This is a genomic window from Caulobacter sp. GW822-FHT07D08, assembly GCF_058798735.1.
In genome coordinates, this window is record NZ_JBXAKU010000001.1 from 678,718 (window position 1) to 731,757 (window position 53,040).

The following is a 53,040-nucleotide window of genomic DNA, read 5'->3' on the forward strand; positions in this document are numbered from 1 at the left end:
GCGCAGCTGGCGTGATGGCCCCGGCCTATGTCGTGACGGTGGGGTATCCAGCGGGAGCATCGGCGCGCGGCGTGGACCTGCTGTCCACATCCGCGACCAGCCCGGACGGCTTCGCTCACACGGGGGGCGGGGCGGACGCCTTCCGCCGTTTCTTGGTAGAGGAGCTGAAGCCGTTCGTCGAAGCGCGCTACCCGGTGGACGGCGCCAAGTCGATGCTGTTTGGGCATTCCTTGTCTGGACTTTTCACGGCCAACGTCCTTGCCAGCCACCCCTCGGACTTCGCCGCTTACCTCATCGCCAGCCCGTCGGTCTGGGCCGACCCTGGCGTCGTAGAACGTCTTCGGGCCCTTCGGATCGGTAGTGCGCCGCGTCGTGTCTTCGTGGGCTATGGAGGCGATGAAAACGCCTACATGATCGACGGCGCGCGGCAGGTGATCCAGGCGCTAAGCGGCGTGCAAGGCGTTCTGCTCCAGGCCAAGGCGTTCGAGGGCGAACAGCACATCTCCTACTATCCAGCTCTTCCGAACGCCGCGTTCCCCTTCCTGCTGCCCCGCGACAACCTCATGCGTCGTCCGAATCCCGTTGAGCTTTCGGCAGAGCGGCTGAAGCGGTACCTGGGCGTTTATGAACTCGCCGATCATCGACGTGTCACGATCACTGAGGACGAGGATGGCCTTGTCTTCAAAGTCGACGGGCGTGACGAGGCTGGCTTGCTGGCGGAGGCCCTGGACCGGTTCTTCATCAGAGGCGTGGACGCGAGTGTCGTCTTCGACGCTGGAAACGGCCTTGCCAGGAAAATGGAGATCAGCCTGAACGGCACGACGGCTCTCGCCCTACGCGTCCCATAGAAATCGAAGGAGACTGGCGCGCCGCTTTGATCGCGACCGTCACCAATCGCTACCTTGGTCGCGCACGTGTGGCGGCAGTTGAGGGGAGATCGTGACCGTGAGCAATTGTTGGTTCTGGTGAAGACCCGCCCGTGTGGCGGGAATGACGGTTGAGAGGCTGGGCGTATGAAGGCGCGTTGCCGCCACGTCCCCCTTGCTCCCATCGCCTTGCTCCCGCATCCTGCCTTTCAAACAAACGTTGGGAGGCAAGCATGATTGGCGTCGTCGCGGTTCTGAAAGTCCAGCCGGACAAGTCCGGGGATTTCGAGAAGGTGTTCCTGGATCTCCAGAACAAGGTGAAGGCCAACGAGCCGGGCTGCCTCGTCTACCAGTTGACCCGGTCCAAGACCGAGGCGGGCCTCTACAAGGTGCTGGAGCTCTACGCCTCCGAGGACGCGCTGAAGCACCACGGCGGCACGGACTATTTCAAGGCCGCCGGCGCGGCGATGGGTCCGTTCATGGCCGGTCGCCCCGAGATCGAATATCTGGACGCCGTGGAGTAGACGGCGATGGATCTGGCCTTCTCGCCCGAGGACCTGGCCTTCCAGCAGGAGGTTCGCGACTGGATCGCGACCGCCTATGACGAGGCCTTACGAAAGCAGTTCAGCCAGTCCAAGAACGGCTATCTCGACAAGGCCGGGCAGGTGACCTGGCAGAAGAAGCTGGCCGATCGCGGCTGGGCCGCGCCCGACTGGCCGGTCGAACTGGGCGGGGCGGGGTTCACGACCTCGCAGCGCTACATCTTCAACATGGAGATGAGCCTGGCCGGCGTGCCGACCTCCTCGCCGATGGGGTTGAAGATGGTCGCGCCGGTGATCATGGCGTTCGGCAGTCCCGAGCAGAAGGCCCAGCATCTGCCGCCGATCCTGAAGTCCGACATCTGGTGGTGCCAGGGCTATTCGGAGCCCGGTTCGGGGTCTGACCTGGCCTCCCTTCAGATGAAGGCCGAGCGAGATGGCGACGACTACGTCCTGAACGGCTCGAAGATCTGGACCACCCACGCCCAGTGGGCCGACTGGATGTTCTGCCTCGTCCGCACCTCGAACCAGGGCAAGCCGCAGGAGGGCATCTCGTTCCTGCTGCTGCGGATGGACACGCCCGGCATCCAGATCAAGCCGCTGCCCACCCTGGACGGTCCGCCCGACGGCGAGCAGGAGATCAACCAGGTCTTCTTCGACAATGTCCGCGTGCCTGTCGCCAATCGCATCGGCGAGGAGAACAAGGGCTGGACCTACGCCAAGTACCTGCTCGAGTTCGAGCGCGGAAACGCCTATGCGCCGGGCCTGATGAACATGCTCAAGAAGGTCAAGCGCATCGCCGCCCTGGAGCTGGCCGACGATGGCGGCCGGCTGATCGACGACGCCGACTTCCGGGGCAAGATCACGAACCTGGAGATCCAGGTCGAGGCTCTGAACGCCACCGAACTGCGGATCTTCTCCGGCCGCACCGCCGGCAAGGCGATTGGCCCGGCCTCGTCGATGCTGAAATGCGTGGGCTCGGAATACCAGCAGGCGATCACGGAGTTGACTCTGGAGGCGGTGGGGACCTACGCCGCGCCGTTCGTCGAGGATCCCTGGTCCAAGAGCAACGAGCTGCGCGCTGGTCCGGACTACGCCGCGCCGGCCGCGCCGGCCTATTTCAACTACCGGAAAGCCTCGATCTACGCCGGGTCGAACGAGATCCAGCGCAACATCATGGCCAAGATGGTGCTGGGGCTCTAGGGCCTCAGTTTTTCTGCATGGCGCGGCGATCCAAACGTGTGTTTGGATCACCCGCAACAACTCCTGTTCCGGAACACCTCATGTCGCTCGACGTCCTGTTCAAGCCGTTCGAATTCAAGTCGCTGAAGCTGCCCAACCGGGTGGTGATGGCGCCGATGACGCGGTCGTTCTCGCCCGGCGGCGTGGCCACCGACGATGTCGCCGCCTACTATCGCCGCCGCGCCGAGAACCAGGTCGGATTGATCATCACCGAGGGCACGGGCGTGGCCCGTCCGGCCTCGCTGAACGACGCCAACGTGCCGCGCTTTCATGGCGAGAAGGAACTGGCCGCCTGGAAGAAGGTGGTCGACGAGGTCCACGCTGGCGGCGGGCTGATCGCGCCGCAGCTGTGGCATGTCGGCTCGGCCAAGGGGCCGGCTCAGCTGGGCAAGGTCGACAGCCCCTCGGGCATCTCGAAGGCGGGCGGCGAGCCGTTCACCGAACCGATGACCGACGCCGACATCGCCGACACCATCGCCGCCTTCGGCCAGGCCGCGGGCGACGCCAAGCGCCTGGGCTTCGACGCGGTCGAGCTGCACGGGGCCCACGGCTACCTGATCGACCAGTTCTTCTGGGCGGGCACCAACGTCCGCACCGACAAGTGGGGCGGCCCGACGATCGGCGAGCGGGCGCGGTTCGCCGCCGAGATCCTGAAGGCGGTCCGCGCCGCCGTCGGCCCGGACTATCCGGTGATCATTCGCCTGTCGCAGTGGAAGCAGCAGGACTACACGGCCCGGAACGCCTCGACCCCGCGCGAGCTAGAGGCCTGGCTGCAGCCGCTGGCCGATGCGGGCGCCGACATCTTCCACTGCTCGCAGCGCCGCTTCTGGGAGCCGGAGTTCGAGGGATCCGACCTCAACTTCGCCGGCTGGGCCAAGAAGCTGACCGGCGCGCCGACCATCACGGTCGGCTCGGTGGGCCTGTCGGGCGAATTCATCGCCGCGTTCGGCGGGGAGGGTAGCCAGCCCGCCTCGATCGACGGCCTGCTGGAACGTCTGGAGCGCGACGAGTTCGACCTGGTCGGCGTCGGCCGCGCCCTGCTGCAGGATCCGGAATGGGTCGTGAAGATCCGCGACGGCCGCAACGACGAGCTGCAGAACTTCGAGCGCGCCGCCCTGGGCACGCTGTACTAGCCGACACCCCCCGTTCCGGGGCTGTGCCTAGCGCCGGCCCCGGACCATCGTCGTCCCACTCACGAGAGGGAGGCGTCGATGACTTGGTTGCCCTATCTGTCCGGCTTGCTCGCCTTGCTGGCCATGGCCTTGCTGGTCGCCGGCGCGTTCCTGCGGGAGTAGGCGGGGGAGCGGGGGCTGGCGCTCCCCCTCCGCTTTATCTAGGCGATCGTGGTCACCAGACCGCCCTCGGCCCTCAGCGAGGCGCCGTTGGTGGCCGCCGACAGCGGGCTGGCGACATAGGCGACCAGACTGGCGATTTCCTGCGGCTCGATCATCCGCTGCAACAGCGACGAGGTGCGGTGCTTCTCGAAGAACTCCGCCTCGTGCTCGGCGGCCGTGCCGTTCGGATTGGTCGAGACGCTCTTGAGGAACTCGAAGATGCCGGCCGCGCGGGTCGGGCCTGGCAGGACGGAATTGACGGTGACGCCCGTTCCCTTGGTCTGCTGGGCCATGCCGCGCGCGACCGCCAGCTGGGCGCTCTTGGTCATGCCGTAGTGGACCATCTCGCCGGGGATCGCGAGACCCGACTCCGACGAGATGAAGATCACCCGGCCCCAGTTTCGCTCCAGCATGCCCGGGAAATAACCGCGCGACAGGCGCACGCCGCTCATCACATTGACTTCGAACAGGCGCAGCCAGTCCTCGTCCGGGATATCGGCGAAGGCCTTCATCTCGTAGATGCCGAGGTTGTTGACGAGAATATCGACCGAGGGGACGGCCTTGAGAATGGCGCTGGCGCCATCGGCCGTGGCCGCGTCGGCCAGCACGCCCTCGACCTTGGTTCCGCCCGAGGCGCGGATGCTGGCCAGGGCCTCGTCCAGCTTGTCCTGGGTGCGGCCGGTCACGAACACCTTGGCGCCCTCGACGGCCAGGGTGCGGGCGATCTCCAGGCCGATACCGGCGGTCGAGCCGGTCACCAGCGCGGTCTTGTCGTTGAGTTTGAGGTCCATCGCTGGGCTCCGTTGCTTTGACGGCTCCACAGATGGGCCCGCCACGACGCGAAACTACGCTGTGGACAGGCACAGGACTTGTGACTTCAGTTCATGGATTGGATCGTCAGGCGTTGAAGTTCAGCTTCAGGCCTGGCCGCGGCCAGCGGGCCTTGTAGAGCTTGCCGGTGCCCGAGGCCGTGATCCACGCGTCGCGCATGTCGGCCCCGCCAAAGCAGATGTTGGTCACGATCACGTCCGGGAAGGCATAGTGCTCGGTCGAACCATCCGGGTCGAAGGCGGTGATGCCGCCGTTGATGATCGTCGCCACACAGACCTTGCCGCCAGCCTCGACCGCCAGGCTGTCTAGCAGCTGGTAGCCCGGCAGGTTGCAGACCACGTTGCCAGGCTGAAGGGGCAGGGGATCGGCCAGCACGCCCGGCGCGGTCACGTCGAACGACCACAGGCGCCCCAGCATGGTGTCGGCCATGTAGACGGTCTTCTCGTCGGGCGAGAGGCCCACGCCGTTGGGCGAGACGAAGTGGTCGCGCCAGCGGACGATCTTCGAGCCGTCGGTCAGGGCGTAGTACAGCGCCCCGTACTTGCGGCCGTCCGGCGTCGAGCAGCCGTGGTCGGTGAACCAGAAGCCGCCCTGCTTGTCGAAGACGAGATCGTTGGGGCCGACCAGGTCCTTGCCGTCGCACGCGGTGTAGAGCGTGGTGATCGCGCCGGTGGCGATGTCGATCCGCTGGATCGAGCCGCCCGTGTGGGTCGGCGGGGTAGGGCCGGGGATGTTCAGCCCGTTGGCCTCGAAGAACTGGAAGGCGCCGCCGTTGTTGGTGACGTAGAGCGCGCCGTCCGGCCCGATCGCCGCGCCGTTGGGACCGCCGCCGGTCTCGGCCACCGTCTCCTTGCGGCCGTCCGGCCAGACCCGGGTCAGGCGCTGGCCCTGGATCTCGGTAAGGATCACCGAGCCGTCGGCCATGGCCACGGGACCTTCGGGGAATTGCAGACCTTCGGCGACCAGCTGGATGTCCATCGACGTCTCCCTGACACCTCTGAGCGGGTGTTGGGGATCACTATAAACGCTCGTTTGAACCTGGCGAGGGTTCCGTTCAGGGAGGGCTCAGCGCCGCTCCAGCACCCGGAACACGAAAGCGTGGTCGTCGCCTTCGCCAGCGGGATGTTCCTCGCGGCGGACCTCGGTCCAGGCGCTCTCGTCGAAATCGGGGAAGCGGACGTCGCCCTCGACCTCGGCGGCGACGTCGGTCAGGTACAGGCGCTTGGCTTTCGGCAGGGCGGCTTCGAACAGGCTGCGGCCGCCGATCACGCAGACCTCCGCCGCGCCGTCGTCCTCGGCCTGCTCGCGCGCCATCTGGACGGCTTCCATGAAGCTCTCACAGACCACCGCCTGCTCGGGCTCGAACGATCCGTCGCGCGACAGCACCACGTTCATACGGCCGGGCAGGGGCTTGCGGGGCAGGCTGTCCCAGGTCTTGCGGCCCATGATGATCGGCTTGCCCAGGGTGTTGGCCTTGAACAAGGCCAAGTCCGACTTCAACCGCCAGGGCAGGTCGCCGTCACGACCGATCACGCCGTTGGCCGCGCGGGCGACGACGATGGCGAGGGGGATCAAACCGAGACCTCGGCCTTGATGTGCGGATGGGCCTGGTAGCCTTCCAGGGTGAAGTCCTCGTACGCGAAGGCGAACAGGTCACGCTTGTCGGCGATCTTCAGGGTCGGGAAGGGATAGGGCTCGCGGGTCAGCTGCTCCCGGGCCTGGTCCAGATGGTTCAGATAGAGGTGAGCATCGCCGAAGGTGTGGACGAACTCGCCCGGCTCCAGGCCGACGACCTTGGCGACCATCAGGGTCAGCAGGGCATAGCTGGCGATGTTGAACGGTACGCCCAGGAAGACGTCGGCGCTACGCTGGTAGAGCTGGCAGGACAGCTTTCCATCCGCCACGAAGAACTGGAACAGGCAGTGACAGGGCGGCAGGGCCATGTCGTCGACATCGGCCGGATTCCAGGCCGTGACGATGTGGCGGCGGCTGTTGGGATTGGTCTTCAGGTTCTCGACAAGGTTGGCGATCTGGTCGATCGACTGGCCGTTGGGCGCGGCCCACGAGCGCCACTGCTTGCCGTAGACGGGGCCGAGGTCGCCGTTCTCGTCGGCCCACTCGTCCCAGATGCGCACGCCGTTGTCCTTGAGATAGGCGATGTTGGTGTTGCCCTTCAGGAACCACAGCAGCTCGATGAAGATCGAGCGCAGGTGCAGCTTCTTGGTGGTCAGGACAGGGAAGCCCTTGGCCAGATCGAAGCGGATCTGCCGGCCAAATACCCCCAGGGTCCCTGTGCCCGTACGGTCGCCGCGCTGGACGCCGTTCGCCAGGATGTCGGCGAGCAGGGCCAGATACTGCCGCTCGGGATGATCGGCGGCGGCTTTCGGGGCGTCGAGGACGGCGGTGGTCATGGTTGGCAGTCTGGTCGCGAATCGCGGGTTTGAACACTGCGGCGCGGGGAAGCGTCCACAGGGGGCGCTAACTCTCCTCTCCCTTTGGGGGAGGGGGGACCGCCGAACGGCGGTGGAGGGGGCTAGCGCCAGCTGAAAGATGCCGGGCCGTCCCCCTCCGTCTCGCTGCGTATCCGCAGCGATCCACCTCCCTCAGATGGGGGAGGAGAAACCTACTTGCTCGGCGCCAGACCCGTGTTCAGCACCCAGCCGACGTTGTCGTTCTCGTCGGCCACTTCCCACCACAGGTCCTGCTGCTTGCCCGTCGGATAGACGATGGCGCCGGCGGGGAGGGTGCGGATCAGCTTGCCGCCGGCGACCGGGGTGGCGCGCATGGCGACGGGGCGCTGGGCGGCGAAGGTCTTCGACGGCGCGGCGGCTGCGGCCGGGCCGGCTTCGGACAGCAGGCCCAGGTCGCCGATCATCTTCGAATAGGCGTTGATGAACGACAGGGTGACAATGCGGCCGATGTCGGTGTCCTCGTAGCCGCCGCCGACCGCGCCGGCGAAGCCGTAGCCGCCGCCCGCGCCCCAGCCGATGTCGTTCTTCACCGCATAGCCCTCGGCCACCGACATGGTCTCGGTGGTGCGGACATTGGTCAGCGACAGGACGGTGTTGGCTTCCAGCTTCTTGGTCTTGATGCCGCCGACCAGGCCGCCGACGCGACCGCCGATGATGCCGCCGAGGGCGCCGGCCACCGCGCCGCCGCCGACATTGCTGTTGCTGCCCTGGACCTCGGCGACCAGCACGTAGTCGGCCGCCTTGACCTGACCCTGGCCGACGTTGGAGCCGCGCTGCAGGCCGAGATTGCCGCTGATCGCGCGCTCCTTCTCGGCCGCGCCGAGGCCCGCGCCCCGGTCGACCAGGTTGAAGCAGCCCGAACGCTGGACGATGGCGCGCAGCACCTTCTGCGGCGAGGCGAGGTTGTACTGGGTCCAGCCGCTGGAATCGTCGCCATCGACGATCGACAGCGTGCCCAGCTTGCGGGCGCAGCGCGGGACCTCCGCCGAGGCCTGGGTCTGCATGGTCTGGCCCTTGCTGGCCTTGGCCTGGGCGAAGACCGTGACAGGTGTCAGGGTGGTCAGCGCCAGACCAACGGCCAGCGCGCTACGGAAGGCTTTCATACGTGGTGTTCCCCGGTCGGTCCCCGAACTTGAGGCGTCACCCTACAGGCGAGGGACGGTCGCGCCAAGATTGGCAGGGGCTAACCGGCGAACCCGCCTTCGTCGAGGAAGTCCTGCTCGGCCTCGGTGGTTTTGCGACCAAGGCCGGCGTTTCGGTGGGGGAAGCGACCAAAGCGGGCGATGATGTCGCGATGGAGCAGGGCGAACTTCATCGATTCCTCGTCGCCGGTGTCGGCCTGGAGGGCGGCGAACAGCTGGACGCTGAGCTCCTGGTCGACCAGCGATTCCGAGTGCTCGAACGGCAGGTAGAAGAACGGGCGCAGGTCCGCGTCGATGGCCGGATCCGTGTCATGGCCGGCGGCGATGGCCTCGTGGGCGAACATCCGGGCCAGCGGGTCGGTGGCGAAGGCGTGCGGGGTGTTGCGATACATGTTGCGCGGGAACTGATCGAGCAGGATCAGCAAGGCCAGCGAGCCCAAGGGGGTCTCGGTCCACTTGTCATAGCGGCGCATCGAGGCGCGATAGTGGGTCTGCTCGAACTTCAGGGCGATCGCGCTGTCGAAGGCGGGATCCTTCTTGAACCACTTCTTGGGTCCGGCCCCGCGCCAGAAGACGACGATGTCGTTGTAGTGCGCGCTCATCGAGGCCCTCACGCGTTCCTTCGTTCAAGCACGGTTCATCCGGCGAGTCCGACACTGCTATCAAGGGACAAGCCCGGGCCGCGCTTCAAGGCCCTTCGGAGCAAGAAATGAAACGTCTGATCACGACCGCCCTGGCGCTTTCGCTGCTGGGCGGCGCGGCGGCCGAGGCCGGAGCCGCCGCCGGGGTGGTGGTTCAGCAGCAGCAGGGCGCCCCGCGCGAGCGCGGCGACGGCGGCCCCAGGGGTGATCGCGGCGGCGACCGTGGCGGTGATCGTGGCGACCGCGGCGGTGGTGACCGTGGCCAAGGCGGCTGGAACCGCGGCGGCGAGCGTCCGCAACCTCAACCTCAGGCTCAAGCGCAACCCCAGGCCCAACCGCAGAACAACGGCGGCGGCTGGAACCGAGGCGATCGAGGCGATCGCGGCGGCTGGAATCGTGGCGACCGCCCGCAGACCCAACCGCAACAGCAGCCTCAACCGCAGGCCCAGCAGCAGAACAACGGCGGTTCGGGCTGGAACCGGGGCGGGAACGACAACCGCCCGGGCGGTTGGAATCGTGGCGACGACAATCGCGGCGGCCGGCCCGACCGGAACGACAATCGCGGCGAAGCCAACCGTCCAGGCAACTGGGACCGCAACGACAACCGCGGCGGCTGGGATCGCAACGACAACAATCGTTGGGACAATAATCGTGGCGGCTGGGACCGAAACGACCGTCGTCCGGGGCAGGGCCAGTACCGCGATCGTGACCGCGGCCGCCACCAGTACGACCGCGGCTACTACCGCCCCAGCTATCGCGCGTCGCAGCGCTACCGGGCGCCGGCCTACCGCTATCCGAGCGGCTGGTACGCGCGCAGCTGGTCGTTCGGCGATTACCTGCCGGGCGGCTGGTACGGCAGCTCCTACTACCTGAACTGGGGCTCGTACGGCCTGCCGCTGCCGCCGGTCGGCTGCGAGTGGGTCCGGGTCGGCTCCGACGCCCTCCTGGTCGACGTCTGGAGCGGCCAGGTCCTGAGCGTCTACTACGATCTGTTCTGGTAGGCGGAAATCTTCCCTCCCCCGAGCGGGGAAGGCCAGCGTAGCGGATGGGCGGGCCACCAGGTCCGCCCATCCTTTTGGCTGTTGGCATGGCGTACGACCGCACGAGAGCTTAGAACGAGTCCGCGAGGGCTCCGGCTTTTCGGCGTTCTGTCGGCTTCGCCTTGACGAAACGGCAAAAAAACGCTCAAACGCCCGGCCTTTGTCGCTCCGCCGTTGCGCGGGGTGGCCAAATTGACCAGTCCTTGGAGATAAAACATGCGCGTCTATTATGATCGCGACGCCGACCTCGCCCGCATCTTGGACAAGAAGATCGCGATCGTAGGCTATGGTTCGCAAGGTCATGCCCACGCGCTTAACCTTCGGGACTCGGGCATCAAGAACGTCGCCGTCGCCCTGCGCTCCGGCTCGCCGACCGCCAAGAAGGCCGAAGGCGAAGGCCTGAAGGTCATGACCGTCGCCGAGGCCGCCGCCTGGGCCGATATGATCATGATCCTGGCGCCGGACGAGCATCAGGCCGCGATCTACAAGCACGAGATCGCCCCCAACATCCGTGACGGCGCGGCCCTGCTGTTCGCCCACGGCCTGAACGTCCACTTCGGCCTGATCGAGCCGAAGGACACCATCGACGTCCTGATGGTCGCGCCGAAGGGCCCGGGTCACACCGTGCGCGGCGAGTACCAGAAGGGCGGCGGCGTGCCCTGCCTGATCGCGGTGCACCACAACGCCACCGGCAACGCCCTCGACCTTGGCCTGGCCTATGCCTCGGCCATCGGCGGCGGCCGCTCGGGCATCATCGAGACCAACTTCCGCGAAGAGTGCGAGACCGACCTGTTCGGCGAACAGGCCGTCCTGTGCGGCGGCACCGTCGAGCTGGTCCGCGCCGGTTTCGAAGTGCTGGTGGAAGCCGGCTACGCGCCGGAAATGGCCTATTTCGAGTGCCTGCACGAGCTGAAGCTGATCGTCGACCTCATGTACGAGGGCGGCATCGCCAACATGAACTACTCGATCTCGAACACGGCCGAGTACGGCGAGTACGTCACCGGTCCGCGCATCATCACGCCGGAAACCAAGGCCGAGATGAAGCGCGTGCTGGAAGACATCCAGTCCGGCAAGTTCGTCCGCGACTTCATGCTGGAAAACCAGGTGGGCCAGCCCAGCTTCAAGGCGACCCGTCGCCGCGCGGCCGAGCACCAGATCGAGGAAGTCGGCGGCCGCCTGCGCGGCATGATGCCCTGGATCGCCAAGAACAAGCTCGTCGACCAAGCCAAGAACTAAGCTTCACAACCCATCAGATCCCACGAAGCCCTCGGCCCTCCCAGGCCGGGGGCTTTTTGTTTTGGGCTTGCGGGCGGCGGGCTGGCGCTCCATAATGAACCATATGGTTCAGTATTCGGCCGCCCGCCTCGACGTCTCCTTCGCCGCGCTGTCGGACGCCACCCGCCGTGGCGTTCTGGAGCAGTTGGGACGTGGGGAGGCCTCGATCACGGCGCTGGCCGAGCGGTTCAACATGACCCTCACGGGCATGAAGAAGCACGTCAGCGTTCTCGAGCAGGCGGGTCTTGTGGTCACCGAGAAGGTCGGCCGCGTGCGGACCTGTCGGCTGGGCGTGGGCGGGCTGGAGGACGAGGCGGCCTGGATCGAGAAATACCGCCGGCGCTGGGAGCTTCGCTTCGACGGGCTGGACGAGATCATCGAGGAATTGAAACAGAAAGAGGACCAGGATGGCCGGAAAGAATAGCACCGTGGTGGAGCGCAAGTCGGACCGGGAGCTGGTCGTTACGCGGACCTTCGATGGCCCGGCGCACATCGTGTTCGAGGCCTGGAGCCGGCCGGAGCTGTTTCAGCGCTGGTGGGTCCCTAAGACGTTGGGCGTGCCGCTGCGGGCCTGCGAGATGGATGTCCGCACGGGTGGCGGCTACCGCCTGGAGTTCGGGCTGGACGCGGCCAATTCCATGGCCTTCTTCGGCAAGTACATCGACGTGACGCCGCCTTCGCGCATCGTCTGGACCAATGAAGAGGCCGGTGAGGTGACGGTGACCACCGTGACCTTCGAGCCCCAGGGCGACAAGACGCGGCTGGTGCTGAGCGAGCTCTATCCCAGCAAGGAAGCCTGCGACGAGGCCATCACTGGCTCGGCCGCCGGCCTGCCCGAACAGTTCGAGCAACTGGACGTGCTGCTGGTCGAGCTGGTCGCCTGACCGGCGCGAAGCTCTCGGCTTGGACCGGGGGCTTCGTTTCCCGCTTGCGCGATGGCTAGACGCGGGGAAAAGTCCGAGCCGGTCCCGCTGGGGGACAGAGGAACCGTTTCATGAAACGCCTGCTCGCCGCCATCGTCGCTGGCGCGGCCCTGACGGCCGCCGCCGCGCCCGCCTTCGCCGCCGAGGTCGCCTACGGCCTGGATTCGGCCCACACCGAGACCAGCTTCTCGATCGACCGCTTCGGCTTCACCTCGATCCTCGGCATCTTCGCCAAGTCGGAAGGCACGATCTGGCTTGACGAGGCCGCGCCCGAGAAGTCGCGCGTCGAGGCCACGGTGACTGTCGACAGCCTGCTGACCGCCAACCCGACCCGCGACGAGCACATCAAGGGCGAGCGCTGGCTAAACGCGGCCAAGAACCCGACCATGACCTTCAAGTCGACCAAGGTGGTCAAGACCGGCGCCGACACGGCCAAGGTCACCGGCGACATGACCATCATGGGCGTGACCCAGCCGGTCACGCTGGACGTCAAGCTCAACAAGATCGGCACGGGTCCGATGGGGCCGAAAAAGATGGCCGGCTTCACCATCACCGGCGCGATCAGCCGCAAGGCCTTCGGCAGCGCTGGCGCGGCCGGCGTGATCGGCGACAACGTCGCGATCCGCATCGAGACGCTGGCGGTGGCGCAGTAGAGGGGGGCTACCCCAACACGAACACCGGCCCCCAAGCCACCTCGTAGCGGTGCTCGCCGGTCGACAGGTGCGGGCGCAGTTGCCAGGCGCCGGGGGCCAACACGCTTTCCGGACGGCCCTCGACATAGGTGGCGGTCAGGATCTCGCCGCCCGGCTCGGATACCGAGAACTGCCGGATGGCCGGAGCCGCGTGCGACAGGGCCGCGGCGATCGCATCGGCCGAGGTCACCCGCAGCGGGGCGGGGGCGGCCAGGCGCGCGGCGACCTCGGCATAGGCTCCGACGGCGATGACGCGCCGGCCCTGGCGGTAGACGCCATAGCCGACATGGGTGAAGCCCGGGGCCAGCAGGTTGGCGCGGTGGCCGGGACTGGTGCGCCACTGCTCCATGATCTGGTCGGGCCGTACGATGGTGGCGACGTTGCGGCGCATGGCGATGTTCTCGCCCGGCGCGCCGACCAGGTCGCGGGCCAGCAGGCCGACGCGGCCGGCCGGGGAATAGCCCTCGCGCGTCATGTGGTCGAAGTCGCCGGTCACGGCCATGTCGGCGGCGTGGGCCCGGGCGGCCTGGGCCAGGCCCTTGTCCCAGGCCAGGGCGCGCGGGCCCTGGCGGCTCCGGAAGATGTTGTTGAGGTCGAGCAGAGTCTGCTCGAAGTCGGCGTCGAAATCGCCGCCCTCCGGCGGGTCGGCCAGCAACGCCCGCAGGCGGCCGTCATAGGCGATCCACGGCTGAGGCGAGGCGGCGAACCCGGATGTGGCGAACAGGGGCGCGGCGGCGAGGGCCAAGCCGCCGGTCAACAAGGTTCTGCGCGCGATCGACGCCATTGAATCTCCAACATACATTGACAGCGAGGGTCCGGGACCAGACCTAAGAGGGCATGCGCCCAGTCCGTTCCCTTTGGCTCGCCGGCCCTGAACAATGGCTCCCCGACAGCGAATCCCAGGCGGCGCGTCAGCGCGCCCTGTGCCTGGAGGCTGGCCTGGAAGCCATTGTTCCCGCCCGCCTGCCGCCCGGCGAGGGCGGCGACGAGATGGAGGCCCGACAGTTCTATGCCGCCCGCATGGCGCAATTGCGCCAGGCCGACGCGGCCGTCGTCAACCTGACGCCGTTCCGCGGCCCCTCGGCCGATACGGCGACGGTGTTCGAGGCGGGCGTTCTGGCGGGCCTGGGCCGGCCGATCTTCGCCTATCTGAACGTCGCGAGCGAGGTTCAGGCCGAGTATGTCGCCCGGGTCGACACCCTGCTGGGCGCGACCCTGGACGCCACGCGGATCTGGCGCGACGGCGACGGCTGCATGATCGAGGACAACGGCCTGCCCGAGACCGTCATGCTGTGGGGCGAGGCCCGGCGACTGTTCGTGATCGTCACCCAGGACCCGCTGCGGGATCTGACGGGGCTTGAGCTGTGCCTCGAGGCCCTGGCGCTCTACGCGGAGTAGGGCGCCTCACCAGTCCAGCGCCGCTTCCCCGCGCAGAATCGCCTCGGCCCGCGCCGTGTGCTTGCCGCCTTCGCGATCGTGCAGCACCAGCGGCGGCAGCAGCGCCAGCGGCGCCTTGCCCGTCTTGATCGCCCGCACGATCACCCGCTTGGCCGGGGCGTCGGCGAAGGGGGCGATCGGGCGAATCCTGAACGAGCCTGCCTTGGGGGCCAGCTGTTCGAGAAGGTCGGCCAGGCGGTCGGCGCGGTGGATGATCGTGATCGTCCCGCCCTCGCGCACGGCTTTCAGGCAAAAGCCCGTCCAGGCGGCCAGGCCCCCGTCGGCCATCCAGGCGCCGCTCTTGGCCGGGGCGGGGGCGCGCAAGGCGGTCGGGTCGTCGAAGAACGGGGGATTGGTCATCACCGCGTCGAAGACGGGCAGGGCCAGGGCGCGAAAACCGGCCTCGACGTCGCCCTCGACCACGCTGACGCGGTCGTCCAGGCCGTTCAGCGCGGCGTTGGCGGCGGCCAGGGCGGCGGCGGCGGAATCACGCTCAACGCCCTGGAAGAACGACTCGGGCCGGCGAGTCGCGGCGGCCAGCAGGGCGCCGCCGACCCCGCAGCCGGGCTCGATCACGCGCTGGCCGGGCAGGGCGTCGCAGGCGGCCGCCAGCAGGGCCGCGTCCATGCCGGCCCTGTATCCGTCGGGCTTCTGGCGCAGCCGTACGCGGCCCCCCAGAACCCGATCCTCCGTCACCTGCTGTTCGTCCAATGCTTTCTAGGCCTTGTGCTCGCCTTGACCGTGACCTATCCCGCCACCATTGTCCCTCGCAACGGTTCATCCCGGGGGGAGCCGCAAGGAGAGCATAGTCTTGGACGCAGCCGCAGCGACCCTCACCCGTAAGCCGGGTTCGGTGGATCGTCTCGTGCGCCTCGCCGAGGCCGACATGAAGGGCGTCAACGCCCTGATCACCGACCGCATGCAAAGCGACGTGCCGATCATCCCGGCCCTGGCCGAGCACCTGATCGCCGCCGGCGGCAAGCGCCTCCGTCCGCTGTTGACCGTCGCCGCCGCGCGGCTCGCCCGTGCAAGCGGAGAGGGGGCCGACAACGACCACTGCCTGAAGCTGGCCGCGGCCGTCGAGTTCATTCACACCGCCACCCTGCTGCACGACGACGTGGTCGACGGCAGCCAGCTGCGCCGCGGCAAGGTCGCCGCGCACCTGATCTGGGGCGCGGCGCAGAGCGTGCTGGTCGGCGACTTCCTGTTCGCCCGCGCCTTCGAGCTGATGGTCGAGACCAACTCGATGAAGGCGCTGGAAATCCTGGCCCGCGCCAGCCGGGTCATCGCCGAGGGCGAAGTGCTGCAGCTGATGCGCAGCCACGACCTGAACCTGTCGCAGGCCGTCTATCTCGAGATCATCCAGGCCAAGACCGCCGAGCTGTTCGCCGCCGCCTCCGAGGCCGGCGCGGTCTCGGCCGGCGTCGACGCCGCCAGGACCGACGCGCTGAAGGCCTATGGCCTGAATCTCGGCCTGGCCTTCCAGCTGGTCGACGACGCGCTCGACTATGGCGGCACGACCGAGACCCTGGGCAAGAACGCCGGCGACGACTTCCGCGAAGGCAAGGCGACCCTGCCGCTGCTGCTGGCCATCGCCCGCTCGGGCCCCCGCGAGGCTGAGTTCTGGGAGCGCGCCATCGGCCGTCGCGAGCAGACCGAGGCCGACTTCCGCCGCGCCCGCGAGCTGATCGTCGGTTCGGGGGCCCTGGACGCCACGCTCGACCTGGCCGCCGACTATGCCGACAAGGCCAAGGCGGCGCTGGCGATCTTCCCCGCCAACGACTGGCGCGAGGCGCTGGAAGACCTGGCCGATTTCGCGGTCAGTCGCAGGGCCTGATGTTCAAGCGGAAGTCATCCTCCTACGGCGGACTTCCTCCGGTGCGGCCCGGCCAGACCCTGCCGCGTCTCCAGACCATCGTCGCGACGTCGCCGGAAAATCCCGGCGGCGATCCGAACATCCGGCCGCACGAGGCCGGAGAGGTCGCCGGCAAGGTGATCGGCGGCGGCTTGGGTCTGCTGATCGCCGCCGTGCTGATCATCCTCATGCTGGGCCCGATCCTGTGGGCGCCCGTCTGGGCCGGCCTGCGGGTCGCGCGGCTCGCGCCCGACCCCCTGTGGGCGTGGCTGGGGGGGCTGGCCGTCGGCGTGCTGGCCGCGCTCGCCCAGGCCTGGCTGCTGATCCAGCGCAGCCCGATCGTGCGCTATCCGGTCGTGGCGCTGTTCGCCCTGATCTGGGTCGGGGGGCTGTGGCTCGAATTCACCTCGCCGCGCCACGACTGGATCACCACCGCACCAGCCCTGCATATGCCGGGGGTCTGGGGCTGGGTGCTGATCGGCGTCGGGACCGTGGTTTACGCCGGCATCTACCTCCTGACGCTCAGCCGCTTCGGCAAGGGGCGGTGGGCGCGCAAATGGCAGCTGATCAAGTCCTAGCCCTGAGGTGAATTCGCCGTAACGCCCTTCACAGAAAGGGCGGGCGGGGCCACGTCTAGGGCCGGGGCGCTTTGCCCTTGCTGGGGACTTTTGGACGTGATCCGTTTCATCCTGAATGTGCTGTGGTTCTTCTGCGGCGGTCTGGTCACTGGCCTCGGCTGGCTGCTGGCCGGCGTGCTCCTGGCGATCACCATCGTGGGCCTGCCCTATGCGGGCGCGGCCTTCCGCATTGCCGGCTTCGCCTTCTGGCCGTTCGGCAAGGAGATCGTCCACCGTGAGGTCGGCCTGGCCTCGGGCCCGCTGGGCGTGGTGCTGAACGTGATCTGGTTCATCCTGGCCGGCTGGTGGCTGGCCCTGGGCCACGTGGTGGTCGCCGTCGCCGAGGCGATCACGATCATCGGCATCCCGTTCGCCATCAAGGACCTGCAACTGGCCTACATCGCCCTGGCGCCCATCGGCCGGGACGTGGTGCGGGTCGACTAGAAGCCGGTGAACAGGCGGTCGAGCGCGCGGCGGATGGCGTCCTCGTGCTCGACCAGGCTGCCGACCTTCTTGTGCAGCAAGGACGAACTCAAGGCGACGAGCTCCGGGATCGAAACGATCAGATCCTGGCCGTCGCTCTCGACCTCCACCGTCAGGCGCGTGAGGACTGGGAAGACTTCACGGCGATAGAGCGGGGCGACCACAGCTGTAGGTAACTCGCCTGCATGGTGCGATTGTAGAACGACGACGAAAGGCGCTTCGTCACGACTCCGAAGCGAGGGGTTGGCAAAGACGTCGAACTGACGGATCACCACGTCCGAAGGTCGTCCCCGAATGCGCCGCGACGCTGGATCCGCTCGTTATAGGCTTTGAGCGCCTCGGCGTTCTCTTCAGCCCATCGCCGCGCGCGTTCCTCGGCGCCAGCCGGATCAACCCTTTGAAGATGCAACCGCAGCTGCGTCTCGCTCATGCCTGAGACGGAAATGCCCAGCCGCTTGGCCTGGGCCAGCAGTTCGGGGTCGATGCCGAGGTCGAGTTCGGGCGCGTCCATGGGCGGAGCATAACGCGGTTTGGCCGGCGGGAACATCGGACGCACAGGCCGTCAATTCCCGCCAGCTCGCCGCCGCTGGAGCCTCAGCCCGGCGAGACCATCTTTTCCGGGCGGACGTACTGGTCGAACTCTTCGTTCGTCAGATAGCCGCCGCCGACGGCTTCCTCGCGCAACGTGGTGCCGTTCTTGTGGGCCGTCTTGGCGATCTTGGCGCAGATGTCGTAGCCGAGGCGGCCGTTCAGGGCCGTGACCAGCATCAGGCTGTTCTCGACGCCCTTCTTGATGTTGTCGACGCGCGGCTCGATGCCGACCACGCAGTTGTCGGTGAAGCTGATCGCCGCATCGGCCAGCAGGCGGACCGACTGCAGGAAGTTGTAGGCCATCACCGGATTGTAGACATTCAGTTCGAAGTGGCCCTGGCTGCCGGCGAAGGTGAGGGCGGCGTTGTTGCCGAACACCTGGACGCAGACCTGGGTCAGGGCTTCGCACTGGGTCGGGTTGACCTTGCCCGGCATGATCGACGAGCCCGGCTCGTTTTCCGGCAGCGACAGCTCGCCAAGGCCGGCGCGCGGGCCCGAGCCCAGGAAGCGGATGTCGTTGGCGATCTTGAACAGGCTGGCGGCGACCGTGTTGATGGCGCCGTGGCTGAAGACCATGGCGTCGTGGGCGGCCAGGGCCTCGAACTTGTTCGGAGCGGTGGTGAACTCAAGGCCGGTGATCGCGGCGATGGCCTCGGCCACGCCTTCGGCGAAGCCAATCGGGGCGTTCAGGCCAGTGCCGACGGCGGTGCCACCTTGGGCCAGCTGCATCAGCTTGGGCAGGGTGCTCTCGATGCGCTCGATGCCGTTGGCGACCTGCTGGGTGTAGCCGCCGAATTCCTGGCCGAGCGTGAGCGGCGTGGCGTCCTGGGTGTGGGTGCGGCCGATCTTGATGATGTCGGCCCAGGCCTTGGTCTTGGCTTCCAGGGCGGCGTGCAGATGCTTCAGGGCCGGCAGCAGGTCGTGGACGATCTGTTCCGCGCAGGCCACGTGCATGGCCGTCGGATAGGTGTCGTTCGACGACTGGCTCATATTGACGTGGTCATTGGGGTGGACGGGCTTCTTGCTGCCCATCTCGCCGCCCAGCATCTCGATCGCGCGGTTCGAGATCACCTCGTTGGCGTTCATGTTCGACTGGGTGCCCGAACCCGTCTGCCAGACGACCAGCGGGAAGTGGTCGTTCAGCTTGCCGTCGATCACCTCGTTGGCGGCCGCGATGATCGTCTCGGCGATCTTGGCGTCCAGCTTGCCCAGCTTCAGATTGGTCTCGGCGGCGGCGCGCTTGACGATGCCCAGGGCGCGGACGACCGGCAGGGGTTGCTTCTCCCAGCCGATCTTGAAGTTGCCCAGGCTGCGCTGAGCTTGCGCGCCCCAATAGCGGTCTGCGGCGACTTCGATCGGGCCAAAGGTGTCGGTCTCGATGCGCGTGGCGGTCATGCGGCGATCTCCGGAAAAACGGTCGAGCGCGGTCTAGACCTTGAGCGGCGAGAGGGCAATGTTCGCAAGCGCGAAGGAGACCCCGCATGATCCCCTATTTGGCGCTGCCCCGTTCGATCAACACGGGTAAGCGCAAGGTGCTGAAGGAAGACCTGCTGGGCATCGCCAAGGACGTCGGCTTCACGGAGGCCAAGACCTATCTGGCCAGCGGCAATCTCCTGCTTTGGGGGAAGCATGAGGGCGGAGCTGCGCTGGAACAGGTGCTTGAAGACGCCCTTGAGGCCCGCATCGGCCTGCGCACCGACTTCATGGTTCGCTCCCCGGCGGACCTGCGGGCGATCATCGACGGCAATCCGTTCAAGGCCGAGGCCGAGGACCACCCCAGCCACTTGATCGTCAATTTCCTGAAGGCGCCGCTGCCGAAGGGCGACGAAGAGATCCTGAGAGCGGCGAACACTGGACCGGAGCGGTTCGCGGTCGCGGCGCGGGAGCTCTATATCGACTTCCCGATCAGCATCGCCGACTCGATGCTGGATCGGGATTGGAAGAAGACGAAGCGCAATCCGGTCGGCACGACGCGGAACTGGAACACCGTGCTAAAGCTGGCCGAAATGATGGGCGCCTAGGCGCTCGGCCCCTAGAGCCCTTTAGCTTTAGATGGAATCATCTAAAGCGTTCAAAAGGCTCTAAATGTTTGATTCTAGAGCCTGTTTATCCCGTCTAGATGGTTCCATCTAAACGGGACAGGCTCCTAGGCTCGAGGTTCTGAAAGCTTGTTCGAAGACGACTGGACCCACCACGGCAAGGTCCGCGCCCGCGAGGCCGGAGGCGAGCTGACCATCGTGGTCGACGGCCTGACCACCCAGGGCAAGTATTACAAGCCGCTGATCTATGAGTTCTTCCGCAAGTCCTGGCGCGGCTCGCGCCCTGCCTGGGGCGAGTTCAGCGTCGAGATCGGCATGGAGTATATGGGCGAGCCGCCCTGGATGGATCTGGACAACCTGGCCAAGGCCCTGTTGGACGCCATCAAGGGCTACGCCTTCCACGACGACGCCCAGGTCGCCCGACTGCTGGTCGAGCGGCGTCCGGGCGAGCGCGAGCGGATCATCATCCAGGTGCGCAAGCTGAACTCAAGCCTTATGCGGCGAACGCTCGAAGACTGAGGCGGCCACGGCCACGTACAGCACCATCAGGAAGGCGCCATAGCGGCCGACGCTGACGGGATCACCCGACGGCATGATCTCGGCATAGCGCGAGACCACCAAGCTCCCGGCGACGAGGCCGGGCGTCGAGAACAGGATCATCGCGAACAGACGGCGGCGGCGCGGCGTGCGCGTCAGCCGCGCCACCGCCTGGAAGGCGAAGGTCACGGCGGCGGCGGCCGCGAATGCGTTGATCACGTAGAACCAGAAGGCGCTTTCCAGAAGTCCCCCGCCGAAAGCGGCATAGAACAGCGTCGCCGCCGACCAGGCCGCCAGTCCCGTTCCCCCAAACGCCAGACCGTCCAGTTTTGACACGTCGCGTCTCCCTCGCTCGTCTCCCGGAACGGCGATCTGCAAGCCGGGCGCCGGGAAACGAAGCGAGGGATGGAGCGTGATAAGGCTAGCTCTTGGGCAGCAGGTAACCCCACAGGCCCAGGAGAACGCTGAGCAGGACGAAGAGCAGGGCGGTGAAGGTGAAGGCCAGCTTGCGACCGCCGCTCCAGCTGTCGACCCGGCGGCCGCCGCGCCAGACCATCGGCAGGGCGCCCAAGGTCAGGACGCTCAGGGCGGCGGCGACCAGGGCGCAGGCCGAGCCGCTGAGCAGCCAGCCAGAGGGCCAGCCGAAGAAGACGGCGGTCTGATCCGAGGCCTTGGCCGCGAACACGCCCATGCAGCCGGCCGAGATCAGCCACAGCACCGCCTGCATGGTCTGCATCTGGGCGGCGCGCGCCTGGACCGGCGTCTGGCGAGCCTCGCGGCGGTTGCGGAACAGGACGCCCAGAATGGTGGCCACGCTGGCGAAGCCCGCGATGATCGCCGTCCAGCGCAACAGGCCCGCCGAGCGGAAGAAGCCGATCCGCTCATAGGTCGAGAGGCCCCGAGCGGCGTAGAAGCGCGACGGCCGGTCGCCGTTGGCGTCGAAGACCAGCATCAGCGGGCCGTCGATGGCCTTGAATACGCCGGGGCGTCCTGTGCCGTTATAGAGGCTGCTGACGCCGCCCTCGGTCACGGTCAAGCGGCCTTCGGCGGTGGCGCGGACATTGGCGCGGCCGATGATGCGGTTGGTGAAGCCCTCCAGCCCGCCATAGGCGCGGCGGGTGGTCAGATAGTCGCCCTCATAGGCCCTGGCCTGCTCGTAGCTGATGGCGCTGTCGGTCGGCACGGCCGGGGCGGGAGCGTAGAAGTGCTCGACGATGGTCGCGGGCAGGGTGGCGGGCAGGTTCGCGCCGCTCTCGGTATTGACCGAGACGAAGATGCCCAAGCCAAGGTCCGGCACGATCACCATGTTGGAATAGAAGTAGAGCGTCGCGCCCTGGTGGCCGTAACCGCGGCGGCTGCCGGGCATCGGGCTGTCCTGGAAGCCGGCGTTCCAGCCGGCCGCTTCCGGCGCGGGGCGGTACATCGGCGTGCGGAAGGCCAGGGCGGTCTTCGGTGAGAATATGGTCTTGCCGTCGATCACCCCGCCGTTCAGCAGCAGGGTCATGTAGCGCGCCATGTCGCCGGCCGTGCTCGAAGCCGAAGCGGCCGGGGCCACCTGGCCCATGAACTCGCGCGGCTGGGTCTTCCAGCCCATCGGCGTCCACGAGAAGCCGTCCGACAGGTCGGCGGCCAGGGTCTCGTTCATCGGCGCGGGCAGGCCGTCGCGCCACGGGCGGGCTTCGCGGAAGGTCGTGTGGTTCATGCCGGCCGGCAGAATGATCTCCTCGCTGACCAACTGCTCGTAGGGCTTGCCCGTGACGTTGGCGACAGCGGCGCCGGCCAGGGCGGCGCCATAGTTCGAATAGCTGGGCAGCAGGCCGGGTTCGCGCACCCGGCGCGGACGCTCCTGGCGCAGATAGTCCGCCAGGGAACGGATGCGGTTCGGGTCGCGCTCGAACAACTGGCCCATCGACCGATCCTCGAAACCGCCGGTGTGGGTCATCAGGTCACGCAGGCGCACCTGGGTCTTCTTGCCCTGATCCTTCAGCTGCAGCGGTTCGGGAAGATAGAGGTTCACGGGGCCGTCGAGGCGCATGTGGCCTGACTCGATCTGGTTCATCAGGGTGATCCAGGTGAACGTCTTGGAGATCGAGGCGACGCGGAACAGGGTCTTGTCCGGATCGACCGGCTTGCGCTGGCCCAGGTTCGAGAAGCCGTAGCCCTTCTTCAGCACAACCTGGCCGTTCTGGACCACCGACAGGGTGACGCCGGCGATATGGTCGCGGCTCATGGCGCGGCGGACGACGCCGTCGACGAAGGCTTCCAGCTCCGGCGCCGACATTGGCGTATGGGCGGCGGGCGCCGGGATGGCGGGCGCGGCTGGAGTCGGCGTCGCCGAGGCGGCGGTTGGAGTCGCGACAGCGCGGGGCGGCGGCGTCGCCTTCACGGCGGGACGGGGCCGCACCCGGCGCGGACGCAGGCTGTTATAGGGGCGAGGGGTGGACTCCAGCGTTGGTTCGCTCAAGACAGGGGGCGGCGAAGCGTCTTGCGCCCGCGCCTCCGATCCCGTGATGGACCATAGTGCGATGAAGGCCGCCGCAAGGGCGGCTGCGGGCGATACGCTCGACGTCAACGATGTCCCCTGGGTAAAGCGGAAGACTCTACATCTAACAGGCAGAGCATGATGGCCGCCGAAACCGGCAGCCACTTTCGGCTATCATGCTCTAGGGTTTGTGTAACGTGCTGGGCGCGGGGGTCAAACCCGATCACCGGTCAGGGTGAAGCCGGCCTGCTCCGGTTGAACGCATAGAGCGGCAGCATCGGCCGCAGGGCCGGGCCGATCCAGACCTGCGGCTCAGAGGCGGGCTCGGCCCCGGCCTCCTTCTCGCGGCGCGCCACGCAGGCCTGGACGCCAGCCCCCAGGGACGCGAAGTCGCGGGCGCTGGGCGCGGCCGACAGGAAGCAGTCGTCGAAATAGGGATATTTGTCGTCCTCGCCGCAGCCGAACGAGGCGCGATCGGGCCGGGCGGCGGTCAGGATCAGGCGGTTGGTCTTCTGCAATGGCGGAACGAAGACGCCCGAAAAACAGGCGGATATCACCACCACGCTGGGCCGGTTGGGACAGGCGTCGTTCAGCAGGGCGGCCAGCAGTTGGGGGCGCAGCATCTGCCGGCCCAGAATCACGCCTTCCGGACTGCCGTGCGTGCTGATGTAGAACAGACAGCCCGCCGTGGCCGTCGAAGCCCGGGTCTTGAGGGCGTCGTAGATGGTCCGAGCTTCCGACTTGCCGGGCGCCTCGGCCGGATAGCGCTCGGGACGTACCGAGAACTGCTGGAGCGCGGCCTTGTCGAAGCCCAGTTCGACCAACGCCTTGGAGACATCGCGGCGGGCGTTGTCGAACGCCTCGGTCGGGCCGCCGGAGTGGGCGTGGAAGTCGCCGGCCACCACGACCGCGCTCCAGTTGGCGAACGGTCCGGCGGCGAATGCGGATGAGAGCGGCGCGAGCAGGAAAGCCAGAAGTCCGATGACCGCCGCCGTCCCCCGCATGGCTCCGCCCCTATTTCTTCTTGAAGTTGGCGAAGGGCGTTGGAATGGCCGTGCCCGTGGACTTGGCCAGCAGGCGGCCCTCCGCGTCGTAGAGCTCGCCCTCCATGAAGCAGACCGTCCGACCCCATTTGACCACGCGGCCGACGCCGCGCAGCGACCCAGGCCTGGCCGGGCGCAGGAAGCTGGTCTTCATCTCCAGGGTGGGCACCACGTGGGTCATGCCCGAAGTGATCATGCCGGCGACCGACATGCACTCGTCCAGCATGGCGCAGACGAAACCACCCTGGATCTGCCCCATTGGATTGCACAGGAGCTCGGCGCGCGCCGTGAAACCGACCTCGACCTCGCGATCGGCCTGACGCACGGCCAGCAGTTCGAAGCCCAGGGTCTGGGATCCGGTGGGCGCGTTCTTGGACGCGCGGAAGCGCGCGAGGATCGCCTCGTCGCTCAGGGTCTGCGGAGCGTCCGAGGCCACATCGTTCATTTCTTACGGGCGCTCATTTCTTCCGGAACTGGTCCAGGGAGACGATCTTGGGACCTTCTTCGCCGGTCGGGGCGGGGGTCTTGTCTTCGGCCTCGGGTTCGGGCTCCGGCTCGTCCTCGATGACTTCGGGGGCGGTGAACTGCAGGGCGAACTGCACCGAGGGGTCATAGAATCGCGTGAGGGCCGCATAGGGGACCGACAGGCGCTTGGGCTGGCCGCCGAACTTCAGGGTCACCGAGAAGAAGGTCTCGCCCGGGGCGAGGTCCCAGTACTGGTGCTGCAGGACGATGGTCATCTCGTCCGGGTACTTGCCCAGCAGGTCCTGCGGTCCCGAGACGCCGGCCGCCTTGGTCTTGAAGGTGATGTACAGATGATGCGGCTCGGGCAGGCCACCGGGCGCGGCCGCCTTCTTCAAGGCCGCCTTGACCACGCCGCGCAAGGCGTCCTGGGCCATGGCCTCGTACTGCATGAGGTCTTCGGGCGGTTGGGTCTGGGACATGCCTGGGGTCGGTACTTCGAACTGAAAACGAAGTTCGGAACGTAGCGCGTCAAAGCCTTTGCGCAAAGCGGGTGGCGACGGATTCCCGGGGATCGCAATCGATGGCAGGAAGGAAAGTGGAGGGATTCTGTTGGCAGGCTCCCCCATTCCCTCTCGAAGAAGAGGAGGGAGCCTCGGCGATGTCGTGGAAAGTGGAGGGATTCTGTTGGCAGGCTCCCTCCGGGCCCCGCCTAGGGATCTGAACCCCTAGGACTTAAGAGGCGAATTCACCTGCACCGCATTACGCGGCGACGGCGAACTCTTCAGCGAAGTTATCGTTCGCATTTAGAAAAATGACCCGAAACGGTGGATCAAGCCGAGAGAAAGCATACACCTTTACACGTCTGTCGATGCTGATCGGCCCCATGCAGTCCCATGATAACTTGGGAGAGATTGGTGGAGCCGCCGGGAATCGCACCCGGGTCCAGTCCGCTTATTACGTGCGCGTTTATCCCCATAGTCCGGCCGAAACCGGACATTTCCAATATAGGGGGTTCGACCCGCCAAGGGAAGGGCGGGCCCAGGCTTAGGCTGTTCCCAGGCTCAGGCGACCATCGATCAGCGTGCCGCTGATGACCGCGCCGCGATCCTCGAACAGCTTCAGCCGCTCGCCGACCAGGACGTAGACGCCGGTGAAGACGTCGGGGAAGTCGGCGCGGGTCTCGATGAAACGGCCGTCGGCGCGCAGCTCCAGCGAGACGTGGCCGTCGGGCGACGACCAGACGCCGGCGACGGGGATGTGGGGAACGATGGCGGACATCATCATCGGGCGATGCTCCATGAAGAAGAGGGGGCCGGAGCGGCCGAAACGGTGGGAAGGGCGGCGGTCATGGCGGTCAGCGCGGCTGTCCCGCCCAGCAGGGCGGCGACGAACCAGCGCGGAGCCGCCACGCCGCGTCGGGGCGTGTAGCGTCTCAAGGCGCACCTGAATTTTGGGGGTTGCCGCGTTGGGGAGCGGAACGAGGCCAATATGGCGCATAGGTCCGTCCAGCCGGTAGATCGATGCTCCGGCATGATTGCACGAAAATCCAGAACCGAACGGCGTCCCGTGACGGAGGATCGTGCAAGGCTTATTGATAGCCTCGTTAGAACAAGAGAAATTCCATGAGCACGCGCGAGGCGCTGGCCGCCCTGATTGAACGATTCGCGCCGGACGAAGGTCCTGTCGAGACCTGCTGCCCCAGGGTCAATCTCTACCGCGTCCACGCACCGACCGAGCCCATGCACGCCGTGCACGATCCGTCGTTCTGCGTGCTGGCCCAGGGCCGCAAGCGGGTGCTGGTCGGCGACGCCATCCATGAATACGACGACGTGAACTTCTTCCTGTCGTCGATCGACGTGCCGGTCGCCGGCCAGGTGATCGAGGCCTCGCCCGAGAAGCCCTACCTGGCTTTTCGCGTCGTGCTCGACGCCAATCTGATCAGCGAAATGATCATGGAGTGCGGCCTGGCCGCGCGGCTGGACGCCGCCGCGCCCCTGGTCGGCGGCATGTCGGCCGGGGCGATGACGCCGCAGCTGTTCGACGCCGCCTGCCGAATGGTCGGCCTGATGGATTGCCCCGAGGACGCGCCGATCCTGGCGCCGCTGATCGAGCGCGAGATGCTCTATCGCCTGCTGACCGGGCCGCAGGGGCCGCGGCTGGCCCAGATTGCTCGCCGCGACGGCCGCCTGCGCCAGGTCAACCGCGCCATCGGCTGGATCAAGCGCAACTTCGACCAGCCTTTCAGCATCGACGCCGTGGCCGACGAGGCGCGGATGAGCGCCTCGGCCCTGCATCAGCACTTCAAGGCGGTGACCTCGCTGTCGCCGCTGCAGTACCAGAAGCAGATCCGTCTGCAGGAGGCGCGACGGCTGATCCTGATCCAGCGCCTGGACGCGGCCACGGCCGGCCACGCGGTCGGCTATGACAGCCCCTCGCAGTTCAGCCGCGAGTACGCCCGCCTGTTCGGCGCGCCGCCGCTCAGGGACGTGGCGCGCCTGCGGGAACAGCCGGAACCGGTGGCGGGCGCCTAGAGGCAGTATAGATATTCTTAGACTTGCCGGTAGAATGCATATTCGTTCACATCGTACAGTGAATTTTATGAAATTCGATCGGGAGGTTCCAAAATGTCAAAAATTGTTGCCGAATTCATTGGCACATTTGCTTTGGTTCTATTCGGCTGCGGAGCCGCGGTCCTGGGCGGAGATCACGTTGGCCAACTGGGCATCGCCCTGGCCTTCGGTTTCGCCATCATCGCCCTGGCGTATGGCATCGGCCCGGTCTCAGGATGTCACGTCAATCCGGCGGTCAGTCTCGCGGCATTCGTCGCCGGTCGAATGAACGCCAAGGAGATGGTCCTCTACTGGATCGCCCAGTTCGTGGGGGCCTTGGCCGGCGCGGCGGTGCTGGCCAGCATCGCGGGAAGCGCGGCCAATCTGGGCCAGAACGGTTGGGGGCCAGGCTATCTCGGCGCCTATCCGCTGCACGCGGCCTTTGTCTTCGAGGTCGTGATGACGGCGCTTTTCGTCATCGTCATTCTGGGCGCGACCGGCGCCGACGCCGCGCCCGGTTTCGCCGGCCTGGGGATCGGCATCGCCCTGGCGGTGATCCACATCGTCGGCATCCAGGTCACCGGCGTCTCGGTCAATCCGGCCCGCAGTTTCGGTCCGGCGGTCTTGGCTGGCGGGCAGGCGCTGGCCCAGCTTTGGCTGTTCTTTGTCGCCCCGGCGATCGGCGCGATCCTCGGCGCGCTGCTCTACCGCTTCAAGATCCTGAAGGTCGGCTGACGCCAGCTGGCGGCTCGTCGTCCGGCGGAAGCGGGACGGCGGGCGGCTGGGACCTGTCGGATGCGTCCGGCTTCAATCGGCCTCCCGACGCCAGCAGGTCGTCATAGGCCCTTTGCTGGCGCGAGAAGTCGGCGCCTCGGGGCAGGACGGCGTCGAAGCGCGGGTCGCGTCCAACGGCCGCGCCGATCGCCGCCGACAGGATCCCGGCGATCGAGCCGACCTCCGCGTCGTCGCAGGCGCGGCGCAGATGGCGGGCCTGACTGGGGATGACCAGGGTCACGTCCCACGACACGCCGTCGACGCAGAGCGCCGACACCGCGCCGCCGCCATAGTCGACGATGACCGAGCGCGGCTGGCTCCAGGCCGGATCGGCGGGCAGGGCCTTCAAGGGCGCGATCAGGGGGGCGGTCAGTTCGGCGTCGATGTCGACGCGGCGGCCGATCTCGGGCGTGCAGCAGCCCAGGCCGGCGCGAGCCTGGACGAAGGCGCGACCGTCGCGGCGCAGGGTGACGCGGGTCACGGTCTGGCGCACGCCGCGGGCGGGGCGGGCCCACACCTCCAGGATCAACTCGCCCCTGCGCAGGATCTGGTTCTGCAGCGGCTGCAGGCCCCAGAGGCGGTAGAGCAGGGGCTCGACGCCATTGTCGATGGGAATGGGCGGTTCGGACTTGCCGAGCCGGCGGGTGTAGAGCGGCTCCTGCTCGGCGGTCGGGCGTGGAACCTCCGATGACCACCAGGTCGATGGATCAGAGGGGGGCGGGGCCTGCTGGATGGCGAGGGCCAGGCCCGCGATCAGTCCGGTCAGGCCAGTCATCCGCTACATCCCTTCGACGCCCCGCTCGATGGAAAGGACGCCGGTGCGGGAAAGTTCCACCAGCCCCAGGGGGCGCATCAGGTCCAGGAACTTGTCGATCTTGGACGGCGCGCCCGAGATCTCGAACACGAAGCTTTCCAGCGTGGTGTCGACCGGCTTGGCGCGGAAGATCTCGGCGATGCGGAGGGCCTCGACGCGGTCGGGCCCTTGGCCGCGCACCTTGACCAGCGCCAGCTCGCGCTCGACGCCGTTCGGGTCGCGGGTGACGTCATGCACGCGGCGGACGTTCACGACCTTGTTCAGCTGGGCCTCGATCTGGTCCAGGACATGGCGCGTGCCGCGGGTCACCACGGTGATGCGGCTGGTGTGAGCCTTGCGGTCGGTCTCGGCGACCGTGAGGCTCTCGATGTTGTAGCCGCGCGCGGCGAACAGGCCGACGACGCGATGCAGGACGCCGGGCTCGTTGTCGACGAGCAGGGCGAAGGTCGCGGTCTGCTCGACCTGCTCGTTGGGGCTAAGGTCGTAGGCCGAGGCGGGGGCGGGTTGGACGTTGGCGGTCATGGATCGCTTCTATGCCAAATGAATAGGGAAGGGCGAGGGGCTTAGACCAACCCCGCGCCATCCTCGCCGATCACGTTGCCAATGTCTTCGATGTCGCCCATGATCATCTCGTTGTGGGCCTTGCCCGAGGGGATCATCGGCAGGCAGTTCTCGTCCTTCTCGACCAGGCATTCGAAGATCACTGGCCGGTCGCAGGCGATCATCTCCTGGATCTTGGCGTCCAGGTCGCCGGGATTGTCGCAACGGATGCCGACCGCGCCATAGGCCTCGGCCAGTTTCACGAAGTCGGGCAGGCTGTCGGAATAGGAGTGGCTGTAGCGCTCGCCGTGCAGCAGTTGCTGCCATTGGCGCACCATGCCCATCCGCTCGTTGTTCAGGATGAAGATCTTGACCGGCAGGTCGAACTGGATGGCCGTCGACAGTTCCTGGATGCACATCTGGATCGAGGCTTCGCCGGCGATGTCGATGACTAGCGAACCCGGATGGGCCAACTGGACGCCGATGGCGGCGGGCAGGCCGTAGCCCATGGTGCCCAGGCCCCCGGAGGTCATCCAGCGATTGGGCTCCTCGAAGCGGAAGAACTGGGCGGCCCACATCTGATGCTGGCCGACCTCGGTGGTGATATAGACGTCCTTGTCCTTGGTCAGCGCATACAGCCGCTCGATGGCGTACTGCGGCTTGATCGCCGTCTCGGAGCCTCGGTAGTTCAGGCACTGGCGCGCCCGCCAGACGTCGATCTGGGCCCACCAATCGCTCAAGGCGGCCTTGTTGGCCTTATGGCCGCCGGCCTTCCAGGCGACGATCAGGTCTTCCAGGACGCTGCCGGCGTCGCCGACGATCGGCAGGTCGACGCGGACGTTCTTGTTGATCGACGAGGCGTCGATATCGATGTGGATCTTCTTGCTGCCCGGCGAGAAGGCGTCCAGCCGGCCGGTGACGCGGTCGTCGAAGCGGGCGCCGACGCAGATCATCACGTCGCAGTCGTGCATGGCGTTATTGGCCTCGAACGTGCCGTGCATGCCCAGCATGCCCAGCCAGGCCGGATCGGCCGCCGGGAAGGCGCCCAGGCCCATCAGGGTCGAGGTGACCGGCGCGCCGGTCAGGGCCGCGAACTCGCGCAGGGCCTGGCTGGCCTTGGGACCGGCGTTGATGACGCCGCCGCCGGTGTAGAAGATCGGGCGGCGCGCCTGGGCGATCATCCGGGCGGCGTCGGCGATGCGATTGGCGTCGCCCTTGATCTTCGGCGCATAGGCGTGGGTCGAGGCGATCTCGGTCGGGCCGTAATATTCGCCCTTGGCGAACTGCACGTCCTTGGGAATGTCGATCAGCACCGGGCCCGGGCGGCCGGTGGTGGCGATCTTGAAGGCCTCGTGGATGATCTTGGGCAGGTCGCGGACGTCTTTGACCAGGTAGTTGTGCTTGGTGCACGAGCGCGTCATGCCGACCGTGTCGGCTTCCTGGAAGGCGTCGGTGCCGATCAGGTGGGTGGGCACCTGGCCGGTGATGACGACCATCGGGATCGAGTCCATCAGGGCGTCCATGATGCCGGTGATGGCGTTGGTCGCGCCGGGGCCCGAGGTGACCAGGACGACGCCCGGCTTGCCCGAGCTGCGCGCGTAGCCCTCGGCGGCGTGGGTCGCGCCTTGCTCATGGCGGACCAGGATGTGCTGCAGGCGCGGCTCGTGGAACAGCGCGTCATAGATCGGCAGGACCGCGCCGCCCGGATAGCCGAAGAGAACCTCGACGCCCTGGTCCACGAGGCCGCGAACCACGATCTCGGCGCCGGTCATGGCGCGGTCGTTGGTCTGGGCGGGAGCGGCGCTCTCGATGGTTTGATGGGCGGTCATGGGACAGGTCCGAGTGGGGAATGGGCGGGAAACTGAACTGGAAGGAAGCGGAAAAGAAAAAAGGTCCCGAAGGACCTTTGCGCGCGCGACCGAGCTACGACGTGACTTCAAGGTCACCCCGCGAACGGCCGCTCCATAAGTACGGTCATGGTTTTGCGCACGAGTCTTGCTCCAAAGCTACGGAATGGGTCATGACATGCGCCCGTTGGAGCGTCAAGGCGCTCTTTGCCGCAAGGTTGTGCCTTTAGGGGTGGCGCGACCTTGCCGGACCTTCGCTTGAGAGGGGCAGGTTTTCCCTCGCACGGTCCCGGTTCTGGAACGAGGGGGCGCGTCGGCGTTCGGACGGCGTGAATTTGTAGCCGGCGCGGCGACGCGCGTGGTCGACGCTTTCCCGCGGATACGGTTCTAGGCTTCCAGCGCGTCCAGGGTCTGGGCCAGGAAGCCGAGCGCGCCGGTCGCGAAGGCGTGCATGTTGGCGGCGCGCTGGTCGCTGCCGGTCTCGAGCGTCGTGCTGACCGAGACCTCCTCGCCGACCACGGCCATGCAGCAGTGGCCGGGCGCGTCGCCATAACGGTTGCCGTCAGGGCCGGCCGCGCCGGTTTCCGACAGGGCCCAGGTCGCCTTCAGGTTTTTGCGGGCCACGCGGGCCAGCATCACCGCATAGGGCTCGCTGGCCGAGCGCAGGCCGTCCATGGCCTTCTGCGGGATGTCCATCAGGGTCAGGCGCGCGCGGGCCGTGTAGACGACCGCGCCGCCGACATAGAACTTCGACGCCCCCGGCACGGCCAGCAGCGCCGCCGAGATCAGGCCGCCGGCCGAGGACTCGGCGATGGCGATCGTCTCGCCCCGGGCGATCAGGCTGGCGGCGACGCGTTCGGCGAGGGCGTGGAGGTCGGACATCCGGTTTCCTTCGTGCTGACGCCCCTCCATAGGGGCAACCGGCGAGCCTGCAAACACGCGCGAACAACGGCTCTCGCCAAGATTGAGCGAACATGCTCTGCATGGCCAAGCTCAACCTGGAGGCCGTTCGTGTTCCTGCAAGCCGCCACCCCGCCCGCCGCGACCGCGCCGGCCGATCCCCAGCCGCCTCAGCTGCAACGGCTGGCGCCCGTGTCCCAGAAGGCGCGGCAGCTCTTGCTGGCCAAGGCGGGGCGGACCGAAGCGGTGGTGGTGCATCAACAGATCTTCCTGCGCACCGTGGCCAAGCCCGGCGCGGTTCCGGCGACCCCGGAGGGCGTGACTGTGTCGGCCATTCCCTGCGCCTGGACGGTCGAGGCCTATCTGCAGCGGGACATCTGCTTCTATTCGATCAGCGGCCTGCTGGGTTGCACCGAGGCCATGACCAAGCCGCTGATGGCCAGTGAGCGCGGGCAGGCCGATCTGCCCGCCGGCGCGGCCTGCGAAGTATCCGCCAAGCCGGTCGAGGCGGCCGAAGGCCGCGCGATCGCCGCCCTTGATCGCACTAAGGACCAGTTGTTCGACGAGGACTACAGGCTGGCGGTCAAGCCGCAACTCGTGGGAACGGGCGCCACCGTCAAGGAACGCTGATCCGCTCCCAGTCCGGCGTCTGGTTGCGGAACCAGGTCAGCTGGCGCTTGGCGTAGCGGCGGGTTTCCTGGCGGGCGGCGTCGAGGGCCTGTTCCAGCGTGGTCTCGCCCCGCAGGTGGGCGGCGAATTCGCGATAGCCGACGGCCTTGAGGGCGGGGAGGGAGGGATCCAGACCGCGCGCCTCCATGGTCCGCACCTCATCCAGGGCGCCTTGCTCGACCATCACCGACAGGCGCGCATCGCAGCGGGCGTAGAGCTCGGCGCGCGGCGGATCGAGGACTCGGCCTTCCCATGTACCCGGCTTGAGCGCCGGCTTGGTGTCGGTCTGCCAGGAGGTCAGCGACTTGCCGGTGGCCACGGCCACGGCGTGGGCGCGGACCAGGCGCTGGCGGTCGCCGATCTCGATGCGGGCCTCGGCCTCCGGGTCTAGAGGTTTCAGGATCTCGCGAAACGCTTCCTCGCCTCGAGCGGCGTAGAGCAGGCCCGAGATCTCGCGCTGGGTTTCGGACACCGGCGGCACGTCGGCCAGGCCATGGGTCAGGGCGCGGAAATAGAGGCCTGTGCCGCCGACCACGATGACCGGACTGCCGCGCGCCTCGATCTCGGCGATGACCTTGGTCGCCGCCTCCAGCCATCGACCGACCGACCAGCCGACGGCGGCGTCGGCCACTTCGAACAGGTGATGCGGCGCCTTGGCCTGCTCTTCGGGAGATGGGCCGGCGGTCAGGACGCGCAGGCCGGCATAGATCTGCATGGAGTCGGCGTTGACGATCTCCGCGCCCGTCCACTCGGCCAATTGCAGCGCGTGGGCGGACTTGCCGCTTGCGGTCGGGCCCGCGATCAGCCAGATGCGGGGCGCGATGTCCGAACTCTCCACCATTCCGACCGTCCTCACCGTCGTGGGGGCCGACCCCGACGCATACGCACAAGCCGTGTCGCGCGTCGAAGCCAGGCTGTCCAGCCGTCGCGAGGACTTGGGGCCGCTGGCCGCCGACTTCTTCGTCGAAAGCGGCGACTTACCGTCGCTCAAGGCCGACCTGGCGGACCTGCCGGTCGACCTCGCGGTCCAGTCTGTCGCCAATCGCAGGAAGCGCCTGCTGATCGCCGACATGGACTCGACGATCATCAACGTCGAGTGCCTGGACGAGCTGGCCGACTTCGCCGGCGTCAAGGAACAGGTCTCCGAGATCACCGAGCGCGCCATGCGCGGCGAGCTGGCCTTCGAAGGCGCCCTGCGCGAGCGGGTCGGCATGCTGAAGGGCCTGGGCGTCGAGGCGCTGCAGAGCTGCTACGAGCAGCGGGTCCGGCTGAACCCGGGCGCGGAGATCCTGGTCCGCACCATGGCCAAGCACGGCGCGCGCTGCGCCCTGGTCTCGGGCGGCTTCACCTTCTTTACCAGCCGGGTGGCGAAGGCCGCGGGCTTCCACCTGAACCGCGCCAACACCTTGATCGAGCTGGACGGCGCGCTGACCGGCCACGTCGGCGACCCGATCCTGGGCAAGGAAGCCAAGCTGGCCGCTCTCAACGAGGAAACGGCGGCGTTGGGCCTGACCCCGGCCGACGCCCTGGCCGTGGGCGACGGCGCCAACGACCTGGCGATGATCGAGGCCGCGGGCCTGGGCGTGGCCTATCGCGCCAAGCCGATCGTGGCGGCCCAGGCGGACGCCAAGGTCGACCATACCGACCTGACCACCTTGCTCTACTTCCAGGGCTACAGGACCGAGGAGTTCCATCAGTGAGCTTTCCCCGTCGCGTGGAGGCCGTCGTCTTCGACATGGACGGCCTGCTGCTGGACACCGAGATCGTCTACCGCGCCGCCATGATCGAGGCCGGATCCGTCTTTGATGTCCACTTCACCGGCGAGACCTACGCGGCGATGGTGGGCAAGACGACGCCCGAGTGCGGCCTCATGCTGCGCGACCTCTATGGCGATGAATTTCCGGTCCAGGCCTATTTTGAGCGGGTCTGGGCCGATGTCGAGGACCTGCTGGCGGCCGAAACCAGGCTGAAGGCCGGGGTGATCGAAATCCTCGACTATCTGGACGACCGGGGCCTGCCGCGCGGCATCGCCACCTCGAACGGCATGATCGCGGTCGAAAAATATCTGGGGCGCTTCGACCTGCTGCGCCGCTTCAACGCGGTGGTCGCCCACCAGGACGTCACCCGGCACAAGCCGAACCCGGATCCTTATCTGCTGGCCGCCGAGCGCCTCGGCGTCGATCCGGCCCACTGCCTGGCGCTGGAGGACAGCCACCCGGGCGTCCGCGCCGCCCACGCGGCCGGCATGATGACGATCATGGTTCCCGATATCCTCGATCCGAACGAGGAGATGCACGACAAGTGCGTGCACATCGCCGACAGCCTGCACCACGTGCTGGACCTGCTGAAGGCGTCGGTCGAGGAGATGGCCGCCTAGCGCTCGGGCGCGACGTCACGCGTTACGCGGCGCTACGCACTTGTAAAGGCGGGCGGTCGCGCGGATATCAGGTCCTCGCAACCGGAGGCCCCGCCCGTGACCGCTACCCTCGACGACGCTCGCGTGGCGCTGGACCGCATCGCCGACCCGGCGAGCGGGCAGGGGCTGGTCGCCGCCGGCCTGGTGCAGGGCCTGGTGGTCCGCAACGGCCGCGCCGGCTTCATGCTGGAGGTCCCGGCCAGCCAGGCCGCCGCCTACGCCCCGGTCCGCGAGGCCGCCGAGAAGGCCCTGGCCGCCCTGCCGGGCGTGGAGCAGGCCCAGGTCGTCCTGACCGCCCAGGCCGCCGAGGGCGCGACCCGGGTGCGCAAGGGCGCCAAGATCAGCGAAGACCCGCAGGCTCGCGTGGTCCCGCCGCCGGAGGCCGAGAAGCCCGCCCACGTCCGCCACGTGATCGCCGTGGCCTCGGGCAAGGGCGGGGTGGGCAAGTCCACCGTCTCGACCAATCTCGCCGTCGCCTTCGCCAGGATGGGCCTGCGCGTGGGGCTGCTGGACGCCGACATCTACGGCCCTTCCGCCCCCAAGATGATGGGCGTCGATGGGGATCCGCTGTTCGAGAACGAGAAGCTGCAGCCGCTGGAAGCCCACGGCGTCAAGCTGATGTCGATCGGCTTCATCGTCGACGAGGGCAAGGCGATGATCTGGCGCGGGCCGATGGCCTCTTCGGCCGTCCGCCAGATGATCCACGACGTGGCCTGGGGCTCGGAAGCCCAGCCGCTGGACGTGCTGGTCGTCGACCTGCCGCCGGGCACCGGCGACGTCCAGCTGACCCTGGTCCAGAAGCTGCGGATCGACGGCGTGGTGCTGGTCACGACGCCGCAGGAAATCGCCCTGATCGACGCCCGCCGCGCGGCCTCGATGTTCCAGAAGACCGCCACCCCGATCCTGGGCCTGATCGAGAACATGGCGTTCTTCCCCGATCCCTCGACCGGTGCGCCGATCCCGATCTTCGGCGAGGGCGGCGGCGTGGCCGAGGCCGAGCGCCTGGGCGTGCCCCTGCTGGGCCGTGTGCCGATCGAGATCGCCGTCCGCCTGGGCGGAGACGAGGGCGTTCCGGCGGTGATCTCCGAGCCCAAGGGCCAGGCGGCCGAGGTGTTCGTCGCGGCGGCGGAAACGCTGTGGGGAATGGTCAGCAACTAGTTCGTTGTCATCCCGGGTGAAGACCCCGGACCGCAATAGGCTCGGCGCTTTCGGCGCTTTCGGCGGTCCCGGCTCGGCGCGCTTTGCGCTTGGCCGGGATGACAGTTTTCAATGCATGAAAAAGCCCGCCCGGAGCGATCCGGGCGGGCTTGTCTTTTCAGCGGTGCGTCAGCCTTAGAAGCTGAAGCGGGCGCCCGTCGCCAGGACGACGGCCGAGCCGGTGACGTCGCCGTTCAGGCGGACGGTCGAGCTGGTCGCGGTCACGTCGGTGCGGTTGATCTTGCTGTCATCGAAGCTGATGTAGCTGATCGCGGCGTCCAGCTTGATGTTGTCGGTCGCGGCCCAGGTGGCGCCGGCGGCGTACATCATGCGGTCGCCGTCCGGCACGCGGGCGGTGCGGCCGACGTCCGGGGTCGGGGTCGGATCGTACTGGACGCCGGCCCGCAGGGTCAGGCGCGGAGAGGCCTGATAATCGACGCCGGCGGCGTAGGTGGTGACGTTCTTGTAGTTCTGGACGCTGGTCGAGCCGCCGCCCGGGAAGCTGACGCGGATGGCGTCGAACTCTTTCCAGCCGACGCGGCTGACCGAGGCGTTCAGGGTCCACTGGTCGTTCACCGCCCAGCGGGCGCCGACATTGGCGATCCAGGGCAGGGTGATCTTGGCCTGGCCGTCGACCGAGAAGTTGTTGGCGGCGGGGATCGGGGCCAGCAGGCCGCCGACGGTGACCGTGCCGTCCAGCTTCTGGTCGATCTTGGAGCGATAGCTGGCGCCGATGGTCAGGGCCTTGCTCGGATGGATCTGCGCGCCGACCGTGTAGCCGTAGGCCCAGCCGTCGCCCTTCAGCGATTGCGAACCATCGGCCTGCAGCGGCGAGATGTTCGGCAGGGCGTTGGTCAGCTTGGCGTCGGCGTAGAGCGCGGTGACGCCCACGCCCAGGTCGATCATGTCGTTGACGCGATAGGCGACGACGCCGTCGACATTGACCGTGCGCAGCTGCGACTTCAGGGCGTCGTAGCGCGTCCAGCTGTCGGCGTTGTACTCGGTGGTGAAGTTGTAGGGCGCGGCGACCGAGACGCCGAACGCCAGCTTGTCGTTGATGCGGAACGCGGCGCCCGCGTTCGGCACGATGCCATCGTTGATCGGGTCATAGGCCGTGTTGGCGCCGCCGATCGGGGTGGTCAGACCGGCCGGCGGAACCGGACGGGTGATGGTCGAACCGCTGTTGGTGACCTTGGAGTCCACCTGGATCATGTTCAGGCCGATATAGCCTTCGTTGCGCTGGATGCCGGCGATCGAGGCGGGGTTCCACCACAGGCTGCCGACGCCCTTGTCGGCGACTTCACCGGAATAGGCGCGGCCGGTGCCGCGCACCGATTGTTCCTGGAGGTAGAAGGCCGAAGCGGAGGCCTGGGACGCGGCGGCGAGCGCCAGCAGAGCGACGCCGGCGGCGAGGCTGGTACGCGAGAGAGACATTTTGACGTGCGACCTTCTTGGGGAGGAAGAGGCTCGCCGAACGCTTGTTGGGCGCTCGAGGAGCGCCGCGTTTAACGCATCTGTTCAAATACCGTTGCTATAAATTGTCCAGAACATGAATTTTGTCAGTTTTGACAAAGATACGGGGCCGCGAAGGCCCCGTATCAATCGTCGTTATGTCAAAAAGTCGCGCCGTGACTTGGCGAGAAAGCGGCAATGCTTATGCCAATTTAGCCGCCAGCCATCTTGCGGAAGAACTTCTGGCCCTGTTCGCCGCCGTTGAAGTAGGCCTTCTGGCCGTCCTCGGCGGTGATCTTGTCCCAGTTGTCGCGGACTTCCTCGGCCGACAGGCCGTCCTCGCCCAGATAGACGCCTTCGGTCTCGTAGATGCGCGACAGGGCGAAGGCGCCGGCGCCGGCGGTCAGGATCGCGCCGGTGGGCGCTTCTTCCGAGCACAGGTAGACGACGCCCGGCGTGACATATTCCGGCGCCAGCTTGGCCAGCACTTCCGGCGGCATCAGGCCCTCGGTCATGCGGGTGGCCGCGACCGGGCTGATGGCGTTGATCTTCACGTCGTTCTTGGCGCCCTCGAGCTTGAGGGTGTTCATCAGGCCCAGCACCGCCATCTTGGCCGCGCCGTAGTTGCTCTGGCCGAAGTTGCCGTACATGCCCGACGACGAGGTCGTCACGACGATGCGGCCGTAGTTCTGGGCCTTCATGATGTCCCAGACCGCCTTGATCGGCTTGAAGGTGCCGAACACGTGCACCTGCATGACCAGCTCGAAGTCGGCCAGGTCCATCTTGGTCAGGGTCTTGTCGCGCAGGATGCCGGCGTTGGCGACCAGGATGTCGATGCGGCCCCACTTATCCATGGCCGTCTGGACCATGTTCGCCACGCCCGCGTCATCCGTCACCGAGGCGCCGTGGGCGATGGCCTCGCCGCCGAACGCCTCGATCTCCGCGACCACCTTCTGGGCCGCCTCGGACGAGCCGCCCGAGCCGTCGACGCTGCCGCCCAGGTCGTTGACCACGACCTTGGCGCCGCGCCGCGCCAGCTCCAGGGCGTGCTGCCGGCCAAGGCCGCCGCCGGCGCCCGTCACGATCGCCACCTTGCCGTCGAAGCGGATGTCCGCCATGCCCAAGTCTCCCTCAAACGCATGTTTGGTTTGGCCGTGTTGTGCGGCGCGGGAGAGGGGGCGTCAAGGGGAGCGATCCTCCTGTATGAGGCGCACGCGCGTTCGACTTCACGCGGCTGGCCGCTGAATGCAGGGAAGGGAAGCGGAGCGCCCGGGCGACGCCCGGAGGATTGGATTCAGCTCAACTCGCTTCCACCAGCGCCCGCACCCGCTCGAACTCTTCCGGCGTCGCCGGATTGTAGACGATCATCCCCAGGTCCGGCCGCCCGTCGATCGCGAAGGCGGAATATTCGAAAGCGATCTGGCCCAGGGCCGGATGGCGCAGATGCTTGATCCCGTCGCCGTAGTAGCGGACGTCGTTTTCCGCCCACATGGCCGCGAAGTCGGGACTGCGCCGGCTGAGCTCATCGACCAGGGCGTTGACCGAGGTCTCGGCCCCCGCCCCGGCGCGCGCGACATCGGCGCGGAAGGCGGCGACCACGAAGCGGGCCACGTGCTCCCATTCCTCGTTGATCGCCCGGGCCCGCGGATCGCAGAAGATCCGCCGCAGGATGTTGCGCTCCTCGACGGGCAGATCGCCGTAGTTGGCCAGCACCACGGTGGCGGCCCGGTTCCAGGCGACGACATCCCAGGTCAGGGTCTTGATCATGGCCGGGCTGGGATCCAGCGCGTCGAGCACCCGCTGCAGGCGCGGCGACACGCCTTCGGCCTCGCGGTAGCGGACCTCTGGCGGTCGACCCAGGCCCAACAGGAACAGATGCTCGCGTTCGACTTCGGTCAACATCAGGGCGCGGGCGATGCGGTCCAGCACGTCGGCCGACGGACCTCCGCCTCGACCCTGTTCAAGCCAGGTGTACCAGGTGGCGCTGATGTGGGCGCGCTGGGCGACCTCCTCGCGGCGCAGGCCCGGCGTGCGGCGGCGCGGACTGGAAAAGCCCAGGGCGGCGGCGTCCAGCCGGGCCCGGCGATCACGCAGATAGGCGCCGAGCTTGTTTTCACCGAGGAGGGGCGCGTTCATCCTGTTAGGCCTTATACCTGTATAAGCTCACTACTTTAACAGTATGAGCTTAGCGCGCAGTCTGGCCGAAGTGAAATCCTCCGAGGTCTCTCCCATGCGTGTTTTCGTCGCCGGCGCCACCGGATTCGTCGGCTCGGCCGTCGTCCAAGAGCTGATCACCCACAGGCATCGGGTGCTGGGTTTGTCGCGCTCCGACGCCGGCGCGGACCAACTGGAAGCGGCCGGGGCGGAGGTCGTGCGCGGCACGCTCGACGACCACGACGTCCTGGCCCGGAGCGCGGCCGCCTGCGACGGCGTCATCCACACCGCCTTCAACCATGACTTTTCGAAGTTCGCCGAGAACGCTCGGCAGGACCGCCGCGCCATCGAGATCCTAGGCGGAGCGCTGGAAGGCACGACCAAGCCGATCCTGGTGACCTCGGGCACGGCCATGCTGGCGCACGGCCGAGTCGCGACCGAGGCGGACCGGCCGTCGGGCCCGTCGCCACGCATGTCGGAAAGCGGCGCCGATGATCTGGTCGCGAAGGGTGTTCGCGCCTCGGTCGTTCGCCTCGCGCCGACGACCCATGGCGCGGGTGATCACGGCTTCGTGCCGATGCTGATTGGCCTGGCCCGCGAGAAGGGCGTGGCGGCCTATATCGGCGAGGGCGACAACCGGTGGTCGGCCGTCCATCGTTCGGACGCCGCCCGCCTCTACCGCCTGGCCATCGAGCGCGGCGCGGGCGGCGAGCGCTATCACGCCGTCGCCGAGGAGGCCGTCCTGTTCAAAGACATCGCCGCCGCGATCGGGAAGGGTCTGTCCCTTCCCGTCGAAAGCCGCCCTAGCGAGCATTTCGGCTGGTTCGCCATGTTCGCCGGCATGGACGCGGCGACCTCGGCCGCCTGGACGCGCGAGACCTTGGGTTGGACGCCGACCGGCCCGAGCCTGGCCCAGGATTTGGAGAACGCCGGCTACTTCTAGACCGGCGAACGTTCCGCAGGGGGCGTGGCCGGACCTCGAAGCGCGCCGGAGCACGGCTCAAGGACCCTTTTGGAAACCCTCTCTGTTGGAGAGGGAATCCTTACTTTGGGCCGCTCACCTATTCCCCGTCCTACGCCTTCTTCTTTGTCATCCCGCCGGCCACCGGCTGGGTCGGTTTGTCGCGCTTGATGCCAGCCTTCTGGCCGGGCTTCATGAACTTCACCAGCACGCGCTGGCCGACCAGGAAGGGGGCGCTGTCGGCGCTGACCACGACCTCGACGACGCGTTCGTCGCTGCGCTGGCTGGGGTCGTCCGAGGCCAGCTTGCGGGCGCCGAACACGCGGGCGGTGCGCAGGACCTTGCCGACATAGGTCTTGTCGGGATCGCCTTCCGGCTGGATCTCGACTTCCTGGCCGGGGGTCACGTTGGGGATGTCGGCCTCGACGATCTCGGCGCGGACGATGCGCGGGGTGTTGGGCTCGAGGTCGAACATCGAGGTGACGTTCAGGGTCGAGGCGCCGGCGCCCGGATTGGCGTAGCGGCGGGCGATGCGACCGTCGGCCGGCGCGCGGATCACCGTCAGCTCCTGCTGGTACTTCGACTGGCTGAGTTGGGCGCCGGCGACCTGGATCGCGGCTGACTGGGCGCCGATATTGGCGTTGGCCTGCGAGATCGCGTCCTGAGCGGCGTCGAGCTTCTGGGCGGCGACGTAGTTCGAGGCGGCCAGGCCTTGCAGGCGCTTGTACTCACGCTGGGCCGTGCGCAGCTGCACCTGGTAGAGCGCCAGCTGGGCGCGGGCCGAGGCCAGGCTGGCCGTGGCCGTCTGGGCGGCCAGGCGCGGCTCGTCGTCTTCCTGCTTGGCCAGGGGCTGGCCGGCGACGACCTGGTCGCCTTCCTGAACATAGACGTCGCGGACGATGCCCTGGCGGCGCGCGGCCACCTGGATCACACCGCCCTCGACGTCGGCCTTGCCTTGGGCGATGGCCGCGTAGGGGGAGGGCTCCTCCTGGGCGGCGGCGGCTTCGAGCTTCTTCTTCTTCTCGGCCGCCTGGCCCTTCATGTAGAAGAAGCCGCCGCCGAGCAGCACGACGACGATGATGGCGATCCAGAAGGCGGGTCGGCGCAGAAACGCGGGCATTCTAAGGTTCCCCCAGGAAATCAGTGGCTGAGCGACGCGGGATTGGCGTCGGGCGTTCTACGCACGTCGTCCAGGATCCGGCCGTCTTCGATGTGGATGACGCGGTCGGCATAGGCCTCGAGCCGCGGGTCGTGGGTCACGCAGATCACCGCCGCGCCGCGCTCGGTGGCGGCCGCGCGCAGCAGCTTGATCACGATCTCGCCGCTCTTGCCGTCGAGGGCCGAGGTCGGTTCGTCCGCGAAGATCAGGTTCGGGTTCTTGGCCAGGGCGCGGGCGATGGCCACGCGCTGCTTCTCGCCGCCCGACAGTTCCGAGGGGCGCTGGTTGACGCGCGGGCCCAGGCCCACCGACTCCAGCGCCGCCTGGGCGCGGCGCGCGGCCTCGCCGGGGCCGACGTCCTGGTACTTCAGGACGGTCATCACCTGCTGCTTGGCGGTGAGGGCCGGGAACAGGTTGAAGCCCTGGAAGATGAAGCCGCAGTGGTCGAGGCGGAACTTGTCGATCTTGCCTTTCGGCAGGGCCCACAGGTCCTTGGCATCCAGCGCCGAGACCTTGCCCTCGTCGGGCATCAAGAGGCCCGAGAGGGCGGCGACCAGGGTCGACTTGCCCGAGCCCGAGGGGCCCATGACCATGGTCACGTCGCCGTGCTTGGCGTCGAAGTCCACGCCCTTGAGCACCTCGATGAAGGTCCGGCCGGTCTTGAAGCGCTTGACCAGGCCCTTGGCGGTGAGCGCGCTCTGGCCGCGCTTGTGGCTGTGATCGTTGCTCATCGCAGCAGGTCCGCCGGCTGGCTGTTCTTGAGGATGCCCAGCGACAGGAAGCCGGAGAGCATGGCGATGATGATCAGGAACACGGCGACGATGATCACCAGCGTCGGCGGGAAGTACATCGGCACGCCGCCGGCCACGGCCAGCAGCGAGACCAGCCAGGTCAACAGGCCCGCGGCCAGCACGCCGACGCAACCGACCCAGAAGCTGAGCTCCATGACGATGTTGCGCAGGTCGCCCATCGACACGCCCAGGGCGCGCAGGGAGGCGAACTCCTTGATGTTGGCCATGATCGCCCCGCGCAGGGTCTGCCAGGTGATGGCCACGCCGATCAGCAGGCCCAGGAAGGCCGAGAAGCCCAGCATGATGCCGATGATCTGGTCGTCCAGCATGGCGCCGGAATTGGCGTCGGCCAGCTCCTGGCGGGTCCAGGCGCGGAACTTGCCGTCGGCCTTCTTGTTCAGCTGGGCCGCGACGATCTCGGCGCGCGCGGGATCCTGGATCTCGACCATCAGCGGGCCGACGCGCTGGCCGGTGTCGGCCTCGCCCAGCATCCGCAGGGTGTCGCGCGACATGACCAGCGTCGGCTGGATGATGTTGGGATAGCCGCGGGTGACGACGGCGATGTTGATGGTCTTGCCATTGTAGAGGGCCTTGTCGCCCTTCTTGACGCCCAGGCGCTTGAGGGCCGTCTCGTCCACCGCCACGGCGTAGGGGCGGCGCAGGGCCTCGATCATCGACTGGGTGTAGTCGGTGGGCACGGTCACGTAGCCGGGGATCGCGTCGATCACCGTGACGTTGACGAACTCGCTCTTGCGGGCCGAGCTGCCAGCGCCCTTGCCTTTGCCCTTGCCGGCCTTCTTGGCGCGGGCCTCTTCCTTGGCCTGCTGCTCGGGGCTCAGGATATTCTGGAAGCGGCCGCCGGAGCCGTCCAGCGGGGCCACCTGGGTGACTTCGGGATGGCTGTAGACCAGCGGGATCATGCGGCGCGGCAGGCCCGAGGGGCCGCCGAACAGCGCCTTGGCGCCAGGGCCCAGCACCATGACGTCGGCGCGGGCGCGGTCGATCTGGGCGGTGAAGCCCTTGCCGATGCCGACGAACATGCCGACCTGGGCCAGGACGAGAAGGCCCGAAAAAGCTAGAGCGACCACGGCCGCCATGTAACGACGCCACTCATAGAGAAGTGTGGCCAAGGCCAACGACATTCGAAACCATGCTCCCCCAAACCGATGGTTGCAGCAATGAACGGCGATCGTTGAGCGGCCAAGTTAAATCGGGGTAAGGCGGCGTTGCAGGCATGAAATATTAGACAGGTGCGCGGAAGGAGGCTGGCTAGTCCTCGGCGCCGGCGCTAAGCGGCGAACGGAGTGCAACGATCCACGGGCCCATGACGGTTCTTCGCACAGCGTCCGCTCAGTTCAGCGTGGTGGCCTTCGCCCTGGCCGCGACGGCGCCGGCGCGGGCGGACGAGGGGATGTGGACCTTCGACAACATCCCGGTCGAGGCGATCCGCCAGGCCTATGGCGTCTCCCTGGACCAGGCCTGGCTGGACGCCGCCCAGGCCGCGGCGGTGCGGCTGACCAACGGCTGCTCGGGGGGGATCGTCAGCCCCGAGGGCCTGGTCGCCACCAACGCCCACTGCCTCGCCGACTGCGCCCAGGCGCTGTCGGACGGCGGGAGCGACTACGTCCAGGACGGCTTCCTGACCGATGGGCGCGAGGACGAACGCAAGTGCGCCGGCCTGCAGGCCGAGGTGCTGCTGACCATCACCGACGTGACCGACCAGGTGCGGGCGGCGGCGGAGGGCAGGGTCGGCCGCGACTTCGTCCAGGCCCGCGAGGGCGCGCTGGCGCTGGCCGAACTGGCCGCCTGCGGCCAGGACCAGACCCTGCGCTGCCAGGCGATCGGCTTCTTCCGGGGCGGCCAGTACAAGGTCTACAAGTACCGGCGCTACGACGACGTGCGGCTGGTCTTCGCGCCGGAAAGGGCCTCGGCCGCATTCGGCGGCGACCCCGACAACTACAACTTCCCCCGCTACGCGCTCGATGCGGCGTTCGTGCGGCTTTATGCCGACGGCCAGCCGGCCGCGACGCCGGGCTTTCTCGGCTTGCGGACCAGCGCCCCGGTCGAGGGCGAGCCGACTTTCGTGATCGGCAATCCCGGCGCGACCGACCGGCAACTGACGGTTTCCCAGCTGGAGACCCAGCGCGACCTCGTCCTGCCGATGCAGCAGCTGCAGCGGGCCGAGCTGCGCGGCCGCCTGCTCCAACTGCGGCAACAGGGCGAAGCCCGCGCCGCGACGCAGGGCCTGGCCTGGGTCGAGAACGGCTACAAGGCGGGGCTGGGCAAGCAGGCCGCGCTCAACGACAAGGCCTTCATGGCCGCCAAGCGCGCGGTCGAGGACGCCTTGCGCGCCAAGGTGGCCGCCGATCCGAAGCTGGCGGCGGAGACCGGCGCGGCCTGGGACCAGATCGCCGCCGCTCAAGCCCAGGCGGCCGAGCTCTATCCGGCCTGGCGGATGCTGGAGAGCGGGGCGGGCGGCGGTTCGGATCTCTACTACTATGCCCGCCTGCTGGTCCGGGCGGCGCGGGAGCGGACCAAGCCCAACGCCGCGCGGCTGCCGGAATACGCCGACACCCGCCTGCCGATGATCGAGCGCAAGCTGGCCGACCTGCCGCCGGTCGATCCGGTGCTGGAGCGGGTCTATCTGGAGCACTGGCTGCTCAAGACCCGCGAGGTCCTGACCGTCGACGCGCCGCAGGTCCGGGCCCTGCTGGGCCAGGAAAGCCCCGAGGCCATCGCCGAACGCCTGGCCGAAAGCCGGCTCGGCGATCCCGAGGTGCGCGACGCCCTGTGGAAGGGCGGACTGGACGCGGTCGAGGCTTCGGACGACCCGCTGATCCAGTTCGTCCGCCGCGTCGATCCGCTGGCGCGCGCGGCCCGCACCGCCTACGAGGCCGAGGTCGCGGGGCCCGTAGACAAGGCCGCGGAGAAGATCGCCCGGGTCCGGTTCGCCGTGCTGGGCGAGGCGGTCTATCCGGACGCCACGTTCTCGCTGCGCCTGTCCTACGGCCAGGTCGCGGGCTGGCGCGAGCAGGGGCGGGCGGTTCCGGCCGTCACCACCTTCGCCGGCTTCTACGACCGCGTCACCGGCGCCGAACCGTTCGCCGCCGCCCCGCGCTGGCTGGGCGCCAAGGACGACCTGAAGCTCGACACGGTGTTCGATTTCGTCAGCACCAACGACATCATCGGCGGCAATTCCGGCTCGCCGGTCCTGGACGCCAAGGGGCGGCTGGTCGGCATGGCCTTCGACGGCAACATCCATTCGCTGGGCGGCGCGTATGGCTACGATGGAACCCGGAACCGGACAGTGTCGGTGTCGTCGGCGGCCATCCTCGAGGCGCTGCGCAAGGTCTACGACCGCACGGCCCTGGTCCGCGAACTAACTGGCCGGTAGCGCGCGCTCCGCGCGAGCTGGAGGGGCGTGTTTCGCGGCGGCCGTGCAGCGTTAACCTTGCCCGCGAAATGCCTCATGTCTTAACCGCAACATGCTGAAAACTGGAATGTTTTTCGCGTGATCCCTTGGGCGTCGACGCTCGGCGCGATGGAAGGGGCTCGCCCACGCAGGCGACCTCCCAACAGAGGGTGAGCACTATGACCATAACCAGCGCTGGCTCATCGACGAGTCTGGCCCAGCTTCGCCAACTGCAGCAGTCGGCCTTCAAGACGGCGGACGCCGACGGCGATGGGCAGCTTTCGCTGACCGAATTCCAGTCCATCGGGCAAAATGTGCAGGGGGCGGAAGGCCAACAGGGCCCGCCGCCGATGCGCGGGGGCGGCGGACCGGGTGAACATTTCAGCGGCGACACACTGTCGTCGCTGCTCTCGACCCAGTCGGTCGACGACCTGACCAACTCGCTGATGAAGGCCGGCGACGCCGACGGCGATGGCAAGATGAGCGCCAGCGAGCTCTCCTCGGCCCTGGCCGCCAACGCCCCTGAGGGCGCGAAGGGGCAGGGGATCGAGGATAAGATGGCGTCGGACATCATGTCGGCCCTGGACACCGATGGCGACGGCGGGCTGTCGTCGTCCGAGATCTCGTCGGCGATCACCACGGCCGCCGCGAACGAGTCGTCGGCCCAGGCGACGCGCGGCCCGAAGGGGCATCACGGCGGCCCGCCGCCGTCCGGCGGGGCCAGCGGCGCGTCGAGCTCGAGCGGGGTGTTCGAGAGCCTCGACACCAACCAGGACGGCACGGTCTCGGCCGAGGAACTGGGCGCCGCCAACAGCAGCGACAGCACGAGCGGCACGAGCGCCGCCTCCGACCTGATCAAGACCGCCGACCAGGACGGCGACGGGACGCTGAGCGGCGACGAGTTCGCGGCCTTGCTCGACCAGGGCAAGTCGACCGGGACCGACACGTCCTCGACTCTGTCCAGCCTGATGTCGGGCTCCACGGTCGCCGCCGACCTGATGCAGAAGCTGCTGGCTCAGCTGGACAAGGCGATGACGACCTCGTCCTCGACCAGCACGGCGGCGAGCGGCGGGACGAACGTTATGGCTTAAACCTACATCGTCATCCCGTGCATAAGGCGCGGGATGACGGCGATCGTTGGTAAGAGGTCTCTGACTTAGGCAATCGAAGCCTTCCTTAACCATTCCTTACGCAAGCCGCTTGCGTGCGACGGCTGACTTGGTGTCATTCTTCGCCCCTTGATCGGCGTCGCGGGGGCGTCGCCTCTTTGTAAGGTTGTCGTCTTGATGTTCCGTCCCGAGAACGTTCAGGCCCTCGCGGGTCTGGCGCTCACTTTGGGCCTCTGCTGGCTCGTTTCCGAGAATCGCAAGCGATTCCCGTGGGTTCTGGCGATCGCCGCCCTCGTCGTCCAGGTGTTGCTGGTGGTGGTGCTGTTCGGCCTGCCCCAGGCGCGCCAGTTGCTGCAGGGCGTCAACGGCGCCGTGGAAGGGCTGGCCAGCTCGACTCAGGCCGGCACCGCCTTCGTGTTCGGCTTCCTGGCCGGCGGCGACCAGCCGTATCCGGTCAGCAATCCGGGCGCGGGCTTCATCTTCGCCTTCCGTGTCATGCCGGTGATCCTGGTGGTCTGCGCCCTGTCGGCGCTGCTGTGGCACTGGAAGATCCTGAAGTGGCTGGCTCAGGGCTTCGGCTTCCTCTTCCAGAAGACGCTGGGCCTGCGCGGCCCGCCGGCCCTGGCCACCGCCGCGACCATCTTCATGGGCCAGATCGAAGGCCCGATCTTCATCCGCGCCTATCTCGACAAGCTGTCGCGCTCTGAGCTCTTCATGCTGATCACGGTCGGCATGGCCTGCGTCTCGGGCTCGACCATGGTCGCCTACGCCACCATCCTGGCCGGCGTGCTGCCCAACGCCGCCGCCCACGTGCTGACCGCCTCGATCATCTCGGCCCCGGCCGGCGTGCTGCTGGCCCGCATCATCGTGCCGTCCGACCCGATGGAGAAGGGCGGCGACCTGGATCTTTCGGTCGAGGACAAGACCTACGGCTCCTCGATCGACGCGGTGATGAAGGGCACCACCGACGGCCTGCAGATCGCGCTGAACGTCGGCGCGACCCTGATCGTCTTCGTGGCCCTGGCCACCATGGTCGACAAGATCCTGGGCGCCATGCCGCCGATCGGCGGCCAGCCGCTGAGCATCGCGCGCGGGCTGGGCGTGGTCTTCTCGCCCCTGGCCTGGTCGATGGGCGTGCCCTGGAAGGAAGCCGGCACGGCCGGCGGCCTGCTGGGCGTCAAGCTGATCCTCACCGAGTTCACCGCCTTCATCCAGATGGCCAAGATCGGCGTCACCACGCTGGACGAGCGCACCCGCATGATCATGACCTACGCCCTGTGCGGTTTCGCCAATATCGGCTCGGTCGGCATGAACGTGGCCGGCTTCTCGGTGCTGGTGCCGCAACGCCGCGCCGAGGTGCTGAGCCTGGTCTGGAAGGCGATGATGGCCGGCTTCCTGGCCACCTGCCTGACCGGCTCGCTGATCGGCCTGATGCCCCGGGCGCTGTTCGGGCTGTAAATCACGCGCTTCCGTTCCGTCGCGGAATGAGATCATCCTCCTGGTCAAAAGCCGGGAGGATTTTCTTTTGAAGCTCTACGACAGCCGTCGCGCGCCGAATCCTCGGCGGGTCCGCTGGTTCATGGCGGAGAAGGGGATCGAGGACGTCGAGATCGTCGACATCGACATCTTCGGCGGCCAGCATCGCCAGCCCGACTATCTGGCCAAGGCCGGCCTGCCTAACGTGCCGGCGCTGGAGATCGATGAGGCGACCACCATCACCGAGTCGGTGGCGATCTGCCGCTACCTGGAAAGCGTCTATCCCGAGCCGAACCTGTTCGGTCGCGACCCGCTGGAGACGGCGGTGATCGAGATGTGGACCCGGCGGGCCGAGATGCTGCTGTCGACGCCGCTGATGATGGCCGTGCGCCACGGTCATCCGGCCCTGGCCGCGATCGAGACTCAGGTGCCCGAGATCGCCGAGACCAACCGCAAGGCCGCCGAGCGGGCGCTAAAGGTCTTCGACCGCCGCCTGGCCGACAGCGCGTTCATCGCCGCCGACCGCCTGACCATCGCCGACATCCTCGCGGTCACGGGCATCGACTTCGCCCGCATGGTCCGCTTCCGGCCCGACGCGGAGCTGGTCCACGTGAACCGCTGGCTGAAGGCGATGATGGAGCGGCCTGCAGCGAAGGCGGGGGTTTAGCGGGCAGGTCTAGTGCGGCCGTCCTCGCCCTTCGACGGGCTCAGGGTGAGGACGACTGTTGAGACGGTTCAGTAGAAAACCTCATCCTGAGCTTGTCGAAGGACGAGGTTTTCGGCTCCGCCTAGCGCGCCCTGATCTTCTTCACCACGCCCGAGAAGTTCAGCATCGGCCCGGTCCCGGTCGAGATCAGGCCGCGGATGAACAGCAGCGAGCCGCCGGCCTTGATCACCTCGCCCCCGCCGGTGATCAGGTCGCCGGGGCGGGCGGGGCCGATGAATTCGCCGTTCAGGCTGACCGTCACCGCGCGGCTGTCGGCCAGTTCCTTCCAGGCGATGGCGAACAGGGAGAAGTCGGCGAAGGTCATCATGCAGCCGCCGTGCATGAAGCCGCCGCCGTTCATGTGCTTGGTCTCGGCGCGGAAGCCGGTGGTGACGCGGCCGTTGTCGTCTTCGCGGAAGTAGAAGGGGCCAGACTGGTCCTCGAACGGGTCCAGACCCGACCAGGTTCGCCAGCCGGCCCAGTCGCCCGCCTCGACGAGGCGCGGGCCGCTCGAGATTTCGTTTCCGCCGTCCATAACGCATCCCCTCCGCGTGTTCTTATCGTTGTTCAGTTAGAAGGGCGCGTCGCTGGGCGCAAGCGGCCAAGTCCTGTCCACGCTCTCGCCTCTGCTGACAATCCATGGCAAGGGAGCGCTCATGACCTCCCCGATCCAAGACACCATCCTGTCCCAGCTGGCGGCGCTGCCCGAGGGCAAGTCGATCGACCCGATGAACGTCGCCAAGGCCATCCAGCCCGAGCGCTGGCAGCAGCTGCTGGGCCACGTGCGCACCAACGCCATCGAACTGGCCCGCGAGGGCAAGGTCGTGATCCTGCGCCACAACAAGCCGGTCAATCCGGAGAAATTCCGCGGCGTCTACCGCATCCGCACGCGGCTTGAGGGCGACCCGACCAGCTTCGAGGATACCGTCCCGGACGATATCGAGGGCGACGAAGACTAGTCACGCTTGGCATCCGGAGGCGCACGCCTAAATCCTCGCTGATGCCGCTCGACGAGATCCTCTCCGACATCGCCGCCTGCCGGGCGTGCGCACCTTACCTGCCGCATGTTCCCCGGCCGGTGACGCGGGTGCGCGAGGAGACCCGCATCCTGATCGCCGGCCAGGCGCCGGGGCGGTTGGTCCACGAGACCGGCCTGCCGTTCAATGATCCGTCCGGCAACCGCCTGCGCCAGTGGATGGGGATCGACCGCGAGACTTTCTACGGCCGGCCCGAGATCGGCGTGGCCGCCATGGCCTTCTGCTTTCCGGGGACCAATCCCAAGGGCGGCGACTATCCGCCGCCGCCGCGCTGCGCGACGATGTGGCGGCCTCGGTTGCTGGCGGGGCTGCCGAACGTCGAGCTGACCCTGCTGGTCGGCAGCTATGCCCAGAACTGGGCGTTGCCGGGCCGGACCAGCAAGACCATGACCGAAACCATCGCCCGCTGGCGCGAGTTCGGGCCCAACCTGTTGCCGATGCCGCATCCGTCCTGGCGCAACACCGCCTGGCTGAAGCGCAATCCCTGGTTCGAGGCGGATGTCGTGCCTTTCCTTCGCCAACGGGTCGCGGACATTCTGGGACGATGAACCGCCGCGCCTTGATCCTGACCGCGTCCGCCGCCGTGCTGAGCGCCTGCGCGCCGTTGAAGCAGCGGCCCGAGCTTGCGGCGTTGGGCTTTCGTGGCCCCCGGTTCACGGAGGACGGCTTCGTCAGCTTCGACGGTTCGAGGTTGGGCCTGATGCGCTGGCTGCCCGCCACGGAGCCGGAATGGGTCGTGGTCGGTCTGCACGGCATGAATGACTATTCGAACGCCTTTCACCTGGCGGCCGGCTGGTGGGCGGGGAGGGGGATCGCGACCTACGCCCTGGACGTCCGGGGCTTTGGCCGTTCGCCCGAGCGCGGCGTCTGGGCGCCGACCGAACTGGTGCTGGACGACGTTCGGGCGCTGATCACGGCGGTGCGCGAGCGTCATCCGAACGCCAGGCTCGCCCTGGCCGGCGTCAGCATGGGCGGCGCGCTGGCGATCAGCGCCATGGCTTCCGACAATCCGCCGCCGGTCGACAAGCTGATGCTGTTCGCCCCCGCCGTCTGGGGCTGGTCGAACCAGCCGCTGCCCAACCGAATGAGCCTGTGGGTCAGCGCCCATGTGCTGGGCCAGTGGGTGGTCAAGCCGCCGGACTGGCTGGTCCGCAACGTCATGGCCTCGGACAATATCGACGAGCTGCGTCGCATGGGTAGCGACCCGCTGATGATCTGGGGCGCGCGGTCCGACACCATCTACGGCCTGGTCGGGCTGATGGAGCGGGCCTGGAAGTCGACGGGTGACATCCATGTCCCGGTCGCGTGGTTCTACGGCGCCAACGACCACATCATCCCGCGCGAGCCGACGGTCGAGGCCGTGGGTCGCCTGAAGCCGGGCGCGCGGACAGCCTACTACGCCAAGGGCTATCACCTGCTGCTGGTCGACCGGCAGGCCGCCAAGGTCTGGGGCGACGCCGAGGCCTTCCTGCGCGACGCGCCAGGGCCCTGGCCGCCTTCGGGCGCGCCAGCCATTCCGTCGAGCGTCGCGGCGATGACAGCGTCGGATCCGCCCAAACCCGCCAAACGCAAGGGGACGCGACGTCAGTCTTCGGGCTTGTGAGGCGTCGCCAGGGGGCGTAAAGCCGCCACGTTCATTCTGGCATAGGCGAGACAGACGGCATGACCTTGTTCGATTCCCCCGATTTCGAGGGACACGAAGGCGTCCACGCTTTCTTCGATGAAAAAACTGGTCTGAAGTCGATTATCGCGATCCACTCGACCGCGCGCGGCCCGGCCGCCGGCGGTTGCCGCATGTGGGACTATTCCAGCGCCGACGCCGCCGTGACCGACGCCCTGCGCCTGTCGCGCGGCATGTCGTACAAGAACGCCATGGCCGAGCTCGACCTGGGCGGCGGCAAGGCCGTGATCATCGGCGACAGCCGCAGCCAGAAGACGCCGGAACTATTCGAGGCCTTCGGCCGCGCGGTCGATAGCCTGAATGGTCAGTACTGGACAGCTGAGGACGTCGGCGTCTCGCCGGCCGACCTGGAAAGCACCCGCAAGACCACCCGCTTCGTCGCCGGCCTGGAAGGCCACGCGGCCGCCTCGGGCGATCCGTCGCCGGTCACCGCCGAGGGCGTGTTCCGGGGCGTGCGGCTGTGCGTCGAGCGCGCCCTGAACCGTGACCTCAAGGGCGTCCACGTCGCCATCCAGGGCGTTGGTCATGTCGGCGGCTATCTGGCCGAGAAGCTGCACGCCGCCGGCGCGGTCCTGACTATCGCCGACGTCAACCAGACCGCCCTGAACGCGGTCGCCGCCAAGACCGGCGCGACGATCGTCTCGACCGACGCCATCTTCGACGTCGAGGCCGACGTCTTCGCCCCCTGCGCCTTGGGCGGGGCGATTTCGGCGGCGACCTTGCCCCGGCTGAAGGCCAGGATCATCGCCGGCGCGGCCAACAACCAGCTGGCCGACGCCATGATCGGCCAGGCCGTGTTCGATCGTGGCGTCCTCTACGCCCCCGACTATGTCATCAACGGCGGCGGCATC

General features: G+C 67.7%; 60 protein-coding genes, 1 other RNA gene and 1 pseudogene (2 of these 62 cut by a window edge). 30 read left to right on the top strand and 32 right to left on the bottom strand.

The annotated features are described in order from the left end of the window. The 4 genes from AC1RJ9_RS02980 to AC1RJ9_RS02995 all read left to right on the top strand — a co-directional run. Positions 1–848, top strand: the 3' portion of a protein-coding gene (locus tag AC1RJ9_RS02980) for an alpha/beta hydrolase-fold protein (protein ID WP_492834852.1). It extends 274 nt beyond the left edge of the window; the window shows 848 of its 1,122 coding nt (coding positions 275–1,122); its start codon lies beyond the left edge, outside the window; the stop codon is at positions 846–848. A 251-nt stretch (positions 849–1,099) separates the two neighbouring features. Beyond that, entirely contained in the window at positions 1,100–1,390 is a 291-nt protein-coding gene (locus AC1RJ9_RS02985; RefSeq protein ID WP_492834850.1) for a putative quinol monooxygenase, read from the top strand. A gap of 6 nt (positions 1,391–1,396) precedes the next feature. Then, the gene (locus AC1RJ9_RS02990) at positions 1,397–2,608 is read left to right on the top strand and encodes an acyl-CoA dehydrogenase family protein (RefSeq protein WP_492834848.1); all 1,212 of its coding nucleotides are present in this window, start codon (positions 1,397–1,399) and stop codon (positions 2,606–2,608) included. 80 nt (positions 2,609–2,688) lie between these two features. Further along, on the top strand, positions 2,689–3,780 hold the full coding sequence (locus AC1RJ9_RS02995; protein WP_492834846.1) for an NADH:flavin oxidoreductase: 1,092 nt from the start codon (positions 2,689–2,691) through the stop codon (positions 3,778–3,780). Positions 3,781–3,980: 200 nt separating this feature from the next. Here the strand turns inward: AC1RJ9_RS02995 and AC1RJ9_RS03000 are convergent, their stop codons facing one another. From AC1RJ9_RS03000 to AC1RJ9_RS03025, 6 genes are all read right to left on the bottom strand, one after another. Further along, on the bottom strand, positions 3,981–4,772 hold the full coding sequence (locus AC1RJ9_RS03000; RefSeq protein WP_492834844.1) for an SDR family NAD(P)-dependent oxidoreductase: 792 nt from the start codon (positions 4,770–4,772) through the stop codon (positions 3,981–3,983). Positions 4,773–4,878: 106 nt separating this feature from the next. Further along, on the bottom strand, positions 4,879–5,790 hold the full coding sequence (locus AC1RJ9_RS03005; RefSeq protein WP_492834842.1) for an SMP-30/gluconolactonase/LRE family protein: 912 nt from the start codon (positions 5,788–5,790) through the stop codon (positions 4,879–4,881). A gap of 87 nt (positions 5,791–5,877) precedes the next feature. Continuing rightward, positions 5,878–6,387 (bottom strand): dihydrofolate reductase, encoded by a 510-nt coding sequence (locus tag AC1RJ9_RS03010; protein WP_492834841.1) that lies wholly within the window; start codon positions 6,385–6,387, stop codon positions 5,878–5,880. Then, entirely contained in the window at positions 6,384–7,223 is an 840-nt protein-coding gene (locus tag AC1RJ9_RS03015) for a thymidylate synthase (RefSeq protein ID WP_492834839.1), read from the bottom strand. Before AC1RJ9_RS03015 ends, AC1RJ9_RS03010 begins: the two co-directional genes overlap by 4 nt. Positions 7,224–7,435: 212 nt before the next feature. Then, positions 7,436–8,386: an SH3 domain-containing protein gene (locus AC1RJ9_RS03020; protein ID WP_492834837.1), complete on the bottom strand. Its 951-nt coding sequence runs from the start codon at positions 8,384–8,386 to the stop codon at positions 7,436–7,438. An 80-nt stretch (positions 8,387–8,466) separates the two neighbouring features. After that, positions 8,467–9,027 carry a DUF924 family protein gene (locus tag AC1RJ9_RS03025; protein ID WP_492834835.1) on the bottom strand — a complete coding sequence of 187 codons (561 nt, stop codon included), beginning with the start codon at positions 9,025–9,027 and terminating at the stop codon, positions 8,467–8,469. Between the two features lie 107 nt (positions 9,028–9,134). Here AC1RJ9_RS03025 and AC1RJ9_RS03030 point away from each other — a divergent pair, with 107 nt between their 5' ends. The 5 genes from AC1RJ9_RS03030 to AC1RJ9_RS03050 all read left to right on the top strand — a co-directional run bounded on the left by AC1RJ9_RS03030 (position 9,135) and on the right by AC1RJ9_RS03050 (position 12,957). Beyond that, entirely contained in the window at positions 9,135–10,067 is a 933-nt protein-coding gene (locus AC1RJ9_RS03030; RefSeq protein ID WP_492834833.1) for an RcnB family protein, read from the top strand. A 255-nt stretch (positions 10,068–10,322) separates the two neighbouring features. After that, positions 10,323–11,342, top strand: coding sequence for a ketol-acid reductoisomerase (ilvC, locus tag AC1RJ9_RS03035; protein WP_492834831.1), 1,020 nt, complete (start codon positions 10,323–10,325; stop codon positions 11,340–11,342). 103 nt (positions 11,343–11,445) lie between these two features. Then, the gene (locus AC1RJ9_RS03040; protein ID WP_492836056.1) at positions 11,446–11,805 is read left to right on the top strand and encodes an ArsR/SmtB family transcription factor; all 360 of its coding nucleotides are present in this window, start codon (positions 11,446–11,448) and stop codon (positions 11,803–11,805) included. After that, positions 11,789–12,265, top strand: coding sequence for an SRPBCC family protein (locus tag AC1RJ9_RS03045; protein WP_492834829.1), 477 nt, complete (start codon positions 11,789–11,791; stop codon positions 12,263–12,265). Before AC1RJ9_RS03040 ends, AC1RJ9_RS03045 begins: the two co-directional genes overlap by 17 nt. 110 nt (positions 12,266–12,375) lie before the next feature. Continuing rightward, positions 12,376–12,957, top strand: a complete 582-nt coding sequence (locus tag AC1RJ9_RS03050; protein ID WP_492834827.1) for a YceI family protein — start codon at positions 12,376–12,378, stop codon at positions 12,955–12,957. Positions 12,958–12,964: 7 nt separating this feature from the next. Here AC1RJ9_RS03050 and AC1RJ9_RS03055 read toward each other — a convergent pair whose 3' ends face one another. After that, positions 12,965–13,780, bottom strand: a complete 816-nt coding sequence (locus AC1RJ9_RS03055) for a CAP domain-containing protein (protein ID WP_492834825.1) — start codon at positions 13,778–13,780, stop codon at positions 12,965–12,967. Positions 13,781–13,833: 53 nt separating this feature from the next. On the opposite strand from AC1RJ9_RS03055, the gene AC1RJ9_RS03060 reads away from it, so the two are divergent. Next, on the top strand, positions 13,834–14,394 hold the full coding sequence (locus AC1RJ9_RS03060) for a nucleoside 2-deoxyribosyltransferase (RefSeq protein ID WP_492834824.1): 561 nt from the start codon (positions 13,834–13,836) through the stop codon (positions 14,392–14,394). 6 nt (positions 14,395–14,400) lie between these two features. Here the strand turns inward: AC1RJ9_RS03060 and AC1RJ9_RS03065 are convergent, their stop codons facing one another. After that, a complete protein-coding gene (locus tag AC1RJ9_RS03065; RefSeq protein ID WP_492836054.1) occupies positions 14,401–15,060 on the bottom strand; it encodes a tRNA1(Val) (adenine(37)-N6)-methyltransferase in 660 nt (219 codons plus the stop codon). A 184-nt stretch (positions 15,061–15,244) separates the two neighbouring features. Here AC1RJ9_RS03065 and AC1RJ9_RS03070 point away from each other — a divergent pair, with 184 nt between their 5' ends. The 3 genes from AC1RJ9_RS03070 to AC1RJ9_RS03080 all read left to right on the top strand — a co-directional run bounded on the left by AC1RJ9_RS03070 (position 15,245) and on the right by AC1RJ9_RS03080 (position 17,349). Beyond that, positions 15,245–16,270: a polyprenyl synthetase family protein gene (locus AC1RJ9_RS03070; protein ID WP_492834823.1), complete on the top strand. Its 1,026-nt coding sequence runs from the start codon at positions 15,245–15,247 to the stop codon at positions 16,268–16,270. Continuing rightward, a complete protein-coding gene (locus AC1RJ9_RS03075) occupies positions 16,270–16,866 on the top strand; it encodes a hypothetical protein (protein ID WP_492834822.1) in 597 nt (198 codons plus the stop codon). The genes AC1RJ9_RS03070 and AC1RJ9_RS03075 overlap by 1 nt, the downstream gene beginning before the upstream one ends. Positions 16,867–16,962: 96 nt before the next feature. After that, positions 16,963–17,349, top strand: a complete 387-nt coding sequence (locus tag AC1RJ9_RS03080) for a YccF domain-containing protein (protein ID WP_492834821.1) — start codon at positions 16,963–16,965, stop codon at positions 17,347–17,349. On the opposite strand, the gene AC1RJ9_RS03085 is transcribed toward AC1RJ9_RS03080, so the two are convergent. From AC1RJ9_RS03085 to fumC, 3 genes are all read right to left on the bottom strand, one after another. Then, positions 17,346–17,663, bottom strand: a complete 318-nt coding sequence (locus AC1RJ9_RS03085) for a CcdB family protein (RefSeq protein WP_492881547.1) — start codon at positions 17,661–17,663, stop codon at positions 17,346–17,348. The two genes, AC1RJ9_RS03080 and AC1RJ9_RS03085, sit on opposite strands and share 4 nt — an antisense overlap. Continuing rightward, complete coding sequence (locus AC1RJ9_RS03090) at positions 17,657–17,899, bottom strand: type II toxin-antitoxin system CcdA family antitoxin (RefSeq protein ID WP_492834820.1); 243 nt, start codon at positions 17,897–17,899, stop codon at positions 17,657–17,659. The genes AC1RJ9_RS03085 and AC1RJ9_RS03090 overlap by 7 nt, the downstream gene beginning before the upstream one ends. Before the next feature lie 83 nt (positions 17,900–17,982). Beyond that, positions 17,983–19,374 carry a class II fumarate hydratase gene (gene fumC / locus AC1RJ9_RS03095; protein ID WP_492834819.1) on the bottom strand — a complete coding sequence of 464 codons (1,392 nt, stop codon included), beginning with the start codon at positions 19,372–19,374 and terminating at the stop codon, positions 17,983–17,985. An 86-nt stretch (positions 19,375–19,460) separates the two neighbouring features. Here fumC and AC1RJ9_RS03100 point away from each other — a divergent pair, with 86 nt between their 5' ends. Together AC1RJ9_RS03100 and AC1RJ9_RS03105 are read left to right on the top strand one after the other, a co-directional pair. Next, complete coding sequence (locus AC1RJ9_RS03100) at positions 19,461–20,000, top strand: DUF1697 domain-containing protein (protein WP_492834818.1); 540 nt, start codon at positions 19,461–19,463, stop codon at positions 19,998–20,000. A 147-nt stretch (positions 20,001–20,147) separates the two neighbouring features. Further along, entirely contained in the window at positions 20,148–20,537 is a 390-nt protein-coding gene (locus AC1RJ9_RS03105; protein WP_492834817.1) for a RusA family crossover junction endodeoxyribonuclease, read from the top strand. Here the strand turns inward: AC1RJ9_RS03105 and AC1RJ9_RS03110 are convergent. The 7 genes from AC1RJ9_RS03110 to AC1RJ9_RS03140 form a co-directional block, all read right to left on the bottom strand. Continuing rightward, complete coding sequence (locus AC1RJ9_RS03110; RefSeq protein WP_492834815.1) at positions 20,505–20,891, bottom strand: hypothetical protein; 387 nt, start codon at positions 20,889–20,891, stop codon at positions 20,505–20,507. The two genes, AC1RJ9_RS03105 and AC1RJ9_RS03110, sit on opposite strands and share 33 nt — an antisense overlap. 85 nt (positions 20,892–20,976) lie before the next feature. Beyond that, positions 20,977–23,127 carry a serine hydrolase domain-containing protein gene (locus AC1RJ9_RS03115; protein ID WP_492834813.1) on the bottom strand — a complete coding sequence of 717 codons (2,151 nt, stop codon included), beginning with the start codon at positions 23,125–23,127 and terminating at the stop codon, positions 20,977–20,979. A 140-nt stretch (positions 23,128–23,267) separates the two neighbouring features. Beyond that, positions 23,268–24,041, bottom strand: coding sequence for a C13 family peptidase (locus AC1RJ9_RS03120; protein ID WP_492834811.1), 774 nt, complete (start codon positions 24,039–24,041; stop codon positions 23,268–23,270). Between the two features lie 10 nt (positions 24,042–24,051). Further along, entirely contained in the window at positions 24,052–24,525 is a 474-nt protein-coding gene (locus tag AC1RJ9_RS03125; protein ID WP_492834809.1) for a PaaI family thioesterase, read from the bottom strand. A gap of 13 nt (positions 24,526–24,538) precedes the next feature. After that, positions 24,539–25,024 (bottom strand): SspB family protein, encoded by a 486-nt coding sequence (locus AC1RJ9_RS03130; protein ID WP_492834808.1) that lies wholly within the window; start codon positions 25,022–25,024, stop codon positions 24,539–24,541. Positions 25,025–25,214: 190 nt separating this feature from the next. Beyond that, positions 25,215–25,579: a transfer-messenger RNA gene (gene ssrA / locus AC1RJ9_RS03135) on the bottom strand. Positions 25,580–25,589: 10 nt separating this feature from the next. Then, positions 25,590–25,829: an Atu4866 domain-containing protein gene (locus AC1RJ9_RS03140; protein WP_492834806.1), complete on the bottom strand. Its 240-nt coding sequence runs from the start codon at positions 25,827–25,829 to the stop codon at positions 25,590–25,592. A gap of 338 nt (positions 25,830–26,167) precedes the next feature. On the opposite strand from AC1RJ9_RS03140, the gene AC1RJ9_RS03145 reads away from it, so the two are divergent. Both AC1RJ9_RS03145 and AC1RJ9_RS03150 read left to right on the top strand, forming a co-directional pair. Beyond that, positions 26,168–27,076: an AraC family transcriptional regulator gene (locus tag AC1RJ9_RS03145; protein WP_492834804.1), complete on the top strand. Its 909-nt coding sequence runs from the start codon at positions 26,168–26,170 to the stop codon at positions 27,074–27,076. 93 nt (positions 27,077–27,169) lie between these two features. Next, on the top strand, positions 27,170–27,829 hold the full coding sequence (locus AC1RJ9_RS03150; RefSeq protein ID WP_492834802.1) for an aquaporin: 660 nt from the start codon (positions 27,170–27,172) through the stop codon (positions 27,827–27,829). On the opposite strand, the gene AC1RJ9_RS03155 is transcribed toward AC1RJ9_RS03150, so the two are convergent. The 5 genes from AC1RJ9_RS03155 to AC1RJ9_RS03175 all read right to left on the bottom strand — a co-directional run bounded on the left by AC1RJ9_RS03155 (position 27,807) and on the right by AC1RJ9_RS03175 (position 31,951). Continuing rightward, the gene (locus AC1RJ9_RS03155) at positions 27,807–28,643 is read right to left on the bottom strand and encodes a hypothetical protein (protein ID WP_492834800.1); all 837 of its coding nucleotides are present in this window, start codon (positions 28,641–28,643) and stop codon (positions 27,807–27,809) included. The two genes, AC1RJ9_RS03150 and AC1RJ9_RS03155, sit on opposite strands and share 23 nt — an antisense overlap. Before the next feature lie 3 nt (positions 28,644–28,646). Next, positions 28,647–29,204 (bottom strand): acetolactate synthase small subunit, encoded by a 558-nt coding sequence (gene ilvN, locus AC1RJ9_RS03160; protein ID WP_492834799.1) that lies wholly within the window; start codon positions 29,202–29,204, stop codon positions 28,647–28,649. 41 nt (positions 29,205–29,245) lie between these two features. Beyond that, positions 29,246–31,051 carry an acetolactate synthase 3 large subunit gene (locus AC1RJ9_RS03165; RefSeq protein WP_492834798.1) on the bottom strand — a complete coding sequence of 602 codons (1,806 nt, stop codon included), beginning with the start codon at positions 31,049–31,051 and terminating at the stop codon, positions 29,246–29,248. 113 nt (positions 31,052–31,164) lie between these two features. Further along, a complete protein-coding gene (locus AC1RJ9_RS03170; RefSeq protein ID WP_175582080.1) occupies positions 31,165–31,212 on the bottom strand; it encodes a hypothetical protein in 48 nt (15 codons plus the stop codon). A 244-nt stretch (positions 31,213–31,456) separates the two neighbouring features. After that, complete coding sequence (locus AC1RJ9_RS03175; RefSeq protein ID WP_492834796.1) at positions 31,457–31,951, bottom strand: CinA family protein; 495 nt, start codon at positions 31,949–31,951, stop codon at positions 31,457–31,459. Between the two features lie 129 nt (positions 31,952–32,080). Here AC1RJ9_RS03175 and AC1RJ9_RS03180 point away from each other — a divergent pair, with 129 nt between their 5' ends. Continuing rightward, positions 32,081–32,599, top strand: coding sequence for a hypothetical protein (locus AC1RJ9_RS03180; RefSeq protein ID WP_492834794.1), 519 nt, complete (start codon positions 32,081–32,083; stop codon positions 32,597–32,599). Here AC1RJ9_RS03180 and miaA read toward each other — a convergent pair. Next, entirely contained in the window at positions 32,586–33,479 is an 894-nt protein-coding gene (gene miaA / locus AC1RJ9_RS03185) for a tRNA (adenosine(37)-N6)-dimethylallyltransferase MiaA (RefSeq protein WP_492834792.1), read from the bottom strand. The genes AC1RJ9_RS03180 and miaA overlap by 14 nt on opposite strands. On the opposite strand from miaA, the gene serB reads away from it, so the two are divergent. The 3 genes from serB (at position 33,460) to AC1RJ9_RS03200 (ending at position 36,212) form a co-directional block, all read left to right on the top strand. Beyond that, positions 33,460–34,338: a phosphoserine phosphatase SerB gene (serB, locus tag AC1RJ9_RS03190; protein ID WP_492834790.1), complete on the top strand. Its 879-nt coding sequence runs from the start codon at positions 33,460–33,462 to the stop codon at positions 34,336–34,338. The two genes, miaA and serB, sit on opposite strands and share 20 nt — an antisense overlap. Continuing rightward, positions 34,335–35,015, top strand: a complete 681-nt coding sequence (locus tag AC1RJ9_RS03195) for an HAD family hydrolase (protein WP_492834788.1) — start codon at positions 34,335–34,337, stop codon at positions 35,013–35,015. Before serB ends, AC1RJ9_RS03195 begins: the two co-directional genes overlap by 4 nt. Positions 35,016–35,111: 96 nt before the next feature. Further along, positions 35,112–36,212 carry an Mrp/NBP35 family ATP-binding protein gene (locus AC1RJ9_RS03200; protein WP_492834786.1) on the top strand — a complete coding sequence of 367 codons (1,101 nt, stop codon included), beginning with the start codon at positions 35,112–35,114 and terminating at the stop codon, positions 36,210–36,212. 174 nt (positions 36,213–36,386) lie between these two features. Here the strand turns inward: AC1RJ9_RS03200 and AC1RJ9_RS03205 are convergent, their stop codons facing one another. From AC1RJ9_RS03205 to AC1RJ9_RS03215, 3 genes are all read right to left on the bottom strand, one after another. After that, positions 36,387–37,685, bottom strand: a complete 1,299-nt coding sequence (locus tag AC1RJ9_RS03205) for an outer membrane protein transport protein (protein ID WP_492834784.1) — start codon at positions 37,683–37,685, stop codon at positions 36,387–36,389. Between the two features lie 230 nt (positions 37,686–37,915). Then, positions 37,916–38,821 (bottom strand): SDR family NAD(P)-dependent oxidoreductase, encoded by a 906-nt coding sequence (locus AC1RJ9_RS03210; RefSeq protein WP_492834782.1) that lies wholly within the window; start codon positions 38,819–38,821, stop codon positions 37,916–37,918. A gap of 181 nt (positions 38,822–39,002) precedes the next feature. Continuing rightward, a complete protein-coding gene (locus AC1RJ9_RS03215) occupies positions 39,003–39,839 on the bottom strand; it encodes a helix-turn-helix transcriptional regulator (RefSeq protein WP_492834780.1) in 837 nt (278 codons plus the stop codon). Between the two features lie 94 nt (positions 39,840–39,933). On the opposite strand from AC1RJ9_RS03215, the gene AC1RJ9_RS03220 reads away from it, so the two are divergent. Continuing rightward, positions 39,934–40,800, top strand: coding sequence for an SDR family oxidoreductase (locus AC1RJ9_RS03220; protein ID WP_492834778.1), 867 nt, complete (start codon positions 39,934–39,936; stop codon positions 40,798–40,800). Between the two features lie 130 nt (positions 40,801–40,930). Here the strand turns inward: AC1RJ9_RS03220 and AC1RJ9_RS03225 are convergent, their stop codons facing one another. From AC1RJ9_RS03225 to AC1RJ9_RS03235, 3 genes are read right to left on the bottom strand one after another with little or no spacing between them, the layout of a single operon-like run. Beyond that, positions 40,931–41,938 (bottom strand): HlyD family secretion protein, encoded by a 1,008-nt coding sequence (locus AC1RJ9_RS03225; RefSeq protein ID WP_492834776.1) that lies wholly within the window; start codon positions 41,936–41,938, stop codon positions 40,931–40,933. Positions 41,939–41,958: 20 nt separating this feature from the next. Next, entirely contained in the window at positions 41,959–42,708 is a 750-nt protein-coding gene (locus AC1RJ9_RS03230; RefSeq protein ID WP_492834774.1) for an ABC transporter ATP-binding protein, read from the bottom strand. Next, positions 42,705–43,910: an ABC transporter permease gene (locus AC1RJ9_RS03235; protein WP_492834772.1), complete on the bottom strand. Its 1,206-nt coding sequence runs from the start codon at positions 43,908–43,910 to the stop codon at positions 42,705–42,707. Before AC1RJ9_RS03235 ends, AC1RJ9_RS03230 begins: the two co-directional genes overlap by 4 nt. Before the next feature lie 182 nt (positions 43,911–44,092). Here AC1RJ9_RS03235 and AC1RJ9_RS03240 point away from each other — a divergent pair, with 182 nt between their 5' ends. From AC1RJ9_RS03240 to AC1RJ9_RS03255, 4 genes are all read left to right on the top strand, one after another. Then, positions 44,093–46,162: a S46 family peptidase gene (locus AC1RJ9_RS03240; RefSeq protein ID WP_492834770.1), complete on the top strand. Its 2,070-nt coding sequence runs from the start codon at positions 44,093–44,095 to the stop codon at positions 46,160–46,162. A 197-nt stretch (positions 46,163–46,359) separates the two neighbouring features. Next, complete coding sequence (locus tag AC1RJ9_RS03245) at positions 46,360–47,271, top strand: EF-hand domain-containing protein (protein ID WP_492834769.1); 912 nt, start codon at positions 46,360–46,362, stop codon at positions 47,269–47,271. Positions 47,272–47,466: 195 nt separating this feature from the next. Continuing rightward, positions 47,467–48,747 carry a NupC/NupG family nucleoside CNT transporter gene (locus AC1RJ9_RS03250; RefSeq protein ID WP_492834767.1) on the top strand — a complete coding sequence of 427 codons (1,281 nt, stop codon included), beginning with the start codon at positions 47,467–47,469 and terminating at the stop codon, positions 48,745–48,747. Positions 48,748–48,814: 67 nt separating this feature from the next. Further along, positions 48,815–49,432 (top strand): glutathione S-transferase family protein, encoded by a 618-nt coding sequence (locus AC1RJ9_RS03255; RefSeq protein ID WP_099579836.1) that lies wholly within the window; start codon positions 48,815–48,817, stop codon positions 49,430–49,432. Between the two features lie 18 nt (positions 49,433–49,450). Here AC1RJ9_RS03255 and AC1RJ9_RS03260 read toward each other — a convergent pair. Both AC1RJ9_RS03260 and AC1RJ9_RS03265 read right to left on the bottom strand, forming a co-directional pair. Continuing rightward, positions 49,451–49,545, bottom strand: a pseudogene (locus tag AC1RJ9_RS03260) (hypothetical protein); the annotation flags it as partial. 8 nt (positions 49,546–49,553) lie between these two features. Next, the gene (locus tag AC1RJ9_RS03265) at positions 49,554–50,006 is read right to left on the bottom strand and encodes a PaaI family thioesterase (RefSeq protein ID WP_492834764.1); all 453 of its coding nucleotides are present in this window, start codon (positions 50,004–50,006) and stop codon (positions 49,554–49,556) included. A gap of 121 nt (positions 50,007–50,127) precedes the next feature. On the opposite strand from AC1RJ9_RS03265, the gene AC1RJ9_RS03270 reads away from it, so the two are divergent. The 4 genes in view from AC1RJ9_RS03270 to AC1RJ9_RS03285 are tightly spaced (at most 59 nt apart) and all read left to right on the top strand, a layout consistent with a single transcriptional unit that may run on beyond the window. Beyond that, positions 50,128–50,430 carry a DUF3253 domain-containing protein gene (locus AC1RJ9_RS03270; RefSeq protein WP_492834762.1) on the top strand — a complete coding sequence of 101 codons (303 nt, stop codon included), beginning with the start codon at positions 50,128–50,130 and terminating at the stop codon, positions 50,428–50,430. Positions 50,431–50,471: 41 nt separating this feature from the next. After that, positions 50,472–51,056, top strand: a complete 585-nt coding sequence (locus tag AC1RJ9_RS03275; RefSeq protein WP_492834760.1) for a uracil-DNA glycosylase family protein — start codon at positions 50,472–50,474, stop codon at positions 51,054–51,056. Continuing rightward, positions 51,053–52,111 carry an alpha/beta hydrolase gene (locus tag AC1RJ9_RS03280; RefSeq protein WP_492834758.1) on the top strand — a complete coding sequence of 353 codons (1,059 nt, stop codon included), beginning with the start codon at positions 51,053–51,055 and terminating at the stop codon, positions 52,109–52,111. Before AC1RJ9_RS03275 ends, AC1RJ9_RS03280 begins: the two co-directional genes overlap by 4 nt. A gap of 59 nt (positions 52,112–52,170) precedes the next feature. Further along, a protein-coding gene (locus AC1RJ9_RS03285; protein WP_492834756.1) for a Leu/Phe/Val dehydrogenase crosses the window boundary here: on the top strand, positions 52,171–53,040 show its 5' portion. It continues 192 nt past the right edge of the window; only the first 870 of its 1,062 coding nucleotides appear in the window; the start codon lies at positions 52,171–52,173; the stop codon falls past the right edge of the window.

Excerpts from the sequence above, each read along its gene's own strand:
- AC1RJ9_RS02985 (WP_492834850.1), top strand. The coding sequence starts at position 1,100 with ATGATTGGCGTCGTCGCGGTTCTGAAAGTCCAGCCGGACAAGTCCGGG.
- AC1RJ9_RS02990 (WP_492834848.1), top strand. The coding sequence starts at position 1,397 with ATGGATCTGGCCTTCTCGCCCGAGGACCTGGCCTTCCAGCAGGAGGTT.
- AC1RJ9_RS02995 (WP_492834846.1), top strand. The coding sequence starts at position 2,689 with ATGTCGCTCGACGTCCTGTTCAAGCCGTTCGAATTCAAGTCGCTGAAG.
- AC1RJ9_RS03000 (WP_492834844.1), bottom strand. The coding sequence starts at position 4,772 with ATGGACCTCAAACTCAACGACAAGACCGCGCTGGTGACCGGCTCGACC.
- AC1RJ9_RS03005 (WP_492834842.1), bottom strand. The coding sequence starts at position 5,790 with ATGGACATCCAGCTGGTCGCCGAAGGTCTGCAATTCCCCGAAGGTCCC.
- AC1RJ9_RS03015 (WP_492834839.1), bottom strand. The coding sequence starts at position 7,223 with ATGACCACCGCCGTCCTCGACGCCCCGAAAGCCGCCGCCGATCATCCC.
- AC1RJ9_RS03020 (WP_492834837.1), bottom strand. The coding sequence starts at position 8,386 with ATGAAAGCCTTCCGTAGCGCGCTGGCCGTTGGTCTGGCGCTGACCACC.
- AC1RJ9_RS03025 (WP_492834835.1), bottom strand. The coding sequence starts at position 9,027 with ATGAGCGCGCACTACAACGACATCGTCGTCTTCTGGCGCGGGGCCGGA.
- AC1RJ9_RS03030 (WP_492834833.1), top strand. The coding sequence starts at position 9,135 with ATGAAACGTCTGATCACGACCGCCCTGGCGCTTTCGCTGCTGGGCGGC.
- ilvC (WP_492834831.1), top strand. The coding sequence starts at position 10,323 with ATGCGCGTCTATTATGATCGCGACGCCGACCTCGCCCGCATCTTGGAC.
- AC1RJ9_RS03040 (WP_492836056.1), top strand. The coding sequence starts at position 11,446 with ATGGTTCAGTATTCGGCCGCCCGCCTCGACGTCTCCTTCGCCGCGCTG.
- AC1RJ9_RS03045 (WP_492834829.1), top strand. The coding sequence starts at position 11,789 with ATGGCCGGAAAGAATAGCACCGTGGTGGAGCGCAAGTCGGACCGGGAG.
- AC1RJ9_RS03050 (WP_492834827.1), top strand. The coding sequence starts at position 12,376 with ATGAAACGCCTGCTCGCCGCCATCGTCGCTGGCGCGGCCCTGACGGCC.
- AC1RJ9_RS03055 (WP_492834825.1), bottom strand. The coding sequence starts at position 13,780 with ATGGCGTCGATCGCGCGCAGAACCTTGTTGACCGGCGGCTTGGCCCTC.
- AC1RJ9_RS03060 (WP_492834824.1), top strand. The coding sequence starts at position 13,834 with ATGCGCCCAGTCCGTTCCCTTTGGCTCGCCGGCCCTGAACAATGGCTC.
- AC1RJ9_RS03065 (WP_492836054.1), bottom strand. The coding sequence starts at position 15,060 with ATGGACGCGGCCCTGCTGGCGGCCGCCTGCGACGCCCTGCCCGGCCAG.
- AC1RJ9_RS03075 (WP_492834822.1), top strand. The coding sequence starts at position 16,270 with ATGTTCAAGCGGAAGTCATCCTCCTACGGCGGACTTCCTCCGGTGCGG.
- AC1RJ9_RS03090 (WP_492834820.1), bottom strand. The coding sequence starts at position 17,899 with ATGGACGCGCCCGAACTCGACCTCGGCATCGACCCCGAACTGCTGGCC.
- fumC (WP_492834819.1), bottom strand. The coding sequence starts at position 19,374 with ATGACCGCCACGCGCATCGAGACCGACACCTTTGGCCCGATCGAAGTC.
- AC1RJ9_RS03100 (WP_492834818.1), top strand. The coding sequence starts at position 19,461 with ATGATCCCCTATTTGGCGCTGCCCCGTTCGATCAACACGGGTAAGCGC.
- AC1RJ9_RS03120 (WP_492834811.1), bottom strand. The coding sequence starts at position 24,041 with ATGCGGGGGACGGCGGCGGTCATCGGACTTCTGGCTTTCCTGCTCGCG.
- AC1RJ9_RS03125 (WP_492834809.1), bottom strand. The coding sequence starts at position 24,525 with ATGAACGATGTGGCCTCGGACGCTCCGCAGACCCTGAGCGACGAGGCG.
- AC1RJ9_RS03130 (WP_492834808.1), bottom strand. The coding sequence starts at position 25,024 with ATGTCCCAGACCCAACCGCCCGAAGACCTCATGCAGTACGAGGCCATG.
- AC1RJ9_RS03140 (WP_492834806.1), bottom strand. The coding sequence starts at position 25,829 with ATGATGATGTCCGCCATCGTTCCCCACATCCCCGTCGCCGGCGTCTGG.
- AC1RJ9_RS03145 (WP_492834804.1), top strand. The coding sequence starts at position 26,168 with ATGAGCACGCGCGAGGCGCTGGCCGCCCTGATTGAACGATTCGCGCCG.
- AC1RJ9_RS03150 (WP_492834802.1), top strand. The coding sequence starts at position 27,170 with ATGTCAAAAATTGTTGCCGAATTCATTGGCACATTTGCTTTGGTTCTA.
- AC1RJ9_RS03155 (WP_492834800.1), bottom strand. The coding sequence starts at position 28,643 with ATGACTGGCCTGACCGGACTGATCGCGGGCCTGGCCCTCGCCATCCAG.
- ilvN (WP_492834799.1), bottom strand. The coding sequence starts at position 29,204 with ATGACCGCCAACGTCCAACCCGCCCCCGCCTCGGCCTACGACCTTAGC.
- AC1RJ9_RS03165 (WP_492834798.1), bottom strand. The coding sequence starts at position 31,051 with ATGACCGCCCATCAAACCATCGAGAGCGCCGCTCCCGCCCAGACCAAC.
- AC1RJ9_RS03175 (WP_492834796.1), bottom strand. The coding sequence starts at position 31,951 with ATGTCCGACCTCCACGCCCTCGCCGAACGCGTCGCCGCCAGCCTGATC.
- serB (WP_492834790.1), top strand. The coding sequence starts at position 33,460 with ATGTCCGAACTCTCCACCATTCCGACCGTCCTCACCGTCGTGGGGGCC.
- miaA (WP_492834792.1), bottom strand. The coding sequence starts at position 33,479 with ATGGTGGAGAGTTCGGACATCGCGCCCCGCATCTGGCTGATCGCGGGC.
- AC1RJ9_RS03205 (WP_492834784.1), bottom strand. The coding sequence starts at position 37,685 with ATGTCTCTCTCGCGTACCAGCCTCGCCGCCGGCGTCGCTCTGCTGGCG.
- AC1RJ9_RS03210 (WP_492834782.1), bottom strand. The coding sequence starts at position 38,821 with ATGGCGGACATCCGCTTCGACGGCAAGGTGGCGATCGTGACGGGCGCC.
- AC1RJ9_RS03215 (WP_492834780.1), bottom strand. The coding sequence starts at position 39,839 with ATGAACGCGCCCCTCCTCGGTGAAAACAAGCTCGGCGCCTATCTGCGT.
- AC1RJ9_RS03220 (WP_492834778.1), top strand. The coding sequence starts at position 39,934 with ATGCGTGTTTTCGTCGCCGGCGCCACCGGATTCGTCGGCTCGGCCGTC.
- AC1RJ9_RS03225 (WP_492834776.1), bottom strand. The coding sequence starts at position 41,938 with ATGCCCGCGTTTCTGCGCCGACCCGCCTTCTGGATCGCCATCATCGTC.
- AC1RJ9_RS03230 (WP_492834774.1), bottom strand. The coding sequence starts at position 42,708 with ATGAGCAACGATCACAGCCACAAGCGCGGCCAGAGCGCGCTCACCGCC.
- AC1RJ9_RS03235 (WP_492834772.1), bottom strand. The coding sequence starts at position 43,910 with ATGTCGTTGGCCTTGGCCACACTTCTCTATGAGTGGCGTCGTTACATG.
- AC1RJ9_RS03240 (WP_492834770.1), top strand. The coding sequence starts at position 44,093 with ATGACGGTTCTTCGCACAGCGTCCGCTCAGTTCAGCGTGGTGGCCTTC.
- AC1RJ9_RS03245 (WP_492834769.1), top strand. The coding sequence starts at position 46,360 with ATGACCATAACCAGCGCTGGCTCATCGACGAGTCTGGCCCAGCTTCGC.
- AC1RJ9_RS03250 (WP_492834767.1), top strand. The coding sequence starts at position 47,467 with ATGTTCCGTCCCGAGAACGTTCAGGCCCTCGCGGGTCTGGCGCTCACT.
- AC1RJ9_RS03265 (WP_492834764.1), bottom strand. The coding sequence starts at position 50,006 with ATGGACGGCGGAAACGAAATCTCGAGCGGCCCGCGCCTCGTCGAGGCG.
- AC1RJ9_RS03270 (WP_492834762.1), top strand. The coding sequence starts at position 50,128 with ATGACCTCCCCGATCCAAGACACCATCCTGTCCCAGCTGGCGGCGCTG.
- AC1RJ9_RS03275 (WP_492834760.1), top strand. The coding sequence starts at position 50,472 with ATGCCGCTCGACGAGATCCTCTCCGACATCGCCGCCTGCCGGGCGTGC.
- AC1RJ9_RS03280 (WP_492834758.1), top strand. The coding sequence starts at position 51,053 with ATGAACCGCCGCGCCTTGATCCTGACCGCGTCCGCCGCCGTGCTGAGC.